The sequence below is a fragment of the Lysinibacillus sp. NPDC093688 genome, from assembly GCF_050280145.1.
Taxonomy (GTDB): Bacteria; Bacillota; Bacilli; order Bacillales_A; family Planococcaceae; genus Lysinibacillus; species Lysinibacillus xylanilyticus_B.
Genome location: NZ_JBNNUX010000017.1, coordinates 24,863 through 82,533, shown reverse-complemented (window position 1 = coordinate 82,533; position 57,671 = coordinate 24,863). Strand labels below are relative to the sequence as shown.

The following is a 57,671-nucleotide window of genomic DNA, read 5'->3' as shown; positions in this document are numbered from 1 at the left end:
TAGAGGAGAACTGCTCTTGTTTTTTTATTAGACGTAAAGTTGCCTGTGAGTCCTGGCGAGCGACGGATAGAAATACGCAATCGACGGAAAGAACGCCACAAGCGACGGATAGTCCCCGAGGAGTGACGGAAAACCGCCTGCAATCGACGGATAAAACCTCATAACCGATGGATAGCCCTTTACATCATTTTTAAAATTTCAATAAAATCACGTTACCTGATGGATCCTCAGTTTGGAAACCTCCATCAATATTAGTAACAGGTGCACCAATAGCACGGAGATTTTCTTTCATTGTTGTTGCTTGCTCTTCATTATCCAGACGTAATGAAAATGTTTTTAAGCCAACCTGATTTTCACCAAGCTTCGGTGCATTCTCAGAATACCAAGTGTTTAAACCGATATGATGGTGATAGCGGCCAGTTGAGATAAATAAAGCTTGTGCCCCATAGCGAGTGACAATCTCAAATCCTAATCCCTTTGTATAAAATTCCTCTGCGGTAGCTAAATTAGAAACTGATAAATGAATATGCCCCATAACCGTATCAGCAGGTAGGCCATTCCAGCTACCGTCGCCTTCCTCTAATATAGAATGGACTTTAAGCGGTTCAGTCACCATATGCACTTGATCGAAATGCCAAGTCCATTCACTTTCAGGGCGGTCCGTATAAACTTCAATTCCATTTTTATCAGGGTCACTTAAATAAAGCGCTTCACTGACATCATGGTCAGATGCTCCGAAGTACACGCCATTGTTATGGAAATGAGTAATAATATTTGCTAAATCACGACGAGTAGGCAATAAAATGGCAAAGTGATAAAGGCCAGTTGTAAAGCTTGTTTTTTCCTCTACTGTTTCGGGTTGAACGATTGTCAGTAAAGCTGTTTTACCATCAGCAGTTAAAGTTGCTCTATGAGATTCCTGATGTAAAACGTTAAAGCCAATTACCTCCTGATAATAAGTTAATGAACGTTGTAAATCACTCACTTTAATTTCAACATTTGTGACATATGTGTTAGGTTTTTCATGAAAATGCATAGTATATTACCTCCGAATAAAAGTTATTATTAATTATCAACTTACTTTATGTAAGTAAGTTTATTTTATAAAGTGCGGAAAGTCAAGTAATTATATTGTTCCAATAAATAAGTGAGCTAACCGGAGCGGCTATCGGACGTCCTTATGAAAGCACACAGTCTGAACTGAAACCAATCACACGTAATGATAATGGGCTGTACAAATGGGTTTTCTTATGAATTTTGATCTATTATCGGAAGGTTGATATGTTATTTCGAAATGTATGTCATATGAATAGTTGATTGTAGTGGAGACTGGGCGACTCCTTGGGGATTAGCGATATTGAGGAACGAAGGCTAAAAGCATCACGTCCTGTGATAACGCCTTCGTGACCAACAGCGTGTTGGCCCGAGACCCTGGAGCGCAGCGAAGCGGCTCATCGGACGCCCCTAGGAAAGCGCCCAGCCGGAACGGAAATCAACCTCTCGCTTTGCTGAAGAGCCAATAATATGACTCCTTTATTTCATTTATACCCTAGTTTTTCAACAACAAAAAAATCACTAAGCACATATTCATGCTTAGTGATTTTCTTGAAGTATTATTTGTCTGATCTGTAGTTGCCTTCGTAACCAGCAGTGAAAATAGCAGTTAAGAACGCTACAGTTACACCAATAATTAATATTAAACTCATGGAAGAACCCTCCTCATGTTTATAAAGACATCTTTTTTTAGTATAGCCTATCTACTATAAAAATGAAACGATGTAGCGGAATAAAATATGTCAGAAATGGTTCGGAAATAACTATTTAGGGAAAACTATAAGAGAGGTGATGATAGTGGAAAAAAAGGTTCCAAATATCGAAAACGGTACAATGGCTAGAAATTTTAAAGATTTGCAGGATTTAGGAAAGCAGATGGAGCATTTGCGTGATGGTCAAGAGCTTGTAGAAGACGATCGAATTCCAGACCCTATCCAAGTAGATGATTATGAAGAGAAAGCAGAAGAACAATAAGCAATGACCTCGGAAATTTTCCTTATGTTTCTTAAAACCAATTTTTTGTATAATGGAACTAGGAAAAGAAAGGGGTTGTTATTCTTGAATTTACAATCAACAAAAACATTAGCAAACGATGTGGAAATGCCTCGCTTTGGCTTAGGTGTTTATAAAATGACAGAGCGCGATGAGACTTTACAGGCTATTGATAAAGCTCTTAAATATGGCTACCGAGCTATAGATACGGCTTCTCTTTATGGTAATGAGGCCGAGGTGGGCGAAGCTATTCGTCATTCAGGCGTTAAACGTGAGGATATTTTTGTGACGACAAAGGTTTGGAATAATGACCAAGGTTATGATGAAACATTACGAGCTTTTGAAGTATCTTTGAAAAAGTTAAATATGGACTATTTAGATTTATATTTAACGCATTGGGCAGTTCCAGAAACATTTGAAGAGACGTATAGAGCAATTGAGCGTTTATATGATGAAAAATTAATTCGTGCAACAGGGGTCTCAAATCACCATGAGCACCATTTACAAAAGCTATTAGCTAAAGCAAATATTGCACCAATGGTCAATCAAATAGAGGTGCATCCATATTTACAGCAAGACGCATTAAGAGCATATTGTAGTGAGCATGGAATTGCTGTTACGGCATGGTCTCCATTAGGTCGCGGTGGTGTGCTTGATAATCCAACGATTATGGAAATTGGCCGCGAAATAGGGAAGACAGCTGCTCAAGTAGTGCTACGCTGGCATTTACAAAATGATACACTTGTTATTCCAAAGTCTGTGACACCTAGTCGTATTGAGGAAAATGCACAGATTTTTGATTTTGAATTAACACTAGCACAGATGGATAAAATAACTACAGTAAATCGCAATGAACGATTTGGGCAGGACCCAGATAACTTTAAATTTAATTTTTAACTACTTTTCAGCGGGTGTCCAAAAACCGCTGAAATAGAGGAACTCAGTCTAAGAACGCCACGTCCTGTGGCAACGACTGAGTGACCAACGTCGTGTTGGCCCAAAGCCTCCGGCGGATGTCACGGAATCGGAAATGAGTTCTTAGGGGATGTTAGCCTAAGATCATCGCATCCATGCGATAACGGCTAACTGACCTGCATCGGTAAAAGCGCCACGTCCTGTGGCATTATCGAAATGACCGACATCGTGTCGGCCCTCGTGCAGGCCTAAGCACAAAGCCGCCTCTGGATGCAATTATGCCGAGGCATAATTGATTAGAAATCCCGCTCTTTAACTAAGGCTGTTTTCTCAAAGTTTGTTGCAGTTAAAACATAAGGCTATTTTCTTGCAGAATGCTACACAAAATTTTGAAGTCAGCAAAAACAGAGTTAATTTCTACGCATTTTTGTAGATTAACTCTGCTTTTTTATTTTCCGCAAACCGAATCTTTAACTAAAGCCACTTCTAACTACGCTCACCCTTTTTTCCTAAAGGCTGAATCTAACTATTGGGGTGCAGTTCATATTCAGATGCTTTTTAAACAGATTCAGTGGTTTACTGTTATTCAACTGACAATAGGTGCTTAAACTTAACTGACTTTGAGTTCTCTTAGAATTAAAAGAACACCAATTCCATAAACAATAGACATTGCTAAAGGTACTAGAGTGAAAGCTTGACCAACAAGGAAGCCACCTAAAATTAGAGCAGAAAGACAGATTCCTAAAGTAACAAATAAATAAGCTTTGCTTTTATAAATCCATATATAAGGCAGAAAATGAGAGCCTGCAAGTAAACCAATTGTGAAGGGCAGGTATTCAGGTATTTTCATATACACAATTATAAATACGGGTATATAAAAAGCTTGAGGAGCTGCTACTATTCCACATAAAGTACCTAAAGGGTTGTCAGTAGAGAGTATATTAACACCTAGAATTTTACTAATGACAAACCCAATAGGAAAAATGACACCTAAGCCAAATATCCAAATTAAACGTACAGCTTCTATTGGGAAAACTAAGGGCATTAGGGTGAAAATTAAAAAGACAACGGCGCCAGAAAGCAAAATGGGGTATCCTTTTTTTGCTTCAAATATAATTTCTTTTTGTAAATTTTCAAGTGTTTTATTCATAAACGCACTCCCTTTCGTAAAATCGGCAAAAGATTTCTATAATATACCATAATTAGACTATTTTTACCACAGATTATACAATAATGGAATTTTTGGCATTAATGAAGTCTATGGAGAAATTGCTTAGGAAGGGAAATTTAATTACTGCACTGTTTCTAGATTTAATCTGTCTTTATGTTTTAATAGCAACAATCTACAATCTTTTAGAAAACAACCTTAACTAAAGAAGTGGGTGGCATAGTGTTGAAAATAATATGCCCTTTAAAAGAGGACGATTTCCATTCCATGTTATTAGCTTTCCTATAACCAAGCGTTGAGTAACCTTCCATTTCAATTAACGAGAGCGTAAAAATTTTATGCATTTCAAAAGTAAACGTTATGGCTACTTACCATAATCGAACGGAATTGATTTATAACAATGATGCGATTGTAAATCTACTGTTGCTACTCTTTCGCACAAAAAATATCTGCTGAAGTTTCATTTTACTATAGTAAAGTGTCATTTCAGAAAATATACGCTATGTGAAGTGGTTGATTGGAGTGGAGGTTGGGCGACTCCTTGCGGCTCATCGGACGCCTCCAGGGAAGCGCCCGGCCGGAACGGAAACCAACCTATCGTTTTGCCGAAGAGCCGTACTTACAATAGTTTTTCAACAACATGAAATCCCGCTCTCTACTTAGAGAAGCGGGATTTTCAAATGCATTATTTAGATTCTTTTACAAAAGGAACGTAGTTAGAAAGCATTTTTGCCATATGTGCACGTGTAGCGTTGTTACCAGGCATAAATTTACCGTTTGCACCGCTAACAATCTTTAAGTCTTTCAGAAGTGCGATAGCATCTTGTGTTTCAGCGTCGTATTGAGAAATATCACTGAAATCAGCTTTTAAACCTGTTTTTGCATCATGTTGTAGGTTATAAGCACGAGCGAACATTAATGCAAGTTGAGCACGAGTTACTTTTGCATTAGGGTTGAATTTACTACCATTCACACCTTTTACAATTCCTGCTTCAGCAAGTGCTGTAATTTCTTTTTGTGTTTCAGCTTTTAAATTAGCAATATCCGAGAATGTTACTTGACCTTTCGCTTCAAGCTTTAAGGCACGCGTGATAAATGATGCAGCTTGAGCACGAGTTAAGTTTGCGTTTGGTGAATAGATTGTTGCAGAAGTACCGTTTGTTAAATCACGGTAATAAAGATCGCGAACATAGCCTTCTGTTTCTGATCCTTTTACGATATCTGTAAATGGAATTGTTGCAATAACACGTCCTTCTACTTTTGCATCAACTTTTTTCAGTGTATTTAAGTGTTCGATAAACATTTCATAGTCAATCGTACCAGGCTCACTTACACGGCCGTCTTCATAAACTTTTTTCAGTGTATCGTAGCCGTCTCCACCTTTAGCAGTGAATGTATTTGTTGCAGCTTTATAATAGGCTGCTTTATCTAGTTCTTTACCATTTAATTTAATAGATTTTACACGTTTACCAGCAGGTGCTTTTCCATCAAATTCTACTTGTAAACCAGAGAAGTGTAAGAAGCCACCAAATTCTTTAGGGAAATCTTTCACACTATGTTCAGCAATATCATAGATTTCAGCACCTTTTAATTTTACGATGCCTAGAGCATTACCGAATGGCATGACTGTCATAACTTCGCCAACAGTGATATCTCCTGCATCAATACTTGCGCGGATACCACCACCATTTTGGAAAGCAAATTGTACTTCTGGGTCAATTTTTTTAGCACCAGCAAGCATACCATCAGTAATTAAGTTACCAAGGTTTGTTTCACCAGCACGAACACCCCAAAGATTACGACCGCCATTTAATGGTGAAACAGCTGTATTACCTGTTGATTGATTTAAGATTTTTGAAATTTTCTCTTTATATGGAGCTAGAAGTGCTGCAGCTTCAGCGTCAGCTTCTACAGGCTTTTCTTTATCATTTAGAGCATGTAATTGACCGAAGTAGTCAACAACAGCACCGTTATTGTCGAATGTTAGGTCTAATTCACCTAAATTTTCGCTATATTGACCTGTTTGAACGATAATTGTAGGATTTTTAAATGATGTTTCTGCTTTCACAGGCTTTTCTAATTTTGTATGTGTATGACCGCCTACGATTACATCAATGCCTTCTACAGCTTTCGCTAGTAATTGGTCATTATCCCAATCTGCTGAGTCATCGAAGCCTATGTGTGTTAATGCGACAATTTTGTTAACACCTTGTTTTTCAAATTCTGCTACTGCTTTTTTCGCAGAGTCGATATAGTTTGCAAATTGCACGTTAGCAACGCTTGAAATTGAAGGTGTTTCTTCTGTTGTTAAACTGAAAATACCTACTTGTTCGCCAGCGATTTCTTTAATGATACCGTCATAAATTTTACCTTTTTCAAAGTCTTTAGTGACTTTTTTGAATTGTAAGCCATCAAATAAAGAATCCTTTGAAAAATCTAGGTTACTTCCTAACAATGGGAAATTTGCGCCCTTAACGAATTTCGCAAGTGCAGCATGTCCTTCTGGGCTTGATCCTAAATCGAACTCATGGTTACCAAAAGTCATCGCATCATAACCCATTAAGTTCATTAACTTCATATCAGTTTCTCCGGCAAATTCGTTAAAGTATAAAGTACCAGAGAAAACGTCACCAGCATCTAAAAGAAGTGAATTTTTATTTGCAGCACGAAGTTCTTTTATTTTTGTTGCACGCTTTGGAGCATCCTCAACGTGTGCATGCGTGTCATTTGAGTGTAGAACTGTTAATTTGAAACCATCTTTCGTAGCTGTTGGTGCTGTTTCTGCTGCATGCGCGGCAAAACCGGGTGTAGCTAGTAAACTCGCAACTAGAGTTGTTGCTGCAATACTTTTAACCCATTTCATCAATAAATTCCCCCTCATATTAGTCAGATGACTGACAATTTAATCTAATTCTATCATGAAAGAAATCCACCGTCATTACCAATAATGGAAATGTATATTAAATTTGCTGTAAAAAATAGATGAAAGAAATGTAAATGATGTATTTATACCTTTTTTTGGGATTTTAAGTAAATGAATAAGTAAAAAGACAAAAAAACTGCACTTTCCTATTGTTAGCTGTTTAACAATAGGAAGTGCAGTGCAACAATTATTTCTCGTCCTTTACAACGATTTGCTTATTTAAAAATGGATGCTCGAATTCCAATTGAATAGCATGGAGCTCGTAATCATCACTTGCAGTTTCTCTTGCTCCGTACATAGTATCACCAATAATCGGATGACCGATATGTGCTAAATGCACGCGAATTTGATGTGTTCTCCCTGTTTCAAGAATGAGATGGACAACACAAGAGCTTTTATAGCGAGCTACAACTTCATAGTGTGTAACTGCATGTTGGCCAGTTTTAGAAACGACACGTCTTGTTGCATGATGTCGGTCTTTCCCGATTGCTTCAGAAATTGTGCCCGATGAAGAACGTAAATTTCCTTGCACCTCTGCAGCGTATGTTCGAATAATGGATTTTTCCTCAATCATACGGTCAAAGATTGATTTTGCTAAAGGATGTTTTGCTACAAGTAACAAACCTTGCGTCCCTCTATCTAAACGATGGACATGTTCCGCATAAGTACCACCCTGCTGTTTAATATGAGCCATAACATGATTCATACAAGTATGAGTATCACGCTCATCATTTGGATGTGTCGACATGCCTTTTGGTTTAGAAACGATCAAGCAATGGTCATCCTCATAAACGACATCAATTGCACAAACCGGTGTCGGTTGATAATTGGATGTCGGAATCGGGAATGTAAATTTTATGATTGTTCCTACTTGTAGTGGATCTTTCCACAGAATAGGTTCTCCGTCAACAGTTGTGATAGCCTTCGCCATTCTCAATTCATGGACTAGCTTTTTACCGAGTCGCCAATGATTGCGTAATAGATCCTCGACTGTCAAATCATTCGTATTTATTTCATAGTGAAACATATATCTTCCTCCGTAGAAAAGACCGTATTCCAATTGTAGAACACGGTCTTGAAATTAATTTGCTGCTTTAGCAGCCTTCATTACATAGAAGCTTGCCCCTGCAATTAAAATAAATGCAGTTAACGCTAAAAATGGGATTGTGATAAAACCTAACCAGTTGATATATTGACCAGTACATGAAACAGCACCACAAGAAGGAGCAGTATCAGCTAAAAAACTAAGCTTTTGAATACCATAATGGTAAAGTGATATACTGCCTCCCATAATGGCAAAAACAGCGGTTGTAACAGCAATACGTGCATTTTTTTGAATAAAGGCAATGGTTGTCATAATGACAATTGGATACATGAAAATTCGTTGGTACCAACACATTTTACAAGGTTCATAGTGACGAATTTCAGAAAAGTATAAGGAACCCAATGTTGCAACGACAGAGACAATCCAAATAAATAATAAGCCATTCTCTACTTTTTTAGACATATAAGTTCTCTCCTTAGTATAACCATGTACTTGTTCGATTATAGTTGTTCTAGTTTTATATGTAAATTAACTTACCCAAAATAAGGAGTATTCTTTAAAAAAATTTCAGTCTAAAGTATGAATGGCTTAGGCAGACGTTCCAGACTTTGAAATGTTATCATTAAATTAGCAATGCCAAAGAAGAGGTGTTTTTGTGAGGGAGAATGATCATTCCAATATTGGTATTTTAAAAGAGATTGCAGAGTTATTAAACGAAGAAACTGAAATTGTGTCGATGTTAAAAGAAGCACTTGTGAAATTTTTAAATGGCACAAACTTTGAAACAGGCTGGATTTTTTTTATCGATGAAAAAGGGCGATCAGAGCTTGTTGTCCATGTCAATTTACCAGAGGCTCTGGAGCATAAAAATTGTCATTATTTAGAAAAGGGAGGCTGCTGGTGTGTTTCCCGCTATCGTAATGAGGAATTAAAGAAAGCATCTAATATTATTGAATGCCAACGTATTGAAAGTGCAATTGCTGCAAATGTTGGTGATCACGAAGGCATTACGCATCATGCTACGGTTCCGCTTCAATCAGGACAAGAACGTTTTGGTGTCTTAAATGTTGCATCGAAGGATACCGTACGTTTTTCAGAGGAAGAGCTAGCATTGCTTGAATCGGTTGCATTTCAGATGGGGTCGGCCATTAAGCGTATTTTACTGACAAAGCAGGAACAAGAAATGGCACTTGTAAAGGAGCGCAATCGTCTTGCTCGAGATTTACATGATTCTGTCAACCAGTTACTTTTTTCCGTTACATTAACGGCGAGAGCTGGTATTGAAATGTCAAACGATTGTGATGTGAAGGAAACATTTAAGGAGATTCAGCACTTAACACAGGATGCCTTAACAGAAATGCGCGCCCTCATTTGGCAGCTCCGTCCAAAAGGATTAGAAAATGGTTTACTTGAAGCAATCAAAGTATATGCTGAAATGCTTGGCTTGAAGCTTCAAGTAACGGTATCAGGTGTACTGCAATTCCCATCGCGTATCGAAGAAACATTATTTCGGGTAGCCCAAGAAGCACTTAATAATGTTCGTCGTCATGCTGGTGTGCTGGAAGCTGCACTATATATAACGGTCACTTCTACAGATATTTTACTTGTTATTCGTGATGAGGGTCGAGGCTTCGTCATCGATCAAAATACGAAGCTACTTTCAATGGGCTTGCAATCCATAAAGGATCGTGCAAAATCAGTTGGTGGCAAAGCTGACTGGGTTAGTGAAATTGGCAAAGGTACAGAGCTGTTAATCCGCTTGCCATATTAGGGGGGAAGAGTATGATACGTGTTTTAATCGCAGATGACCATCATGTAGTACGTCGTGGATTATTATTTTTCTTAAAAACACAGAAAGATATTGAAGTTGTAGGTGAGGCGAAAAATGGTTTAGAGGCAGTAGCTTTAGCAGAAAGTATACAGCCAGATATTATACTTATGGACTTAGTAATGCCTGAAATGGATGGTATTCAGGCAACAAAGCGCATTAAAGCTAAGTTGCCGCACATAGAAATTCTAATGCTGACAAGCTTTTCAGATCGTGATCATGTGGTGCCAGCTATGGAGGCAGGAGCTGCAGGCTATCAGTTGAAAGATATTGAGCCTGATGAGTTGGTATTGTCCATTCGTCGTATTATGCGAGGAGAAAATACATTACATCCAGATGCAACAACGACTCTGGAAATGGACCGTCAAGAATCGAAAAATGCACCTCATGTTTTAAACCCGCTAACACCTCGTGAACAGGATGTGCTTGCAGAGCTTACAAAAGGGAAAAGTAATCGAGAGATTGCGTCTTCTTTATTCGTTACAGAAAAAACAGTGAAAACTCATATTTCTAATATTTTTACGAAGCTACAGGTACAGGATCGTACCCAAGCGGCTCTTTATGCTGTGAAGCACGGACTGACAGAAGCTAGCGGTGTTTAACAGATAAAATATGTAAACGGCGGGTTCCTACAAATTGTAGCAACCCGCCGTTTTTGTATGAAAGTATTGAAGCAGTGAGAGGTGACTTCGCGGGAATAGCGTAAGATTAGAGACCCGTAGTAGTACGAGGATAGAAGTTTTAAATGTTGTGTTGAGAGAACTATATGAAGCGTTTTTTGTAAAAGACAACGTTGCTATAGTAGAAAAAACGTTCAATAGCGCCGATTATAAGTATCTAGGTTGTTTTTCTTAAATTGTAAATAAAATTGATAAAGAATTTGAAAGTAAAATGGTGTAATTAGCATAGGGGAAAATAGTAGTTAGAGTAAAGGAGTACAAATATGAAATTAGAGCGGCTTTTAACGATGACAATGATTTTAATAAATCGGAAAAAGGTGACAGCCCAGGAGCTTGCCGATTTATTTAATGTGTCCGTTCGTACTATTTATCGAGATATTGAAACATTGAGCTGTGCTGGGGTTCCTGTTATTAGCCAACAGGGGGTTCATGGTGGGATTAGTCTGATCGAGGGCTATCGTGTTGATAAGCAGGTGTTGACGAAGGAGGAGCTTACGTCACTTTCTATTGCCATTAAAAGTGCATTAACAACATACGAGGATGCACATGCTGAAGCAGTACTAGAAAAATTAACCGGTGTTGCGGATGAGGAAGTAAAACAATCGATTGATCAACTATTTATTGACCTTAGTCCTTGGGGGCCAAACGTTATTTTCAAGGAACAAATTACTTTATTGAAAAAGGCAATTGAACACGAACATTGTATAAGCTTTACGTATTCTACTACACATGGTCATATAACAAGACGATTATTAGAGCCACATACTTTAGTACAAAAGGGAAAGGTTTGGTATGTTTATGGCTATTGCACATTGAGAGAAGATTTTCGCTTATTTAAAATTTCAAGAATGAAGGATTTACAAGAAGAGATGACGACTTTCCAACGCAGGGAAGTCAACTTATCTGAACTTCCATGGGACAAAGAGTGGCATCACCCTCAAAATGTAGTAAACCTTACGCTATCTTTTGATTTTGCTATAACGACATTAGTAGAAGAATCATTTGGCGCTGAGCATGTAGATAATGAGAATTCAACTATTAACATTGCATTGCCTGAGGATGAATGGCTATATGGCTTTCTTCTTAGCTTTGGCCATCGCCTAAAAGTTTTAGAACCACCTCATATACGTGAGATTGTATTAAAGCGAGCGCAGGAAATTATGGAGTTGTATAAAGAAATTTAACTTTTTTCAGCTGGTGTTTAAACACCCGCTGAAAGAAGTTAAAGCCTCCGGCGGATGTCACGGAATCGGAAAGGAGTTCTTTGTGCAAGCACAAAGCCGATTCCAGACGCAATTATGCCGAGGCATAATTGAATTGATGACATACAGTTGTCAGGTTTCCTTTGTTATAGTCGTAACAAATAGGACGAAGGGTGGATTTAATTATGCAAAGTTATTGTCAAAGCTGTGGAATGCCATTAGTGGATGAGGCATTACTTGGTACAGAAAAAGATGGATACAAAAGTGAGGACTATTGCACTTATTGTTATGAAGTGGGAGAGTTCAAACAGCCAACTCTAACAGTTGAAGAAATGATCGGAATTTGTGTACCGCATTTAAAGGAAGATGGTATGGCGGAAGAGGAAGCACGCCAAATGTTGACGTCTTTTTTACCAAGCTTAAAGAGATGGAGAAAGCATGATATATCAGAACCAGTTGTGATGAATAAAGAATCATTTCAAATTGTAGGAATTTCAGCGCGAACAAGCAATGCGAATGAAATTACCGCTCAAGCAAATATCCCGCAATTATGGTCGGATTTTTATCAGCAAAATGTTGTAGGACAAATAGCTAATGCAGTAAATCATGTAACATATGGGCTGTATTCTGACTATGAAACAGATGTTAATGGAGAATATTCCATTACACTTGGGGTGGAAGTATTAGCTGCCGACGACATTCCTGAAGGTATGTTCGTTAAAACAGTGCCAGCTGCTAAATACTTAGTTTTTACTTCTGACAAAGGTCCATTTGAAGAAGTTGTTGTAAAAGCATGGCAGGATGTCTGGGCTTGGTTTGCAAGCTCAGGTGTAGAGCGAATATACACAGGTGACTTTGAAATGTACGATGAACGATGTGCCAACCCTCAAGAAGCTCAGGTCGATATTTATATTGCCATCAAATAATATAAACAAATTAAACCTCCTATCTATGATAAATAGGAGGCTTGTTTGTTTATATTGAAATTTTTTACATATAACGGTGTGAAAGCATACACTTCCATAATTATGTTTTGTATAATGAAAAGAAAGAAATGTCTGATGTAAGTAGTCACTACGGAACTTAACCCACGTTCTGATGATGAGTCGTTTATTGCAGTAGGAAGGGGATAAAGACGACTGAGGGAGGGATTAGTGTTTGACTAAGAGAAAAGTAGGAGACATTTTAAGTGTTACATCTTTATTACCCGCGATAATAAGTGTTATTTTTTTCTTTATAAAAAGAGGGCCGGATTCTGATATTTATTTTGCTATCGCCGTTTTTAGCATTTTATCACTGATCGGTATTATATTTGCTGTAATTTCTTTGTTTATTTCTAGAAAACGTTTTTTTGGTTGGTTTGGTCTAATCGCAAATGTATTAGTTTTGATTTTTGCTTATCTATTACAATTAGCAATGGGAATTGGTGAACCATAAATGTTTTCAATTGTTTTAACATAATATATGTAACTTTCATTTCCAAATAAAAAAGGAAGCCGGATCGACAGTCTTTAGTTAACATCTATTCCAACAATAATTGAACTGTAATGCATAGACACTAAGGTCCTTCAAGACATGCTTATAATGCAAACGTCGATATAGTTCGTTTAACAAAACAAGTCTCCAACCAATCAATTGGTTGGAGACTTGTCGTCATTTGCTGGAGGAATTACTTCTATTTCTGGCTCAATATGCACGAGTACCTGGCAGAAGGAACTTTCATGAGAAACGGTTTTTTCAATCTCCTCTGTGATTCGGTGACTTTCAAAGACATTTAAGTAAGGATCAACGGTCACGGTTACGTCTATAAAATGCATATTGCCATGAGCACGCCCCTTAAAGTCTATAAGATTGATCACGCCATCAACATTGCGGATTAAAATGGATAATGTTTCGACCTCATCAACATCAAAGGCATCTGTGAGGCTTTGAACTGCCTCCCAAAAGATTTCTACAGCTGTTTTAATAATAAGAAATGCGACGAGTAGAGCTGTTATTGTATCGATAATGGGGAAGCCAAAAATGGCGCCAAAAATTCCGAGTGCTGTACCGATACTGACAAGGGCATCTGAGCGATTATCATAGGCGGCAGCTTTAACTGCAGCACTTTTTATTTTTTGGGATAGTGCCAAATTATAGCGATACACGATATACATCACGACTGCACTGCCGATTGCCACAAAGGCTGTTAATAATGATGGTGTTGTGCCGGCTGGCTCCCATAGACTTTTTAGCGAATTGATGAGTACCTGTAAGCCAACAATTAGCATAATAAACGATGCAACAAGTGAAGCAACGGTTTCAGCACGTAAATGTCCATATTGGTGATTAGAGTCAGGTGGTATTTGAGCAATCCGTAATCCAATTAAAACCGCTATCGATGCGATAATATCAGTGGTATTGTTAAGTCCATCTGCTTTTAGTGCTTCTGATGTTCCGATATAGCCAATCGTTAGTTTTATTGAGCTCAGAATTATATACGTACCAATAGATAACCAAGCACCTTTTTCCCCTTGACGTAAATTTGTATAGAGCTCCATTTTGTTTCCTCCTAGCAAAACTTTCGGGCATTATAAAACGACTCCCTTCTCGTGTAAGGGAGTCGTTTTTTTGCGTAAATATTTATTTTATTTAAGTAGAAGCTCTTGCCATTATAGGTTGTGAGCAAAATACTAGCTTTATACCTGATCATACAAGCGCGACATAAATCATATCACTGCAAATACGACCTCTTCCAGCGGTTGTCCAAACATCTGCTAAAGAGTGGAACTCAGGCTTTGTGTAAGTACAAAGCCGAATCCAATGCAATTATGCCAAGGCATAATTGATTTTTAGTCATTTACTTCACCGTTGTCATTTGATAAATCACGTTCAGGTAATTTCAGAACTTCTAAGTATAAAATATGGTGACCATCTAATTCTTTTGCGATAAATTCATAACCTTGTTCTTCAATACTGTCTCCTTCGACTGCATCAAAGCGTTTCGTCATGAACCAACCACCGATTGTATCAATATCATCATCTTCTATGTCAGTACCTAGCATATCATTGACGCTTTCTACTAGCATCTTCGCATCTAAAATAAAGTGATCTTCTGCAATTTCCTGAACCTCTGGAATTTCATCTTCATCGAATTCATCTTGAATGTCGCCGACAATTTCCTCAATAATATCCTCAATCGTAACTAGACCAGATGTTCCGCCATATTCATCCATTAAAATGGCCATATGAATGCGCTCACGCTGTATTTTTAGTAACAATTCGTTAATTTGCGTTGTTTCCATTACGCGAATAATTGGCTGCATATAATCAATCACTGGTTTATCGCCATTTGCTGGGTCTTTAATGTAGGCGGTTAATAAGTGCTTCATATTGACTAAGCCGATAATATGGTCTTTGTCACCATCGATAATTGGGTAACGGGTATATTGCTCAACGCCCATTAAATCGAAAACTTCTCTAATCGTTAGTTCTTTTTCAATGCCGACGATTTCAGTACGTGGGACCATGATTTCTTTCGCAAGACGATCAGAAAACTCAAAAATACTGTTTACATATTCATATTCTGAAGTATTAATTTCTCCACCCTTTAAACTATCCGACAAAATCATACGTAACTCTTCTTCAGTATGGGCTACTTCTGATTCTGACATCATTTTTAAGCCGAAAAGGCCGGTTAAGCCACGTGCAGATCCGTTTAAAAGCTTAATGATTGGATACGTAATGTTGTGGAATAAAATTAATGGACCAGCAAGGTTTAATGTTACAAATTCTGCTTTTTGGATGGCAAGTGTTTTTGGCGCCAATTCCCCCATAACTACATGCATAAACGTTACAACTGAGAATGCAAGTATAAATGAAAGGACCGTAGTAAGACTTTCACTCAAATTTAGAAATTCAAACACTGGATTCAAAATAATCTTAAATGTAGGTTCACCAAGCCAACCTAGACCTAAAGCAGTGATCGTAATACCTAATTGACATGCAGATAAGTATTCATCTAAATCTGAAACTACACGTTTTGCATTTTTTGCTTTTTTATTTCCTTCTGCAAGCAATTGATCAATACGCGTAGTTCTTACTTTAACGATTGCAAATTCAGTTGCAACGAAAAATCCTGTCATTACTATTAGTAGGGCAAATGCCGCCAACCTTATGGTTATTTCCATTATGTCTCCGTCCAAATAATTCCTTTGTTCCTGCCCGAATGAGGGAAGGAAACAAAGTATACACCTCCTATGATTTTAAAAAATTGTTGAATGATATAATCATAAAATATTTACATGCAAAACACAAATATTGACAACAACTTTTTTAGTTGATTTTCACACCGTAAATTTAAAAAATAAATAATTTCAAACACCAAAAGATTGAAAATAAAAATTTGTTATGCTAACTTTAAATGTAGCAAAGAAGATAGTTTGTTTAGAGAAAGAAGCATTTACATCTCATATAAAACGACACGTCAAAAATCTCAAGGTGCTTACTTGCGGATTTTTTTAAATGAATTATTTTTAATAGCAACAAAAACGGAGCCATCTCATGCATATGAGGTGGCTCCTTTGTATTGTTGAAAAATAAAACGGTCAAGGCAATCTTTGTGGATCTTGTGGCACACTGAGGGAGAAATCCGATCCAGGTTACTTGCTTTGGCTACAAGAACAAATCAGTTGTTGCTGTCGCTCCGCTTTCGCACAGACAAATCCCTTTGTTAAAGTTTCGTTTTTATCACTACAAATGAGAGTGACCTGCCAGTACATATATCTTATGCAGAATGGTTGATTGGAGTGGAGACTGGGCGACTCCTTGGGGATTAGCGATAGAGGAACGAAGGCTAAAACCATCACATCCTGTGATAACGCCTTCGTGACCAACATCATGTTGGCCCGAGACCCTGGAGCGAAGCGGGTAGGGGAACGAAGGCTAAAACCATCACGTCCTGTGATAACGCCTTCGTGACCAACATCCTGTTGCCCCGACGCCCCTAGGAAAGCGCCCAGTCGGAACGGAAATCAACCCCTTGTTATGCCAAAAAGCGATACTATAACACTTTAATATCAAAATAGTTTTCAACAAAAAAGGAGCCATTTTCGTAAGAGATGGCTCCTTCTGTTTTATTTAATTTTTGTTGAAAGCGTAATTCAAGCACGCTTTTTCCACATCATGTAGCGTTTCTTTTACAGGTATTTCACCTGAATAAAGAGAAATTGTAACAGGTGCTTTTTCTGCTATACCTTGTTTTGTCAAAATATAATTATTGCCCTTATATGTTAAAAACATATTTTTTACAGGTCTTTTTCCGAAAGTACTAGCAGAAGAATTGAAAAATCCTTTTAATTGACTGCAGTATTCAGTGTAGAAATCACTTTTAAAGCCAGAAAGAGCCTCGAATTTTTTACTATCAATAACTTCAGCCTCATTCGCTAACTCGAAAATTTTAGCCGAAAATTCGGAAAAAACTTCTTTTACTTTTGCACGAATTAATGCTTTTGAATTATAACTGTTTAAGTCATCAGAAAGAGTGACTTTATTCATTGAAATAACCTCCTGCATAAAATCCCTTTCATACATGATAACATAAATGTATAAGAAGGATAAGGGAATTTCAACATATTTAAATAATTTTAAGATAATAGCAGTTCTGGAAATGGTGAAAAATAGGTATATTTATACAGTGTGAGTGCTAAAAATATTACTTTTATTAATCGTAAACATGGTACAACATAAGCTCATGAATCATTTTTTTTACTTCCTCTTCGTTAGGAGGGATAGGTCCATTCCATTGTATAGCGCCATCTTTTAAGTACTCCGCTGTATAACGTTCACGTTGATAAAAGAACGAAATGGACCAACCAGGAAGCTGAGAATTTTCAAATAAAGGTCTAAAGCTAAAATGTTGAATCATAATCAAACCCCATTTCTTAATATATGTAGTTAATATTATTCAAGGATAGTGGTAATTTTGCAACTATTCACTTTACAGACGCTTGTAAGTTGTTATTTATATGCATAGGTATCATAACGTGTGTTGATTTCCGTTCCGATTTTTCAGCGTCACAGATGAGACCATGGTGCGTAGCGAAGCGGCTCATCGGACGCCCCCAGGAAAGCGCCCTCCCCAAGGAGTCGCCCAATCTCCACTCCAATCAACTTATATATGGAATAAGTTTAAACAAATGCCATTCCTATAAAGCCGCAGGAAAGCGAGTAGCCCGTAGAGGAAATCAGCATCTTCAAATTAATGAAGATGGATAAAAATAGTTAATCTAATAGAGGGTATTTCTTTCGTAGAAAATCATTGCTCTGCTATAATGAGTGCATTAGGCGACAAAATACGCCAATAGTGAATACAATTGAAATGAGAGGATACTAATGGATAATTTTCTAGTGACATTAATATTTATGGCAGTCATTGGAGCTGCAATTGGTGGTGTAACGAATCACCTAGCTATTAAAATGCTTTTTAGACCGCACAATGCTATATATATTAAAAATTGGCGAGTACCTTTTACTCCAGGTCTTATTCCAAAACGACGTGACGAATTAGCAAAGCAACTTGGGCTAACGGTTGTGAATTATTTATTAACACCTGAAACCTTTAGAAAGAAATTTTTCTCAAAGGATATTCAGGACAAGGTAGAACAGTTTGTACAAACAAAGGTAGAAGAAACGATTTTTACAAATGATAAAACAATTCAGGATTGGCTATCATTAGCTGGATTTTCCAATATGCCAGCAACAATTGAACAGAAGGTAGAAGCAATTGTTGAGGGACAATTTGAATCAGTTAAGAATACACTATCTACGAAATCAATTCGTACACTTTTATCAGCAGATATTCAAAATACTATTGATGCAAAGATACCAGTAGCAGTAGAGCATATTTTAGAAAAGGGTGAGGATTATTTTTTATCACCCGAGGGCGAACTGACAATTAAGGCGATGATTGATGACTTCTTATCGTCAAAAGGATCACTTGGTGGAATGATTAATATGTTTTTAGGTGATTCTTCGTCGCTCATGTCAAAGGTTCAGCGCGAACTTATAAAATTTTTACAAAAACCAGGAACATCAGCATTACTAACGAAAATTTTTACGCAGGAATTGGAGAAATTAAAAGATCGCCCAGCAATGGATTTCTTACAAGATATTCGTTTTGAACAAATATTATCGAAATTGCAAACTTACGTAAAAGAACAAATAGCAGTTGAAGAGCGCTTAAATGTTCCTATCTCGCATTACTGGCCAGAAGGTAATTCATGGATGAAGGAAACAGTGATTCCACAAACCATTGAAAAAGCTTTTGTAAAGGCTGAAGACAAATTAGAAGATGTGTTGAAACGCTTAAATTTACAAGAAGTAGTACGTGAGCAGGTTGATTCTTTCCCTGTAGAGAAATTAGAGGAGCTTGTACTAGGTATTTCAAAGCGTGAGTTTAAAATGATTACCGTACTTGGTGCAGTTCTTGGTGGATTGATTGGGATTGTGCAAGGGTTAATTGTTTACTTTATTTAAAAAGGAGAATTATGTTTATGATTAATATTTACAATGACATTAATGCGTTAGAGGCAACTTTTCGTAAAACACCTGAATTTGAAGCTTTGAAAGCAGCAGTGACAGTTGTTAAGGAAGATGAAGAGGCATTAAATCTTTTCAAAAATTTCCGTAAGGTTCAAATTGACCTACAGAAAAAGCAATTAACGGGTGAAGATATTCTGGAAGATGAACTTGTATATGCACAAAAAGCTGCACAGCTAGCACAGCAAAATACAAAAATTTCCGCGATGCTTCAGGCCGAAATGGATCTAAGTAAGATCATCGAAGAGGTAAACCGCATTTTAATTAAACCTATTCAAGCATTGTATGAAGAATTTTAACAGCGAAGTTTGACATCCAAGAGGTGGAAAAGTAGTATTTAGCGTCGCAAACGAGAGTTCTGAAAAAGCGCAGGCATAAAAATACTATTAGTTGCACATATAACAAGTAAGAAGAAAACGTGTTTCCGCAAGTCGGAGCACGTTTTCAATTTATGGCTCACTATCATTGGAGGTTATACTATGCATGTAATCATTGAATGGACCTATAAAGCGCAAAAGGGTGCAGAAACTGTTTTGCGTTCAGAAGAAATGCCAGCAGCTCAAGCATTACTACTTGCAGAGGACATGGAGCGAACAGGGAGAGTAAAATCACTGCATTGTATCGATCGAAAGGATACAAGTTGGTCTTTAAAGGAACTCAAGGCATATTTAAAGGAAATTGACACTGAGCCACACAATATAACTGTCTATTTTGATGGTGGCTTTGATCGTACAACAAATCAATCGGGGCTAGGCTGTGTGATTTATTATGAACAAAATGGTAAGCCATATCGATTAAGACAAAATTCTTTTTCGTCAGAGCTTAAATCTAACAATGAGGCAGAGTATGCAGCACTTTATTTAGGGTTAGTTGAGCTTGAGCTATTGAATGTTCACCATTTGCCCGTTTGTTTCACTGGTGATTCCCAAGTAGTTATCAATCAATTGAGTGGGGAATGGCCAGCGCTAGAAAAGAATTTATCTAGCTGGGCAGATAAAATCGACGCAAAGCTAGAGGCGCTTAGTATCCAGCCGGAGTACAAGCTGATATCACGTAAAGGCAATTCTGAAGCCGACCGCCTTGCAACTCAGGCATTAAACGGTATCGATATTACAGGGTTAAAGGAAATTGTAAAGGAGTAGATACTGGAAACTCCAAAAGAGAACTACCAGTATTTTGAAATGCACACTCAATTGTTAGATGGTGTGTCTAACAATTGGGCGCAGTTCAGTGACAAGGTGGTTTTTTACTATTCTATAGCATTAATCCCTAATGAGAGACTAGTTAGCTCAGCGTTACTTTGATCATGATTAAATTCACCTTGGAAATAAATATTATCAAATTCAAAATTTGCATAATATACGATATCATCAGGATCTCCATATCTCTCATAAGAAGAAATTTGAATAGCTTGACCTATGACTTCCTCTAATGATTCTTTTGTAACATTTTTGAAATTTGACAGATAATAATGACTAACAGGTACCTCTTCCTCAGCTAGACAGAAAAAGTAATTATCATAAAAAGAACAAAGACCCCCCTCATAATAATCCTCGCCTTTCGGCAAGCCAGCTTTCCCCTTAGCGATCGGATATGTATCACCAAAAATAATGTCAGTTTTAAAGAAATCATGATTTAACAATTTTAGCAGTTTAGAATTTTGAATGATTGGTAACCCAGAATATAAGTTTGTTGTACTATTTTCACTAGTTATAGCATGGTCACGAAGTGTAAAATGCTCTAAAAAGTCTCCTGCTTGAATAGTAAAGGTATTTTTAGAGGTATCTACTGTTAACTCACTATTCTCATAGAGCCTATAGGATTGACCGCTAATAATGTTACTACCATCGTCTGCTACTTTAAGTAAATGGAGAACTTCTAAATTGCCTGAAGCACCAGCTTCAAAATCGATTATTAATGCAATATCTTTTTTGTCTTCGTCCTTGAAGATACCCTTAAAACGGAAATCTCCATGAATTGTCGTTTCATATTTTTGAGAATTCCATTGTTCCCAAGCTTCGCGTTTCTTATTATAATGACCGATAATATAACCGTAATTAGTACCGCTATAACTAATGAAGAGTTCTGGGACTTCATCTCCTTCAAAGTCAATCATTTCTACAAAAACTTCTTCACTTGGGATTGTTAAGTTTTTGTACCATATACTATCTAAAGCTTGTTGCTTCCACTCTTCTGTCGTGTAGGGTAATTTGTCATTCTTTGTTGACTCGTTAGAAACATCAGGTTTTTCTGATGACTGATCCTCGCAAGCAAATAACGAAAAACTTAGAAACAATAGTGGAATTATCCATTTTTTCAACATAGTATCTCCTTACTTCTATAAAATTAGTAAATTCATCACCAAAAGCTGGGGACGAAACTTGTTAAAAAGGAACAGAAATCAACCCTATGCTATTGGTAATAGGCCAAATATTCCATTCTTTATTGCTAATTATAATAGATATTGACTAAAAAAACGGTTATTATCATAAATTCTCCATTTTTAATGAAACTTTTACCATTCTAAAACTACTACTACTTTGAACCTAATAATAAGGAGAGATTTTATGAACATGAAAAAAATTGCACCCGTAGCAATGACAGCTTTATTATTTGGAAGTGTAGTAATACCAGTCGCTTCAGCAAATGAAAATAAGACAGACGCAGAACAACAAGTACCACAAATCCAAATTGATCCTGTTCACATTTTCAACACTACCTATGGAACGGTTGAAAAAGTCAATTTAAGTGAAAACATTACATACTTCACAGTACAAGATGGCGATCAAACAAACATTTTAGAAATAACAAAGGATACACTTGTGTTCGATAATACAGGTAAAAAAGTAGAACTTAAAGAAGGGGATAAAATAGTGGCTTATACATTTGCAAACAAGCCACAAAAAGCAATTTATCCACCACAATTCGATCCTGATGTTGTCATTGTTGAAACTGAGGAAGCTGGATTGGTTAAAGTTGATTACTTCTTTGAAAACTTAACGAATACTTACAATATGTTGAAATTAAACATTGGTAAAAACACAGAGCTTTTCAATACGAAGGGAGAGAAAGTTGCAGCTAAAGATTTAACAGAGAAGAACTTAGTTGTTTTCTATACAGCTTCAACAAAAAGTATCCCAGCTCAAACAACACCTTCAAAAGTAATTGTTCTTGATGACAACACTGAAAATCCAACAGAAAATACTGTAGAAGCGGAAATAGCACAAATTATCGCGACAGATTACTATGAAGTAGATGGAACAAAAATGGTTCCGTTGCGTTTGATTGCCGAAAAGCTTGGCTATAAAGTAGAGTCAACAAGTAAAGGCGCAATTGTATCAAAAGGTAATCTATCTTACACAATTACACTTGGAGAGAAAATGTTTGGTTATAACAAAGCATTACGCCCACTTAATGCAGCACCTGCTTTGCTAGAAGCATATAAAACATATGTACCAGTTGAATTTGTAGAGGAATATTTAAAATAATTTAGAGACCCATATTAAGGTGCCTACCTTTGTATGGGTTTTTTTGCGCCTTAAAATGCCGAATTCACTCTCTTAACTCAACTGTTATTTTAAATAAATATTTGATTATATTCCCAAACATAGGAAACTTGTGAGAGCATTTATCGTCTTAATCAATGAAGAGAAGTGACTTTAACAGAAGAGAGGATTTTGTGTGGAAAGAAAATTAAGAAGGTCTAAAAAAGCGAAACCTAAAAATAAAATAATAAAAATAACCTTAATAGTAATCGTAATTTTACTATTAACCGTAACTAGTTATGGAGCTTATGCGTTTGTTAAATTTAAAAATGCCTATGATAGTTCAAAGGTCGATTTAAAAAGAGATGGAAATAAATCAGAGCTAAGGGAAGAGGATGTTTCATTTAAAAAAGATCCTATCTCCATTTTTTTATTAGGTGTTGAAGATTATTCTAGTGAAGCGGAGAATGGTCGAGCTGACACTCAAATGGTCATTACCTTGGACCCGGATACGTCTGAAATTAGCTTAATTACAGTGCCTCGAGATGCAAGAGTTAACATAGAAAATGCAGGGGAATATACAGGGATACATAAAATCAATGCCGCTTATAATTATGGATCGATTACAGGCTATGGGGCAATTAAACTTCAATTAGAGACAGTTGAAAAATTCCTTAATATACCGATAGATAACTTTATTGCGGTAAACTTTGATGGCTTTAGAGATATTGTCGATGCTTTAGGTGGAGTAACAGTAGATGTAAAAGAGGATTTTTGGGAAGATAATATTTACGATAAAAAACGGATAGACTTTCATAAAGGAGAGTCGCATTTAAACGGGGAAGAGGCACTTGCATTTGTAAGAATGAGATACAGACCTATAAATGCTTCATACTCTCGTGAAGAAAGACAAAGACAATTTTTGACTGCAACAATTGATCAAGCAAAATCGACGAATACAATATTTAAAATTGGTCAAATTGCAGATATTTTAGGAGAAAACGTAGAAACAGATTTAAAACTTAAAGAGATCTACGCACTTCAAAAGCAATATTTGAATGCTAAAAACATAGCTACGAAAACGATAGAAATAAAAGGCGAAGATCAGTATATCGACAAAGTTTCTTATTTTATGCCCGATATGGAAAGCTTGGAGAAAGTAAGCATGGAATTAAGAAAAATTCTTAAACTAAAAGAAGAAAGTTTCAAAACAAACGCGGCTATTGAAAGATAAAAAATAAGAATCCATTTTGATGAATTTTTCAAAATGGATTTTTTGTATTATTAAACAGAATGTTCTGTTATTAATTGCGGCTTTGCTTAACGTTATAAAAATTTGTTAAACTATTGGTGCTGTAATTTTTGAGAGAAAAGAGCGAAGACAATGAAAATTATTCACATAGATCAAAAATATCCTGAGGATTGGATTCGCGTATTAAATCATATTGCGAATTTATTTTTTGAGGATTCCAAGCTTAAAGTAGAGGCTGAAGGAACAGATATGACAGTGTCATTCGAATATAACGTTGGGGATGATTCTTCGATTTCTACAAAAGCTGTGCTTGAGGTAGATGGTAAGCGTTATACGAATGATTACCGTATTCAATACGAATCTGGGGCTGAAGGACGTGAACTAAATATTCGTATGAAGCGTGCTTTGTCACACGTATTTTTAGATGTGCTAGAGCAACATACGGGCATGCAACAACAATGGGGAATTTTAACAGGTGTGCGTCCGACTAAGCTTTACCATAAATTTCGAAAGGCCGGAAAGAGCGAGGAAGAAATTGCTGATATTCTAATTCGTGATTTCCGTCTGTCAGAAGAAAAGGTAGCGCTACTTAAAGAAATAGTTGCTCGTCAGTTAGTGACGATTCCTGATATAGATGAAATCGGTAAAGAAATAAGTATTTATATTGGCATTCCTTTTTGCCCGACTAAATGTGCCTATTGTACGTTCCCAGCGTATGCGATTGGCAGCAATCGCAAGCAAGGGCGAGTTGCAACATTTTTAGATGGGTTGCATATTGAATTACGTGAAATGGGAAAATGGCTGAAGGAAAATAATATGAAAATCACGTCCATTTATTGGGGTGGTGGTACACCGACATCTATCGAGGCGGATGAAATGGATGCATTGTATCAGACGATGTATGACTCCTTCCCGCATTCTGAAACAATCCGTGAAGTAACTGTCGAAGCGGGCAGACCTGATACGATTACGCCTGAAAAACTTGAAGTGTTAAAAAAATGGGGCATTGACCGAATAAGTGTTAATCCACAATCGTATACAGACGAAACCCTTAAAGCAATTGGTCGTCATCATACGGTACAAGAAACAATTGATAAGTTTTGGTTAGCGCGTGAATCAGGTATGAATAATATTAATATGGATTTAATTATTGGTTTACCGAATGAAGGGATTGAAGAGTTCCAGAATTCATTAGATGAATCTGCAAAAATGCAGCCAGAATCGCTAACAGTACACACATTATCATTTAAACGTGCTTCGGAAATGACACGTAATAAGGATAAGTACAAGGTAGCAGACCGTGATACTGTTGCACAAATGATGCATATGGCACGAGTATGGACGAAGGAAAATGAGTATGTACCGTACTATTTATATCGTCAAAAAAATATTTTAGGTAATTTAGAAAATGTCGGCTACAGTAAAGCTGGCGAGGAGAGCATCTATAATATTGTCATCATGGAAGAAGTACAGACTATTTTAGGGATTGGCTGTGGAGCCTCCTCTAAATTTGTTCATCCTGAGACAGGCAAGATTACACAATTCCATAATCCAAAGGATCCTGCTGCCTACATCATGACGTTTGAAGAGGCAATCGGTAAAAAAATTGAGTTTTTAGATGAATTATATAAGGCATAAACAAGATGGCAATCTGATGTTTTTTCAGGTTGCCTTTTTTATTCCGATAAATCAGCATAATGTTCCGATAAAACTGGAAAACATTCCGATAAATCCACAAAGTGTTCCGATAAAACTAAAAAACATTCCGATAAAAGCTCAGGAATGTTTTTAGTCTGAATTATAATGGTGATAAGCACCTAACTTACATGAGTGGAGGTATAACATGAAAGTCGTTATTAGTCCAGATTCCTATAAAGGGACTTTGTCGGCCATCGAGGTGGCTAGAGCTATGCAGGCAGGAATCTTGGATGTTGATCAATCGATTGAAACAGTCATTTTACCAGTTGCAGACGGTGGAGAAGGTACACTAGAATCACTAGTTACTTCAACAGATGGTCACTATATTTCACACCACGTGCTTGATCCATTGGGAAGAAAAATTGAAGCGCGATATGGTGTGCTTGGTGATAATGAAACATGTGTTATTGAAATGGCTCAGGCATCCGGCATTATGCTGTTGCAGGATGAAGAAAAAAATCCCGAGCTTGCATCGACGTATGGGACGGGGCAGCTAATCAAGGCTGCTCTTGATAAAGGGTTTAGAAAATTGATTATCGGTATTGGCGGTAGTGCTACAAATGATGCTGGTATTGGCATGTTACAGGCACTTGGATTGCAACTAAAAAAAGAAGATGGCACTTTAATTGCTGATGGGGTGTCGGCACTATTAGATTTAGCTTCAATTGATATCAGTCGGCTAGATCCCCGATTAGCAGAAGCACAATTTATTATTGCATGTGATGTTGATAATCCATTGATTGGGGAACGGGGGGCAACAGCTATTTTTGGGCCTCAAAAAGGTGTGAAAGAGCAACAAATTGCTTATTTTGATAGCTGCTTAAAGCAGTTTGCGGACATTGTAGAAAAGCAATTTAACATTAGACTGCACGACTACAAAGGGGCAGGCGCTGCAGGTGGAATGGGAGGCGCGTTAATAGCTTTTTTCAACGGCAGTTTTCATGCAGGTATAGAGATTGTGATGAATGCCGTACAGTTAAAAAAGCATTTAGAGGGTGCCGGGTTTGTGATGACAGGTGAAGGACAATCAGATCGCCAAACATTACATGGGAAAGCGCCATTAGGAGTGGCGAAGGCTGCAACATTAGCGAATGTACACGCTGTGTTATTGTCGGGGGCAATAGATGAAAATGATAAACCTAAATTACTTGAATATTTTACTGTTGTTGAATCATTAGTAGATGAGAATATTAGTGTTCAGCAGGCAATGCAAGAACCTTCTTATTTTATTCGCATGAAAACAAAGAAAATGGTTGAGAATTATATACAAAATGGATATAACTTTGACCCATCTTAAGTTGATCTTGCGACTCATCGAACGCCCCCCAGCCCTGGGTAGCTATCTTTTTTGTATAATAGAAAAGTAGAAAGGAAGTTAGAGATGAAAAAATTAATAGTAATGCTCCTTTGTATTTTTTTATTAGCAGGCTGTACGGAGACGTCAAATACGAAGAAAGTATCCGTCACTGCGGGACATGAAATGCGCGTACATTTTATTGATGTAGGACAAGGAGATTCAATTTTTATTGAATCGCCAAACGGCAAAACAATGCTTATTGATGGAGGCGTTAAAGGAGCTGGTCAAAAAGTTGTTTCGTATTTGAAGGAGCTCGGTGTGAACAAGCTTGATATAGTGGTCGCAACCCATCCTGATGCAGACCATATTGGTGGTTTAATTCCTGTGTTAAATTCGATAGATATTGGACAATTTTATGATTCAGGGAAAGTACATACATCTCAAACCTTTGAAGAGATGCTGACACTTATTGATACGAAGAATATTCCTTATAATGTTCCGAAAACAGGCGATAATATAGCGTTTGATGATGATATTAATGTAAAGGTGTTAAACGCCAATGAACATGCGACAGATAATAATGATGCTTCCATTGTCTTAAAGCTTGCTTATGGTAATGTATCATTTTTATTAACAGCCGATGCGGGAATAGCGTTAGAAAAAGAGATGATGCAGGAAGATGTGAAATCCACGATCTTAAAAGCAGGACATCATGGCTCAAACACGAGTAGCTCTGCGGAGTTCATTCAGGCAGTGCATCCTGAAGTGACAATTTTAAGCTATGGTGAGGGAAATAAATATGGTCATCCTCATGCTGAAGTAGTTGAGCGTTTACAAGCAATTGGCAGTAAAATTTACGCAACTGCAGAAGTTGGAACTGTTATCGTATCAACGAATGGGGTAAACTATGATTTGAATTCGAAAGAATGGTCTGGAAACATTGCCTCAGCACCAGCACCAACAACTAGTGAAAGTGTTGACATTGTTAGTAAAGATTTAATAGAAGAAATTGTAGGCATTAAAAATAATGGTAATGAAGCAGTGTCCTTAAACGGTTGGCAGCTTATATCCATTGAAGGAGCTCAAGTTTTTAATTTCCCAAATGTGACATTGCAGCCAGGGAAAACGTTTTATGTCACAAGTGGCTCAAATGCACGAGAAGGTCAAAACTATTTAAAATGGACAAAGAAACAGATTTGGCTGAATGATGGGGATGCTGCACAATTACTTAATGCGAAAGGGGATATCGTTAGTGAGCTCGACTAAATACACCTTAGACCGTATTGAAGATGGATATGCAGTTTTTTTGAAGTACCCAGAGGAAGAGGAACAGCTAATCATTTTACAGTCTGCTATGAATAAACCAGTACAGGTTGGCGATCGTGTGCTAATTGAAGAAGTGGACGGCATCTACCAAATTGAAATTTTGAAAGAAGAAACTGAACAAAAAAAGGCTGACATACAAAGCCTAATGGATAGATTGCGTAGAAAAAATCAATAGTAGAAGCGGCTAGGATTAGGCTCATCACCTGAAGTTGGGGATAGCATTTGTTAAAATGGATACCATATAATATGTTGATTGGAGTGGAGGCTGGGCGACTCCTTGGGGATCAGCGATAGAGGAACGAAGGCTAAAACCATCACATCCTGTGATAACGCCTTCGTGACCAACATCCTGTTGCCCCGACGCCCCCAGGAAAGCGCCCGGCCGGAACGGAAATCAACCTTACGTTTTGACGATGGAAAAACCCTAAAACGCTATGCTAAATATTTTGAATATATGCTAAAATAATTATACTAATAGGAAGCTAGGAGCTGACACAATGTCAATTAACACAATTATTTTTGATTTAGATGATACGCTATTATGGGATAAAAAATCCGTCAAAACAGCATTTGAAAAAACGTGTGAATACGCAGCAACAATACATAATGTGAATCCGGCTGAGCTTGAGGAAGCTGTGCGTAAAGAAGCACGTGCACTTTACGAAGGCTATGAAACATATGATTATACGGTGTTAATCGGCATTAACCCATTCGAAGGACTTTGGGGAACATTCGATGATCCAACAGATTCTTTCCAAAAAATGAAAAATATCGTACCAGGCTATCGTACAGAGGCATGGACAAAAGGTTTAGCAACTCTTGGCATTGATGATGCACAATTAGGGGCGGAGCTAGGGGAACGCTTTGTGGCAGAGCGTAAAGTGTCTCCATTCCTATATGAAGATACTTTTGATGTGCTAGATAAGCTGAAAGGAAAGTATCAACTCGTATTACTGACAAATGGAGCACCAAGTTTACAAAATTTAAAGCTGGAAATAACACCAGAAATCGCGCCATATTTTGACCATATCATTATTTCTGGGGACTTTGGTAAAGGTAAACCAGATGCCTCTATTTTCGAACATGTAATGGAAAAAGCAGGTATTACAGCAGACGATGCGATCATGGTTGGAGATAACTTAAACACTGATATTTTAGGCTCATCTCGTGTTGGTATGCGCAACATTTGGATAAATCGTGAAAACAATGCACCAAATGGCGTTGTCACTCCAACATATGAAGTTGATTCTTTAACTGCATTATTAGAACTAGTAAATAAGCTATAAGCTAAAAATTCACTCCGAGTTGACGCTTTCTGCGGGGCTTTTAGCGCAAGCTCATCCCGCGGAAGTCGCCACTCTCTGTGAAAAATCAACGGCTCCTTATCATTGGTATGAGAAGTTAAGGCATTAGGTGGATGATGAGTGTTTAATTAAATTAACCCTATGGACCTTAAAAAAAAAAGCAAATAGAAAAAGCGTATTTTGAAAAAAGATTGATCAAAATACGCTTTTTCTATATTCAATTGAATTAAAATATCCTTGCTTAATTAAAACGCCCGATTGAGTAATATCTCAAAATTCCTACTGAATGTCAACTTCTTATCTTTTACTTAATTATTCACATAAAAACAAACATGATTTCTCAAATCTGTTAACATCACTTGATACGAAATACCAGTGATTATCTATTTTCTTGTAATCACTATAATAATCAAACTCTTTGGCAGTTGGAAATTCACCTGTGGATGAAAAAATAAATCCTTCCCGTAAACCCTGCATGTCCATAAAGGGTTGTTCAGCTGATTGGAAATAGACAAAAAAATGATCTTTCGAATGCATACCTACTCTGATCGTCTCATCTTTAACCGCATCTATATATTGCGGGGGAGTGTAATACGAGTAAAAACCTTTACTTCCGTATCTATTTGCTTCTTTTTTTATTTCCCCATTGACTAACATGCTAATGATTTCTTCTCTATCATCTTTATAAAAATAAAAATTCACTTCTGTTCTAATCAATGGAGGCAATACAATCACTATGAGTAGTGTTATTAAATGAATAATAATTGGAACCCATTTCTTTTGAAATAAATAAATGATTGAATAAATAAAAGTGACCGTAAATAACCCATATGTTATTAATGTCAACATAGAAGAATCATTCCCGATAAGCTTAAACATTGTATAAAACAATAATAAAATACTACTTCCTATTGCAAAGAAGATTATAGGTTTTTTCATAATTGTTACTCTCCTAAAACGATATAAACTTTTAAAAGCAACAATGGTTTCAAAATCATTGCTTCAAATTACTTTCCTATTATAACATATCCTGTTTTCCTAACATTTCGCACAGACAAACCCAAGTTGTTGCTGCCGCTCCGCTGTAGCTGCTCATCGTCCGCTCACTCGAGGAAGCACTCAGTCGGAATGGACATCAACCCTACGTTATGGTGATGAGCCTAAAAAAAAAAAGCAGAGAGCAACTACTCTCTGCTTATCAATCAATCAATCTATTATAGGTTAATCGCTTTTGCTTCATCAATATTTTCAAGCTGTGCAACGAATGTTAAATCTTCTTCTGTTACAGCATTATCGATTGTTAGCATCATGACAGCTGTTCCACCAACTTGTGCACGACCAACTTGCATTGTTGCGATGTTCACATCTTTTTCTGCTAGCTTTGTTGCTACGCGACCGATAGCACCTGGTTTGTCAGTGTTTTTAATGTAAAGAAGGTGACCTTGTGGAATAACGTCAACAACGTAGTCTTCTACTTTAACAATACGTGCACCTAAACCATTTAATAATGTACCAGCAACTGTGTGTGTTTCGTTTACTGTTTTAATTTCAATCGTAATTAAGCTAGTGAAGCCTTTTGCAGTTGTTGTTTTATGCTCATTTATTTTCATGCCGATACGTTCAGATAGGTAACGAGCATTTACGTCATTAACATGATTACCGTGATTTTTAGATAATAAGCCTTTTAACGCATTTGACGTTAATGGACGAACATCATAATTTGCTACTTCACCAGCATAAGATAAGTTGATTTCTTTCACAGGCTCAGTTGTAAGTTGAGATAAGAATGAACCAAGTTTTTCAGCTAATTCGAAGAAAGGCTCAACTTGTGCAAGCAACTCTTTTGGAATAGATGGCATGTTCACTGGGTTAGTCACAGTACCTGTTTTATAGAATTTAATGATGTCGTTTGAAACGTCAACCGCTACAGACTCCTGTGCTTCAATTGTAGATGCACCTAAGTGAGGTGTTGCGATTACTTGCGGTAAAGTAAGTAGTTTATGATCTGTTGCTGGCTCAGATACGAATACGTCAAGAGCAGCACCCGCTACTTTACCTTCTACGATTGCATCAAATAAATCATCCTCATTGATAATACCGCCACGTGCACAGTTAATTATGCGCACGCCATCTTTCATCATAGCGAATTTTTCTTTGTTAATAAGGTTGCGTGTTTCAGGAAGCAGTGGTGTGTGTACGGTAATGAAATCTGCAGCTGCACAAATTTCTTCAACTGTTGATTTTGTTACCCCTAACTCTTTAGCGCGTTCATCTGTTAGGAATGGATCGTATGCCATAACATTCATGCGTTGACCTTTTGCACGATAAGCAACTTCAACACCGATACGACCGAAGCCAACAACACCTAAAGTTTTATTTTTAAGTTCAACACCAACATAAGATTTACGATCCCATTTACCATTTTTAAGTGTATTGAATGCTTGTGGGATGTGACGAGCAAGTGAAGTCATCATGGCAATAGTGTGCTCAGCAGCAGAGTTAGTGTTACCGTCTGGTGCATTCACAACGATAATACCATGTTCAGTTGCAGCAGTTAGATCAATGTTGTCTACACCTACACCAGCACGTCCGATAAGTTTTAAGTTTTTAGCCGCTTGAATTACTTCGCGTGTTACCGTTGTTTGAGAACGTACTAGTAAAACATCTACATCCGCAATTTTTGCGATTAATTCTTCTGGTGCAAGACCAGTATCAACAATGATATTTAAGTCTAAATCTTGTTCTTGTCGTAGTGGGAAAATACCATCTTCACTTAGTGGGTCAGCGATAAATACGTTAATTGCCTTTGTTGCAGTAGTCATTTGTAATGTAGTCATTTGTAATTAGCTCCTTTTAATTAAAAAATGTTAGTGTTCTTTATATACGAAACAGTCTGAATTTTGTAGAGATAGTACATCTTACAGCATGCAAATCTCCTTTGTAGAAATGAGAATAATATCAATTTCGCCTTGGCGTAATTGCCGCTGACGCTTTGCTTTCGCGCAGATAAACAATGCGTCTGGATTTTGAATTGTGCTTAGGCCTGCACGAGGGCCGACACGACGTCGGTCATTTCGGTAATGCCACAGGACGTTGCGTTTTTACCGATGCAGGTCAGTTAGCCGTTTTCGCAGGATGCGAAGGTTTTAGGCTAACATCCTTATATTTATTCCTTTCAAAAGCCATGACATCCACCAGAGGCTTTATCTTCATTTTGTAAGTGTTACAAAATGAAGATAAAAAAAGCCCTCCGCGCCTTACAAACACAGATATTGTGTTGTAAGGGGCGAAAGGCATAATAAACATTGGTTCGCGGTACCACCCTTAATCACTGCTTAAAAAATTTTTAGCAGTCTTAGCTATATGCGTAACGTGCATGTGACGGATAAGCTTACTTTGGAGATGTTCGGCTTATCTATTCAGGAGTGGAACTATTATCGTAGAAATCACTGATTTACACCAACCATCAGCTCTCTTTGGATTTTCTAGCGACTAGCGTGTCTCCGTCGTTATATTTTCGTGTGATTTAATTGTTAACATCATAATCCTTATTGTTCACCTTTGTCAACAATATTTCTGAAAAAGATTAAAATTCATGACTTTGGAAGTCTGCAAAACAGCTAAAAACGAACATTTTATTATTTGAGTTTATTAATTGTTCGTGTTTTAGGGAAGGACAATGAAAGCGCTACCGATATATGTTACGTCAGATTACATGGGCGTTTAACAAATATTCGAGGTCGGAAATTATACGTTGGAAACTTTCTTTGTTTAGAGGAGGAAAGCGAACATTATTTTCTTGTCACATTTTTGTCAAAATTACGATGTTTAGAAGGTAAACCGTCAATTAGAGAAGAATGTAAGTAAAGGAAGATTGATTTTTAGGGGGTATAGAATGATGTATGATGTAGCAATTGTCGGTGCAGGACTGGCGGGGTTAGTAGCTGCCTGTGAGTTAGCGGATGCAAAGAAAAAAATTCTATTAGTAGATCAAGAACCTGAAAATTCAATGGGGGGACAGGCATTTTGGTCCTTTGGGGGTATTTTTTTAGTGAATTCACCCGAGCAAAGAAGGCTTGGTATTAAGGATAGTAAAGAGCTTGCATGGCAGGATTGGCAAGGAACGGCTGGCTTCGATCGCTTGGAGGATGAAGATTCATGGGCATACAAATGGGCTAGAGCTTATGTAGATTTTGCAGCAGGTGAAAAATATAGCTGGTTAAAGTCTATGGGGATTAAGTTTTTTCCTGTCGTCGGTTGGGCAGAGCGCGGGGGATCATTAGCAGGCGGCCATGGTAATTCGGTACCTAGATTCCATATCGTTTGGGGAACCGGACCAGGCATTGTAAAGCCTTTTGCTGAAAAAGTGAAAAAGGCCATAAAGAATGGTTATATAGATTTTAAACCGAGACATCGGGTAGACGAATTTATTCAACGAGATGGAAAAATTACAGGAATTAGTGGCACAGTTTTGGCGCAAAGCTATGCAAATCGTGGAGAAAAAAGCTCTCGACTAGGCATAGGTGAATTTTCTTATGAAGCTGGAGCGGTTATTGTAGCCAGCGGTGGAATAGGTGCAAATTTTGATTTAGTTAGAAAAAGTTGGCCAGCACGACTTGGAACACCACCGAAAAATATGGTCTGTGGTGTACCTGCATATGTAGACGGTAGAATGTTAGAAATTACGGAACATGCCGGTGGGCGTATCGTTAATCGAGATCGCATGTGGCACTATACCGAAGGCTTGAAAAATTGGGACCCTATTTGGCCCAATCATGGTATTCGAATTTTGCCTGGCCCATCATCATTATGGTTTGATGCAGAAGGCAATCGATTTAGTGCACCTAATTTTCCAGGTTTTGATACGTTAAGTACATTAGAAGCCATTCAAAAAACTGGCTATGATTACTCATGGTTTATTTTAACGGAAAAAATTATTGAAAAAGAATTTGCACTATCGGGCTCTGAGCAAAATCCAGATTTAACAAATAAAAGTATTACTGATGTGTTGAAACGTGTTTTGCCAGGACCACCAGCTCCCATTCAGGCATTTAAAAATCATGGTGAGGACTTTGTTATTGCTAATGATTTGAAGGAGTTAGTTGATGGAATGAACAAATTGGCTGGCAATGACCTTCTTGATTTTATCAAAATAAAAGAGCAAATTTTAGCAAGGGATCGTGAAATGGACAATAAATTTACAAAGGACTTACAGGTTAATGCTATTCATGGTGCAAGAAACTATGTAGGTGATAAATTTGTGCGCGTTGCGAAGCCCCATAAAATTTTAGATCCAAACAATTGGCCACTTATTGCGGTCCGCTTAAATATTTTAACGCGTAAAACATTAGGAGGCTTACAGACAAATTTGAATGGTGCTGTGTTAGGAGCGGATGGGCAGCCTGTACCGGGTTTATTTGCAGCTGGGGAAGTTAGTGGTTTTGGTGGAGGCGGTGTACATGGTTACCGTGCTTTAGAAGGGACATTTGTGGGAGGTTGTTTATTTAGTGGTCGACAAGTAGGGCGTTACTTGGCAAAAGGGGAATGAAAATCCTGAAAAATATGAAAGAGCATCATCACAAATGGATGATGCTCTTTTTTCTTATAAAGAAGAATTTTGAACTTGAGCGATTTTAACGATTTGTTCCTCAATCTGCTCTTTTGTCCAACCATTCTCTTCAACGAAGAAGTTACGTTTTGCGCGGCGACATTCGTCTGAACAGCTACGCATGTAAAAGGCCTCATGCTTTTCCTCGCAAAGCATTAATTTATGGCATTCAGGATTTGCACAGTTTGTATAACGTTCTGTCGGTTCACCAGTAAAGAAATCCTTACCAACAATCACATGCTCAACCTGATTAATAGGTACACTGCGACGTCGATCAAAAATGAACATTTGCCCATCCCATAGTTGACCTTTTACCTCAGGGTCTTTTGCATACGTGGCAATTCCACCATGTAATTGACCAACACTTTCTCCATAGCCTTCACGCTTTAACCAGCCAGAGAATTTTTCGCAGCGGATACCACCTGTGCAGTAAGTTAAAACTTTCTTGCCCGTAAAATCTTCTTTATGGTCCTCCATCCAAGCTGGTAGGTCACGGAAGTTTTCAATATCTGGACGAATAGCACCACGGAAATGTCCGAGGTCATATTCATAATCATTGCGTGCATCAATAATTACCGTATTGTCCTCCTGCATACGTTCCATAAATTCCTTTGGTGATAAATAATCTCCTGTTATTTCTAAAGGATTAATATCATCGTTTAAACCGAGGTGTACAATCTCTTGACGAGGGCGCACATGCATTTTTTTAAAAGTATGCCCTTCAACTTCATCAATTTTCCACATAATGTCGCTAAAACGAGGGTCTGCCTTCATATGATTCATGTAAGCATCAGTTTGCTCAACTGTACCTGAAACCGTTCCATTAATACCTTCATCGCCAACTAAAATACGACCAAGAAGCTCGATTTCTTTACAAAATGCTAAATGTTCCTCTGCGAATGCCACAGGGTCTTCAATAGCTATATATTTATAATAAAGTAATACACGATAGTCTTTCTGTGTCACAATCATTAACCACCTTCAAATCGATATTCGTCCTTAAATATAGCATATCAAGTGCGATTTTGCGTAGGATAGAAGGAGTTTTCTAAAAAAACACGAATAGTACATAGTGAATGACTATTCATATTTGGGGGTGTTGGGATGGAATTTTCAACGATTACATTAGAAAAATTAGAACGCCGCGCAACATTAACATTAAATCGACCACATGCTATGAATGCTATGGACGATGTGATGATGCGTGAACTAGCAGAATGCTTTGAGGCACTACAGCAAGAACAAGAAATACAAGTTCTCGTTATTCGCGGGGAAGGAAAAGTCTTTTCAGCAGGTGGCGATATTAAAGCGATGCTAGATCCAAATAAGCCACTTAATATTAATGCGGCAATGGTTTACTTAACACGTATTGTCAAAGCATATTATCAGCTACCGATGATCGTCATTGCAGCGGTTCATGGAGCATCAGCTGGATTAGGCTTTAGTCTAGCGCTCGGGGCAGATATAGTTGTGGCATGTGAAAATAGTAAGCTCGCTATGAACTTCATCGGCATAGGGCTCATCCCTGATGGTGGCGGTCATTTCTTTATGAAGGAACGTGTAGGTACTGTCAAAGCTAAACAAATGATTTGGGAAGGTAAAGTATTAACTGCATCGGAAGCACATGATGAAGGGTTAATTGACTACGTTGCACCAGATGGGACTGTTTTTGCGATTACTGACCAATTAGTAGGAAAAATGCTTGCTTCTCCAATTGCATCGATGATTACGACTAAAAAAATTCTACATGCTCAAAATTTACCGCAATTAGATAGTATTTTATCAATGGAAGCAGCAGGGCAAGCAGCGATGCGTAAAACGACCGATCATTTAGAGGGAATCCATGCATTTGTAGAGAAAAGAGCACCTGCATTTGTAGGAAAATAAATTTAACTTCTTTCATTGGGTGTCCAAATACCCGTTGATATAGAGGAACTCAGTCTAAGAACGCCACGTCCTGTATCAATTTATCTGTGCGAAAGCGAAGCGACAGCAACACGGTTTTATCTGTGCGAAAGCGAAGCGACAGCAACAACAACAACACACGACTGAGTGACCAACATCATGTTGGCCTAAAAAGGCACGTAGTAAGTTGTACTACGTGCCTTTTAATAGTCATTTTTAGACATGGAATAAGATTAATTTACCCGAAGCGTTAACAAGGCGATGAGTTTTGTTGGCAACACCTTTTTCTTCAATCTGCTGTAGACCGTTGATTTTTGCAGCCTCGTCGTTTTCGAATGTCCATGTTTCATTAAACAATGTTTCCCCATTTTGTTCAAAAGCTGTAAAACGATAATTCTCCATACAAACCCCACCCTTTACTTAAATATATATCTATTATACATAGAAGATTTATAAACTTCACGGTAAAACTAGCGAATATTTCAATAAATTGCGAAAGTTGTGGAAAAATTAAGGCAATACTATTAATGAATATTCTTTGAATACATTTCTCATCTAGTGTGAAGTATGATAATATAGAACAAATATTCGGTTTCAGCGTGATTCACGAATGTTTCATCATAAAATGAGACATCTAGCGATTAGTAAATGATTGAACTAGCAATTCCTATATGCTGAATTGTTTACTGCATTGCGAGTGATGAAAGTATGACGACAAGGTATAGATTATTTAACTTCTTTCAGCAAATGAATGTGAATTTAAGTTACTTTTCAGTGGGTGTCCAAACACAGCTGAAATAGAGGAACTCAGTCTAAGAACGCCACGTCCTGTGGCAATTTATCTGTGCGAAAGCGTAGCGGCAGCAACACGGTTTTATCTGTGCGAAAGCGAAGCGACAGCAACACGGTTTTATCTGTGCGAAAGCGAAGCGACAGCAACACGGTTTTATCTGTGCGAAAGCGAAGCGACAGCAACAACACACGACTGAGTGACCAACATCATGTTGCTGCCGCTGCGTTAGCACTACGCTTTCGCACAGAAAACATCATGTTGGCCTAAAGCCTCCGGCGGATGTCAAGGAATCGGAAAGGAGTTCTTAGGGGATGTTAGCCTAAAACCATCGCATCCATGCGATAACGGCTAACTGACCTGCATCGGTAAAAACGCCACGTCCTGTGGCATTACCGAAATGACCGACATCGTGTCGGCCCTCGTGCAGGCCTAAGTACAAAGCCGATACTGGACGCAATTATGCCGAGGTATAATTGATTATTTGAGGTGATTGGATGTCAGCAATTCGTTTTTTCCACATGGCGGATTTACATTTAGATAGTCCATTTAAGGGCTTATTTGGTTTACCTGAGCAAAATTTCAAAAAAATTCGAACAAGTACTTTTGAAGCTTTTGATAAAATTATTCAAAAAGCTATTCAGGAGAAACCAGATTTCTTACTGATTGTCGGTGATATATATGATGGAGAAAATCGTAGCTTACAGGCACAAAGACGATTTCAAGAGGCTATGGAAAAACTCTTTCAACATAAGATCCCTGTCATTTTAAGCTATGGTAATCATGATCACTTAAATGGTGCTTGGACACGCTTTGCTTTACCGAGCAATGTTTATGAGTTACCAGCTGAAACTAGTGTTGTGCAATTAAACATACGTGGTCAGCAAGTCAATATTTATGGCTTCAGCTATAGTGATCGTCATATAACGGAATCAATGGTTGATAGTTATCCTGTTGCACAGGACCAGCATGTTATTCATATTGGCATGCTTCACGGTAGTGAGGCTAGCGATACTACACATGCTGTTTACGCTCCTTTCACAAAAGACCAACTTCTTGAAAAAAACTATCATTACTGGGCTTTAGGGCATATTCATAAGCGACAATTTTTACATCAAAATCCACCGATTGTTTATCCAGGCAATATTCAAAGCCGACATCGGAAAGAGCAAGGGCTAAAGGGCTTCTATGACGTAACGTTGTCACAAACCTCTACTGATTTGGAATTTGTACCGACATCTGCTGTTGTTTATAACACGGTAGAGGTGGATTGTACAAATGTATTTCATGCAAATGAACTACTAAAAAAATGTGAAGAGGCGCTGATGCTTAATCGTCAAGAGTATGGGGCATCTGTTGTCGAACTCCATTTGAAAAATATAGATGAACAATCACAATCTTTATTTGAACATGCTACAGTTGATGCATGGCTAGAAACTATTCGAGAAGCCGAGGATGGAATTGAACCGATGTGCTGGGTACAAAAGCTCGTATTACATCAATCGTCAGTATTGTATGAACATACTGCTGCGACTGAATCGGTGATGAATTTAATGGAGGAATGGGATATTTCTGAATGGAAGGATATTTTAAAGGAACTGTACCAACATGCTGGTGGTGCAAGGGTAATCGAGCCTTTAACAGAGCAGGACATTAAAAATTTAATGCATAACGCACAAGAATTATTAGCAGAAGAAATTCAAAGGGCGTGAATAACATGCTAACGATACAAAAAATCCAAATTTATGGCTTTGGCAAGCATGAAAACATCACCATTTCTTTACGTCAAGGGGTTACCATTTTTTATGGTATGAATGAAGCGGGTAAAACGACCATTCAACAGTTTATTTTACAAATGCTTTTTGGATTTCCTACGAGGCAGCAGGCACAACGTAAATATGAGCCGAAAGTATCGACTAAATTCGGTGGTCAGCTGACGATTTGGCATCCAACGTATGGGCAGTGTACGATCGAACGTATGAAAGGAAAGGCAGTAGGAGATGTTACAGTTTATCTAGAAGATGGGACAATGGGGCATGAGGAACTTTTAGCAAAACTATTATATGGTTATTCAAAAGCCTCCTTTGAGTCCATTTTCTCCTTTTCCTTACATGAGCTACAGGGCATTGAAAAAATGTCAGAGGAAGAGCTAACACATTTGTTACTTGCCTCTGGGACAACTGGGATTCAACAACTATCATCTCTAGAAAAGAAAATGGACAAAGATGCTAGTGAGCTTTTTAAAAAAGCAGGCAAAGTGCCACTCATTAATCAAAAATTGGAGCAGTTAAAAAAGCTAGAACGCACAATTAAACAAGAGCAAGGTAATATTCAAACCTTCGAGGATAAATTATTACAATTACAGCAGTTCGATCAAAGGTTAGAGGGGTTATATAGTCAGCAAAAAACACAGCAGCAAAATTGGCAGCAGCTCACAATTCTTAAGCAGGCTATGCCACTTTTAAAACAGCAAAAAGCTTTCGAACAGACGCAAAAAGGCTATGAACATGTGCAATTTCCTCCAGAAGGGATCCGACGTTATGAGCAATTAAAGGATCGACTTATGCATGAAACACTACAAATGGAGCAGTTGAAGGAGCAGTTTCAGGGACTACAACAGAAGCTACAATTAACATTGGACGAGCAAGTTATTACTGAAATGTCTCGTCTTGTGAACAAGGAAGCAACATGGAATCAGTTAGTTGTAAAGGAACAGAACTTAATGGATGAGCTGTATTTAATCGAGCAAGAAATAGAAGCTCAGTTCCGTTTGTTAGGTGTTCAGGAAAAAACAGCGCAGGATATTTTGCTTGAAGAAACCGTATCATTACAGCAAGAGGAACAATTTCAACAACAGTTAAGCCTATTAGAAGAAGCAGAAGAAGAGCTGAAATTTCATTTACGTTCGTTGGAGCAACTACATGCAGAATTAGATACAATTGCTCAACTGAAACAACAGCTTCAACAGGAGTCATTAACTACGGAGGAAGAACATATTTTAGCACAGTGGCCACAGCGTAAGCGAAAGCTTGAACAATTGCGTTATGGAAGGTCACAACGCTCAAAACAACAACAACCAAGTATTTTTATATTTATTGTATTAGCCATAAGTGTACTTTCGTGTATCTATGGTGTTATGGAAAAAAATATGGCTGTTATCGTTGTAGGAGCGGTTATGTCACTCATCATTATTTTATATTTAAAATTTGCTAGACAAGCTCATGAAGCGCCGAGTAAACAACAGAGTCAGCAAATGCGTGAGTTAGAGCAGGAGGAAAATATTGTGCAAGCCATCCTGCTAAAAAAACAAAAACTTGAGGATCGTTTGTTCCATGTAAATGAGCAACAGCAAGAAAAAGAACGCCAATATGTGAAACTTGAATATAAAATTCAACGGGCTGAGAATGTAAGTGAAGAAGCCAATCAGTTGCTTCACCATTTTTTAGGGCGCTATAGGCTAGAGGGAAATATACCGAAAACATTATTACCAGAGCTATTTATGCGTATTCGTGGTACTCAAGAGTTGGCAGCAAAAAAGAAGAGTACATTTACGCTTCTACAAACAGTACAAGCAGAGAAAACCGAGTTACTAGCGCAGATACAGCGAGTCTTAAAGACAGAGTATAGTGAGCAAGAAATCTTTATGCATTTACGTACTACATTCCTTACTTTACAGCAGGAGCAGCAGATATCCGAACAAACAAAAGAGCAGTTGACTAGTCTTCAGACTAAAATGCAAGGAGTGCAATCACATATAGATAGCTATGAGTCTGAAATTACTCAGTTATTTACTGCTGCGAATGTAGAAACAGAGAAGGGCTATTATGAAACACATGAACAATTTGAGCAACAGCAACAAATAAAAACAGAACTTCAAGCCATTCAGAGTCAGCTAGCCTCGCTAAATGTAGACAACAAACAGTCACTACTAGACGAGGAACAGCTACATGAAAAACTGCTTACTTTAGAAGAAGAGCGAGACACGATGCAGGTAGCGATCGATCATTGCTTAGAACAACGAGCGACACTGCAAATCCAAAAGGAGAATCTTCTAAATGACGAGAAATATGGCCAGTTGCTTCAACAGTTTGAAGAAGAGAAATCAGTGTTGCAACAGCTGATAGGGCAATGGGCTGCCAAAAAAGCATTGGCTACTGCGATACATGGAACATTGTTCCGCCTAAGAGAAGAAAAACTACCTCATGTTTTAACAGAAGTTAATGCAATATTTAATTTGTTAACAGGTGGGCGTTACGATAAGCTTTTAATTAACGATGAAGGCTATTTTGTTGCACAGGATGTTTCTGGATTACGTTATCAAATGGCAGAATTATCACAGGCTACAAAGGAGCAAGCTTATATTTCGTTGCGTATGGCACTTGCAAAAACGCTAACAACTTCTGCTCCATTTCCATTTATTATGGACGATCCTTTTGTCCATTTTGATCGAAACCGTACAGACAAAATGGTACAATTAATGAAAGAAGTAGGATATGAACGTCAAATTTTATATTTTACTTGCCATGAAGCGATGCTCGAACATTGGCAGAAAGACCAAATTGTCGATGTAGGAGCACTAGCAAATGAAAGGGGAGTGGCGTCAACATGAAGGGTATTACGACGCTCCAGGTTGGAGAATCAGTTGATCAATTTTTATTAATTAAACAGGCGACAAAAGGGGTTACCACAGTAGGAAAGCCATTTATGTCACTGTTACTACAAGATAAAAGTGGAGATATTGAAGCAAAGCTATGGGATACAAATGAGGATCATGAAAAAATGTATCACGCTGAGGCAATTGTCCGTGTAGGTGGAGAAATTCATGACTATCGTGGCAAAAATCAATTGCGTATCAAGGCAATCCGTGTTGCAAAACCAGAGGAGGGAATTGCTATTAATGATTTAGTTCCTTCCTCAGCAACTCCAAAAGAAGAATTATATGAAGAATTGACGCAATTTTTCTTTGATATTAAAAATCCGAATATATCACGAATTACACGTGCAGCTATTAAAAAACATCAGGATGCTATTTTAGTCTATCCAGCTGCTACGAAAAATCATCATGATTATGCGTCTGGTCTATTAGATCATATGGTGTCGATGTTGAAACTAGGAAAAGCGATTGCTGATTTATATCCTACATTAAATCGTGATCTGTTATATGCAGGGATTATACTACATGATATTGGTAAAGTAGTTGAGTTATCAGGACCTGTTGCAACTATGTATACGGTTGAAGGGAATTTACTTGGTCATATTACAATTATGGTCAATGAAATTGCTAAGATTGCTAGTGAACTAGAAATCGAGGGCGAGGAAGTCATGTTATTGCAACATATGGTACTATCTCACCACGGTAAAGAAGAATGGGGCAGCCCGAAAAAACCGATGATTCAAGAAGCGGAAATCTTACATTATATTGATAATATTGATGCAAAGATGAACATGCTAACTCGAGCATTAGGTAAAACAGAGCCAGGTGAATTTACGGAAAGACTATTTCCACTTGATAATCGATCGTTTTATAAGCCGACTATTTAGTAAATGTAGATTTGAGGTTCCTTATCAAAGGTTGTGGGATTACATTCGTCTTCATTTAGCAGACATTTCTGTATAAAAAGGGTTACGCCTGTAGCGGCGTAACCCTTTTTGATATAGTAAAGTAACAACTAGTAAGATTATTTTTCAGAATCTTTTTCTTTGTCGTCTTTACTTGCTTTTTTAGCTTGTTCTTCAGCTTTTTTAGCTGCTTCTTCAGCAGCTTTAGCTAGCTCCTCACTTGTTGTTGTAAGGGCTTCTATAGCAGGTTTTAATTCTTTATCAGATGTTTTTACATCAGCATCTTTTGCCAGTTTTGCAACGATATCTTTAAGAATTTGTTGATCTTGACCTGTTTGCTTTAATTTAGCTAGCATTTGTGTACGGATGTTTTTTTCTTCATCTTTGAATGAGCCAACACCTTTTACATCACGCTTTTCCGTAACTTCAATAACATGGTAACCAACGCTTGATTGAACTGGTTCACTTAATGTTTTTAAAGGAAGGGCATAAGCAGCATCATTAAATTCTTCTAACATTGAACCAACAGTGAACCAACCTAGCTCTCCACCTTTTTGAGCAGAGCCAGTATCAGTTGAGTATTCTTTTGCTACATCTGCAAAAGAAGCGCCACCTTTAATTTTGGCAATGACTTCTTTAGCTGTTTTCTCATCAGCTACTAAAATATGGCGAGCATTTAACTCTGTTTTCATTTGCTCATAATGTTTTTTTATATCTGCCTCTTTAAAAGCTTTATCTTCTAAAGCCTTTTCTGAAAGAAGCTCAACACGTAAAGCATTTTTATAGCCTTCCTCAGTTAAGCCACTTTGAGCAAGTGCATCGGCAAAGCTATCACCGAATTGTGAAGCAGTTGCGTCGTAGGCCTCTTTGATTTCTTTATCTGATACTTTGTATTTATCAGATAATACTTTTTCAGTCATCATTTGTTGAAGTATATGAGAACCTGCTAAAGTTTTTGATGTTTTGTTAAAGTCAGCAACTGAAATGTCGCCCACTTTTGAAGTTGCAATTGTTTTGTTGTCTTCTCCGCTACAAGCACCAAGTGCTAATACTGAAGCAGCTAATGTTAAAGATAAAACTGTCTTTTTCATAGTGGATATTCTCTCCTTATATGGTTTCGTCCATTTTTTACTATAACATAAACGATTTAAAAACAAAATGGTTCCCCCTTGAGTATAGCCTATATTTCAAATTTGCAAGCGCATAGGATATAGAAAAGAAAGGGGGTGAAGTTATGAGCAGCGGAGGATACGGTGGCGGCGGTGGCTACGGCTCAGGCTCTGGCTTTGCTTTATTAGTTGTGCTATTTATTTTATTAATTATTGTTGGGGCAGCGTTCCTATACTAATTAATAAAAATGACGAAAAGCTAAGGGTTTAATTTCCTTAGCTTTTTTTAACAATGTAAAGGCATTCGCAAAGCACGCTTGAAATCACGTTCCATAAACATATGACTGACCAGATCGCGTTGTCATATAAGGTGTTCAATTTACCTCTGTGACATGCGCAGATCACTCTGCTTTTTAACTATACTGCATATAAAACTTCAATATAAAATGAGACAAGTAAAATTGTAATTAGTATATTTATAGTTCGGAATACTTTTGGTTGGTTTTCTTCGGGAATTTCACGTCGCATGCACAGCGCATAAGTCATACGGTTTATTTGAAATAAATAGAATACCGAGAATAGAACTACAATCATTAACAGCAAGTCTATTCCTCCCCTCTTTCAATATTAATAGCATAACAAAAAACGTTAATAAAACACAAGTACAAGCAATTTAGTGAATAGTAGGTGGCACTAAAATTTCATAGCCTTTAGGCGTCTCCTCGATTTGGGAGTCTTTAGGCGAATTCAATAAGTATTTTACATATAGAATATCTATTACACATAGACTACAGTGGTAAGCTAAAAGTAATGTGCCATAATGGGTATACGCAGGGAATAGTAGTGTACCCAATAAAATGCTTGTATTTAGAACAATAAATGGTGTGAGTAAAGCTAAAATATAGCGATTTTTCGATAAAGGTTCACGGATACGCATGTGAAGAACAGGAATAACATAAAATTGGGTACGCACACGCAATTTTAAATGCTGACGTAAATCATATAATGCTAGAAAGTGCAGGCATTTATGAATTGGATAGATTGCAAATATAGCAATAACAAATAGCCAAAACAAACGATCTGTATAGTGCTCATCATTAAATAAATTACATGTCACATAGGAAAGAGAAAAGACAGTAAAAAAAACAAGGATAGACATGATCATAATACGCGTTGTTCCGTAATGATGTTCAAGATTTAATATTTTCCAACAATGCATGATTATCAACTCCGTAATATGAATGGTCTATTTAATTTAAATTGATTTATATTAGAATGCAAGAAAAAGGAGGTATCTCAGAAATATTTCTGAAATACCTCTTTAATTATAAGCTTTTACGGCCATTAGGTTCTAGATTACGAAAAACTGACGCTAAAAGCCTAGTAGTTTCACTTTCATCCTTTTACAGTTGGACGTTCTTCGATTGTATCAAAGGAATCACGGAAGTGCTGGAAGGAACGCTCAAAAATGTCGATGAAGTCCTCTCCGTATATATTGCGAATAACAGCCATAACATCTAAAAATTCTGGGAAGCGACCGTATAGGTCTTTTAAAGCTAATGAACCTTCTAGCACAGAATGATACGTATTATGATAATTACTATTCATTTCAACAATAAGTTCTGTACCTGCTTCTGTTAACTCAACATACGTATTACGTTTGTCGTCATCACGCTTTGAAAACTTCAGGAATCCACGCTCTTCTAATTTTTTTGAAAAATTAAATGCAGTGGAGACGTGCATTACCCCAAATTTCGCCACATCAGAAATGGAAGCCCCTTTTAAATGATACGAAATCCATAAAATATGATGTTCGTTAATATTTAAATCGTAAGGTTTAATCCATTGCTGCCAATCTTTTTCAACTGCTTTCCATAAGGCTTTTGATATTTGTGCAATTCTTTGACTATAAAGCATCGCTTCTTTTTGAGTGTATAATTCCTCTGACAAAGCCATCACCTACTGCTTTCTTTAACATTTTAAAAATATTATAGCAATAAAGGAAAAAAGTTTAAAGTTAGAAAAATTAAAAAATTGAAAAGTGGTTAAAAAATAACATTTTATCAATTAGAACTAATAAAAATATAGAATTTCCATTAGATAGAAAGGACTTTAGTCGCTAACTTTTTCTTGCGGTTTTTTCTTTTTTTCTGTAATTTGTGCAACGTTTTTCTCGATTTCGCTAATTGAATTCTGTAATGCTTCTATTTCTTGTTGTAAGTTATTTTTTGATGGCTCGATTTCTTCAGTGAATGTAGTAATAGTTTGTTTTAAATCATTTATTATTAGTGGTATATTATTTTTTATTTCATCAGTAAGCGAATGAACAGATTGTTTAACTGTACCTACTTGCTGTTTTACATCTAAAAGTTTGTCCTTTGTGCTTTCAGCATTTGATCGCAAATTAGCACGTAATTGTTGTCCTGATTGAGGAGTTGAAAAAAGTACAGCGATTGTACCGCCGATGATACCAGCTCCAAGTCCAAATAAAAATGGTTTTGCTTTCATATCGATTACCTCATTCCTGTAATTATCATGTGTTACCTACTATTAAACCATGAAATGCACATATATCAAAAAGAAAAAAGAAACTAAACGAGTGATTTTGAATCACGGTTTAGTTTCTTGTGAAGATAAACGTGCATTTCCTAAATGTATGCACCTTTTATTAAATTGAAATAGCTGTTTGGAATTTAGAGCGTTTCACTAATTTTGCAACTATAGGATAAATAATTGCAAAAGCAATGACATTAAATGCTACAGCAGGTAATACAACCCCTATAAACAGAACAGCGAATGTTGCACCAACATTTGCATTGAATACAAAAAGTGCTACTGCTAAAAAGACAGTTCCAGATAAAATTGTTCCTAAGCCAACTAAGCTTGCAGATACTATAAAATTGCTTGCCAATTTTTTTAGCACAAGTAAGATAGCTAAAAAGACAAAGCCTGTTACTGCTTTATCGATAATATTTGGAACAAGACCTGCTGGAAAAGTTGTAAATAATCCTGACAGTACACCGGTTGCTAAAGAAAGTAAGAATGTTTCTTTAACAGTAGGGAACAATAAAATGCCAATAAACATCATTGTTAGCATGAAATCAGGCTTCATGCCATTTACCATACCAGGTGTGACCACATAAAGGGTAGCACCAACACCGACTAAAAGGGCCATTAATACTAAATTCTTTGTATTCATTTCTCATCTCTCCTCGACTATGCTAATCTTTTTGTCTCCTAACGTGTCCTCATGACCGTTAGCGAAACTTATTTGTGATTGTACGATATAAATCTTAAAATTGCAATACAAAATTCTGATAATTCGAATGGCATTATTTAAGGTTAGCTTTAATGCTCTCCGCAACTTCAGTTAATTGCTCTGGTGTGTATTTTTGTGTTTGCCAAATTAAGCCCAAGCCTTCTTTTTCATCATAACGAGGAATAAAATGTAAGTGGTAGTGGAAAACAGTTTGTCCAGCTGCAGCACCATTATTATTAATCGTATTAAGTCCAATTGGGTTAAAAGCAGCTTTTATAGCGTTCGCAATTTTGGGTGCTGCTGCATATAAATTACGAGCCACTTCCTCAGGCATTTCGAATAGATCCTTACAGTGATGTTTTGGAATTAAAAGGGTATGCCCCTTTGCTACAGGTGAAATGTCAGTAAATGCAAAGACATGTTCGTCTTCATAAATTTTTGTACTTGGGATGGATCCATCAATGATTTTGCAAAATAGGCAATCGCTCATTCGAAAATTCCTCCTTATTTTATATGTACATACATTCTATCATACTCATAACTGTATCATTTGCTAATTTTTGATAAAATATAAACGAGAAGAGGAGTGATGGCATGACGGTATTAGAGGTACAACATGTGACAGGTGGTTATACAAGAAAACCGGTTATTAAAGATTTATCATTTTCGATTGAAAAAGGCGAGCTTGTTGGCTTAATTGGCTTAAATGGAGCTGGTAAAAGTACAACGATAAAGCATATCATCGGAACGATGCTTCCAAAAGAAGGAGACATACGTTTAAATGGTGTGACCTTAAAGGAAAATACGGACAAGTATCGTACAGCATTTTCTTATATTCCTGAAACACCTGTATTATATGATGAGTTAACATTACGGGAACATTTAGAATTAACCGCGATGGCTTACGGTCTAGATGAAGCAACACTTGCAGCTCGTTCACAATTATTATTAAAAGAATTTCGAATGGAAAAGCGACTGAATTGGTTCCCTTCGCATTTTTCAAAGGGGATGCGTCAAAAGGTTATGATTATGTGTGCCTTTTTAGTCAATCCAAGCCTTTACATTATTGATGAGCCTTTTGTGGGGCTCGATCCACTTGGAATTCAATCATTACTTGATCAGATGGATGAAAAGAAAAAAGAAGGCGCTTCTATCTTAATGTCTACGCACATTTTATCGACCGCTGAAAAGCATTGTGACCGCATCATTTTATTGCATGAAGGACGTGTGCGAGCACAAGGATCAATGGAGGATTTACGCAAGGCATTTGCGATGCCACATGCGACATTGGATGATTTATATATTGCAATGACAAAGGAGCACGACCATGAAGAACTTGCATGACGTATGGTCCTCTCGCTTCATGCACTATATAGGTGAAGTGCAAAAATATATGCGATTTATTTTTACAGGGCATTTAGCGATTGTACTAGTATTTCTTATTGGAGCAGGGGGCTATCAGTATAGTGAATGGTTGAAAAGTGTAAAGCCTGATTTTCCAGCAGAGGTATTAATCGCAGTGTTTGTAGGGATTTTACTTGCATTAAGTCGTCCAACTTCACTTTTGAGAGAGCCAGACCAAGTGTATTTATTACCATTAGAATCAAAAATGTCACAGTATTTTAAAAAGGCGTTAGCGTGGACGTTTTGGTCACAAGTTTGGATTGTGGCAATTGTTTATATTGTAAGCATCCCTTTACTAAAGGCTGTTACTGAATTAACAACATCTGAAATTTGGTCAGTGTTTCTACTTATTATTATATTGAAGTATTTGAGCGTTCAAGGTGAATTTAGTTATCGCTATAGTGAACGTGGTCAAATGATTTGGGTAGACAGGCTAATTCGAGCTGTTATCTTTAGTGTTACTGTGTACATGGCGCTTCATATGCAGCTAATTTTAGCAATTGTTGCTGCTGCAGTTGGGTGTGTGTATATTGTAGTATTTAGAAAAAAATGTGCAGGTGAGCCTGTTCCGTACGAGCATTTTGTAAAGCTGGAACAAAATCGCATGATGAGTTTCTATCGCTTTGCTAATTATTTCACGGACGTTCCACATTTACGTGGTAGTATCCGTCGTCGTGGTTGGCTAGATTGGCTTTACAAATTTGTGCCATATAAGAAGGACAATGCCCAAAAGTACTTAGTGTTCCGTACATTCGTCCGAACAGATGATCATTTTTATTTATGGCTCCGATTAACAGTGATTTCAGCTGTTATTGCAGCCTTTGTAGATATCCCAGTCGTTACATGGATTATTGCAGGTGCATTGAGCTTTGCTACAACTATTCAATTAAAATCGGCTTTATTATCAAGCGGTGAATTTCGCATGGACATGCTTTATCCTTTACCGGATGAAGCACGTAAGGTAGCAGTCAATCAAATTGTGCGTCTTGCAATGATAACGCAAGCTATTATAGTAGGTCTATGTGGTGTCACGCAGCCAATGTTCTATGTAACCTTTATTATCATTTTAGTTGTAAGTGAATTGACTGCTAAGGCCTCAAAATCTTAAATATGGTTAATTTTGGATTATTGTCAAAGGTTAGAGGCATTTTGTTAAAACGTATGCCATGTGAATAAGTTGATTGGAGTGGAGGCTGGACGCCCCCAGGAAAGCGCCTAGCCGAAACGGAAATCAACCCACGCTATGGTGATCAGCAAATTATAGAAGCTCATTTTTCCAAGAATAGAATTGGAGAAATGAGCTTATTTTTGTTAAAGAAATTATTGAGTTTTAAGTGGTGGAGCGCTTTAGCACATTTGTCTTCTATTCTACTAATTGATAATCTAGTGCTGCTGTTAATAATACCTTTGCAGCAATGAGCATACCTTTTTCATCTATATCGAATTTTGGATGATGATGTGGTGCATATTTAGCAGGCTTGGCTCCCGTAAAGAAGAATGTACCTGGCTTTTCTTCTAAGTAATAAGCGAAATCTTCAGCCCCCATAGTTGCTTCAATCTCAGTAACATCGCAAATATCCTGTGCGATATTACGCACAAAGAGTGTTTCCTTCTCATGATTTATAACTGCAGGGTAGCCACGACGATAATTCAGTTCAATTGTACAATCATGCGCAATTTCTGTACCTTGGATAACCCGTTTAAACTCACGTTCCATCGTTTCACGAACATCTTTATTAAACGTTCGAATTGTGCCATTTAAATAGGCTGTATCGGCAATAATATTGTCAGCATTAGATGCCACGAATGAACCAACTGACAAAACAGCCGATTCGGTTGGGGCAATACGACGCGCGACAAGCTGTTGTAAATTTATAACAAGCTGAGAGCCAATAACAATCGCATCCTTTGTTTGATCCGGATGAGCACCATGACCGCCCTGACCTTGAATTTTCAGTTCAAAACTATCAACAGCGGCCATTGTCGGTCCTACGCGGTAGCCAATCAGCCCTGTTGGATGGTTAGAAGAAAGATGTGTACCAAAAATAGCATCAACGCCATTCATAGCCCCAGCCTGTACCATCCCAATTGCTCCACCTGGATCAACCTCTTCAGCATGTTGATGAATTAGTACATATTCTCCTACTAACACATCACGCATTTCCCACAATAGCTTCCCGACAATTAATAAAGTAGCTGTATGACCATCATGCCCGCAAGCATGCATAACACCAGACACAGTTGATTTGTATGGTACGTCTTTTTCGTCTTGTATAGGAAGAGCATCAAAGTCTGCCCGTAAGGCAATCGTTTTGCCAGGCTTGCTCCCCTTAATCCGCGCAATTAAACCGTGACCACTGACATTAGCCTCCACCGGTACGCCGAGATTCTTATAATATTGAATAATATAATTAGCAGTTTCTTGCTCCTGAAAGCTTAGCTCCGGATGCATATGCAGATGACGGCGAATCGCCACCATTTCGTCAAAGTGAGCATCAATTTTTTCAAGTAGATGTTGGTTCATAGTAAACCTCCTTAAACGGATTATCCTAGATTTTTATTAATAACATAATAGTTTTACAAACTGGATAAACAGAGGGTCAGCGCTACTCATGAAGAATATCCTTGCGAAAAGTAATGAATCTTCGCGCGTCTCGGGAGAATACCCGTGCTCCCGGGGGAAATACCCGCGGAAGGGCAGTGAATACCCGCGCTCCCGGGGGAAATACCCGCGCTCCCAGGGGAAATACCCGCGGAAGAGCAGTGAATACCCGCGCTCCAGGGGAAATACCCGCGGAAGAGCAGCAAATACCCGCGTTCCTCAACTAATCTTCGTTTTCTTCTTTTGGAGCAGCACTATAGGTTGTGACATAGGAAGCTGCTGAGAAAATATTTTGTTGATTCACACCTGTTGGTTCTTTACGTTCGGCATGTGCTGATGCAAAGGCCTTTGAGCTTTTCCATGCTTCAAACGAATGAGGACCGTTCCATTGTGTCATGACAATGTATGCTTCACTATTTAATGGGCGAAGTAGTCGAAATGCTACAAAGCCTGGTTCATCTTCTATAGCACGTGCTCGATTTAAAAAGCGATGTTCAAATACTGGTCGACCTTCATCTGTAACAGGAATATTGTTGAAAACAAAGAAGCCACGTTCTTCTAGATCATTTACTGAATCTAGCACTTCAAACTTACGAGGTGTGGCAAATACAGATTTTCCTTTGGTTTCATGTATAAGCACAGAGTTTCCTTCTCCGTGTATTAAGATCATACCCTCGTTTGGATATTTGTTCTTTAACTGTTCTAAAAAATCACCTGTACCAGAAGTTAAATAAATATACATAAAAATGCCCTCCTTATGAATTTTCGAAATATAGTGTGATTATTTCCATTTAAGTGTAAGTCTATAGTTTTGTCAAAAAAGAAACCCCTTAGAAAGAACAATTTTATGACATTTCCCTATGAAAACTATACAATAACAGAGGAAGCGTTTACTATTGAAAACGGATATCAATAATAACAGAATAAATAAGAGAATTTTACTATATGAATTTTATTGAGGGGAAGGAACTATTCATGACAACTTTTAATGATACACTTCTACGTGCTGCACGCGGAGAAAGAACGGAACATACACCAGTATGGTATATGCGACAAGCAGGACGCTCTCAGCCAGAATATCGTGCGATTAAAGAAAAGTATTCTTTAGAGGAAATTACACATCAACCTGAGCTTTGTGCATATGTAACGCGATTACCAGTAGAAAATTACAATGTTGATGCAGCGATTTTATATAAAGATATAGTGACACCACTGCCTGGTATTGGAGTAGATGTGAAAATCAAAGCAGGCGTAGGTCCTGTCATTTCAAATCCTATCCGATCAGTCGCTGATATAGAAAAACTAGGCGAATTTAATGCGAAAGAACATACACCATTCGTTTTAGAAACAATAAAAATGTTAACAGAAGAACAACTGAATGTACCTTTAATCTGCTTTGCAGGTGCGCCATTCACTCTCGCAAGCTATATGATTGAAGGTGGTCCTTCAAGAAACTATAATAAAACAAAGTCATTTATGGTATCAGAGCCTCAAGCTTGGTTTGCATTAATGGACAAATTAGCTGACATGATTATTTCTGATGTTTCAGCCCAAGTCGAAGCGGGAGCAAAAGCTATCCAAATATTTGACTCTTGGGTAGGTGCTTTAAATGTTGAAGACTATCGTGTGTTCATTAAACCGATTATGACACGTATTTTTGCAGAGCTGCAAAAAGAAAATGTGCCACTTATTCAGTTTGGAGTTGGTGCAAGTCATTTAGCGAAAGAGTGGAATGATTTGCCAATCGATGTTGTTGGCTTAGATTGGCGTTTACCAATTAAAGAAGCGCGTGCTAACGGTATAACTAAACCAGTACAAGGCAATTTGGATCCATCACTATTACTTGCTGATTGGTCTATTATTGAAAAACGCACGAAAGATATTATCGATCAAGGCTTAGAAATGCCAGGTCATATCTTTAACTTAGGTCATGGTGTATTCCCAGAGGTTGACCCAGACGTGTTAAAACGTTTAACAGCTCTTATTCATGAGTATAGTGCTCAACAAATCCAAGCACGCTATTAATATAGATGTGAACAAGATTTAACTCTCATATTTCTTTTCTATGAATGATATCTCGATTTCATCGTAGAAAGGGTGCTGTCCAACCTAATGAATTGGACAGCTTCTTTTTGTCACATACTGTACGAATAAAGATATATTTAACTATTATTTAGAGGTGAAAAGGTAATGAAAGAAGTTAAAGGCTTATTAGTTATGGCATACGGAACACCCTATAAAGAAGAAGACATCGAACCTTACTATACGCATATTCGCCACGGTCGCAAACCATCAGAAGAGCATTTAGAAGATTTACGCGGCCGTTATGAGGCAATCGGTGGTTTATCACCACTTGCTGCTGCTACAAAGGCGCAGGCTGAAGCTTTATGTGCACGTTTAAATGAAGTGCAAGATAATGTGGAATATAAATTATTTATCGGCTTAAAGCATATTCACCCATTCATTGAAGATGCTGTAGAAGGAATGGTAGCAGAAGGTATTAAAGAAGCGGTTTCTATCGTATTAGCTCCTCATTTCTCAACGTTCTCCATTAAGTCATATAATGGTCGCGCAGCAGAAACGGCAGGAGATCGATTAACAATTACTTCTGTAGAATCATGGTATGATGAACCAAAATTCATTGAGTATTGGAAAAATAAAGTGAATGAAACATTTAATGCAATGTCTGATGAAGAACGTGAAAAAGCATGTTTAATCGTGTCTGCACATTCACTTCCAGAGAAAATTAAAGAGTTGGGCGATCCATATGAAGATCAATTAATTGAGACAGCTCGACTAATCAAAGAAGCAACGGCTGTCAATAATGTAGAAGTTGGCTGGCAATCAGCAGGACAAACACCAGAGCCATGGATAGGTCCAGATGTTCAGGACTTAACACGTGAACTTTACGAGCAAAAGGGCTTCCGTTCATTCGTATATACGCCAGTTGGCTTTGTCACAGAACATTTAGAAGTTTTATATGACAACGATTATGAATGTAAAGTTGTTTGTGATGAACTTGGCGCGAAATATTATCGTCCAGCAATGCCAAATACACACCCATTATTTATCGATGCGATGGTCGATGCCATTCATAAAAAATTAAGCTAAGCGAAAAGAAAGTGATGATGTTGGTGACTCAGAAAAGACGAAAGGTAGTTGTTGTAGGCGGTGGCATTACTGGCCTCACAGCTGCGTTCTATTTGCAAAAAGAGGCAATCGAAAAAGAATTGCCGTTAGATATCGTACTTGTCGAGTCGTCATTACGTCTTGGCGGAAAAATACAAACACTGAGAAAAGATGGCTTTATTATTGAGCGCGGTCCAGAATCTTTTTTTGATCGGGAGAACTATGTATATGCTTTGGCAAAGGATTTAGGCATTGAACAGGAAATGATTACAAGCAATACAGGACCTACTTACGTTGCTGTTGGTAGTCAATTGTATCCAATCCCTAGCAATCTTTTGTCTGGAGCAACACCACATGTCTCTTCATTTATTACATCAGGTTTGTTTTCACTTAGCGGGAAAGTTCGTGCAGCGGGGGATTTTTTCATCCCTCGTTCTGCACAGAATGATGACCAACCATTAGGGCAATTTTTTAGAAGAAGATTCGGTGCTGAAATTGTAGAAAATCTAGTAGAGCCATTACTTGCAGGAACATTTGCTGGTGATATTGAGCAGTTAAGCATGCGCTCAACATTTCCGCAGCTCTATGGGTTAGAGCAAAAATACCGTAGTCTACTTATTGGTATGAAAAAGTCTGGTACGAATTTTTTAAGTAATGATCTCAATATGAAAGATAAGGGGATTTTTCAAACATTTAATAATGGTCTTGAGACGCTTATCGAAAAACTTGAAGAATCACTACTTCCTGGAACAGTTATGAAGGGTGTTAAAGTAGAGGAAATTGAGCATGGTAAGGATGGCGCTGTCCAAGTTGTGTTAAACAATTTTACACAATTAAAAGCAGATGCTGTTATTATTGCTACACCATTTAATGTAGCAAGAAAAATGTTCAGTAAACACCAGTTATTAACTGAATTGAGTACGATGAAGGCAGCAACTATTGCTACTGTGACAATGGCGTTTAAAAAAGATCAGTTAGGTGATCTAGATGCGTTATCATTTTTTGTTTCTCGAAATAGTGATTTTTCAATAACTTCTTGTACTTGGATGAATCGAAAGTGGCCTGGCACAACACCAGATGATTACGTGCTGTTACGTAGTTATATTGGCCGAGTGGGAGACGAGGCAATTGTAGCGTTATCCGATACTGAAATTGAAAAGACCGTATTGCAGGATTTAATGAAAACAATTGGTGTAGATGGAGAACCGTTAATGACGGTAGTTTCCCGCTGGAAAAATGCCATGCCGCAATATACCGTAGGACATGAAGCGAAGGTAGAGCGAGTAAAACAAGAATTACGTGAACATTTTCCGACTGTTAAGCTCTCGGGGAGTTCCTTCGAAGGAATATCAATACCTGAATGCGTTGAGCAAGGTAAAAATATTGCTGAAGAAATGTTAAAGGGAATGTTTGGAGATTTGTGAGAAATAAATGGTTATTAATAAGTAGTACAAACTTGAAGATCAATGTTTGTACTACTTTTTTTATTTTAAAATTTGATAGGGCAAAGTAGAGTCTCGAATTAAAAACTGGGAAAGTAAGTTTCTACTTTCCCAGTAAAGATCTTAATGCTATGAAATTCGGTGACATGACCATACAATACCGCCAGAGTTAGCTCCTCCAAGAGTAAGCCCTATCGTTAAACCGTTAGCATTGTAGAATAAATCAATGGCATCACCTGCATTTAACTCGACTTCACCTGCTAATGTTACTGTGCCATCACCAAGAACAGCTCGCAAAGTTAACACTATAGGTATTGCTACGTTTAATACAGGGAATAACCCAGTTATTAAATTTGTTGATGCGTTTCTGCGAATTTCAAATGAAGGATTGACAGTAGAACCTAAACTTAAAGTAAGTGCTGCAGTTGTAGAGTAGTTGATTGTAGCCTCAAAAGCATACCTTCCAGTTGTTGGAACAGTGAAAATTCCGGTCGTTGGATTGAATGCTGGTGTTGTGAAATAAGGAGATGCAACACTCCAGTTGGTGATTGTAGCAGAAGCACTTACCGATACGGCATTATTAAACGCTGAGAAACCTTCTGTAAATGCTGGTCCTGTAGCGCCAGTAACGCCAATAGAGCCAGTAGAGCCGGTAGAGCCGGTAGAGCCAGTAGAGCCAGTAGAGCCAGTAGAGCCAGTAGCCCCAGTAGCTCCACGTTCACCAGTAGCGCCAGTAACGCCAATAGAACCGGTAGAGCCAGTAGAGCCGGTAGAGCCAGTAGCCCCAGTAGCTCCACGTTCACCAGTAGCGCCGGTAACGCCAGTAACGCCAGTAACGCCAATAGAACCAGTAGAGCCAGTAGAGCCAGTAGAGCCAGTAGAGCCAGTAGCCCCAGTAGAGCCGGTAACGCCAGTAGATCCAGTCACGCCAGTAGCCCCAGTAGCCCCAGTAGAGCCAGTAACTCCACGTTCACCAGTAGCCCCAGTGGCCCCAGTCGTGCCAGTAGAGCCAGTAGAGCCAGTAGAGCCAGTAGAGCCAGTAGAGCCAGTAGAGCCAGTAGAGCCAGTAGAGCCAGTAGAGCCAGTAGAGCCAGTAGAGCCAGTAGAGCCAGTAGAG

General features: G+C 37.7%; 51 protein-coding genes, 1 pseudogene and 1 other annotated feature. Of the genes and pseudogenes, 28 read left to right on the top strand and 24 right to left on the bottom strand.

Annotated elements, in window-relative coordinates:
* Positions 1 to 190: 190 nt before the first annotated feature.
* Positions 191 to 1,036 (bottom strand): VOC family protein, encoded by an 846-nt coding sequence (locus tag ACQKN2_RS14640; protein ID WP_427415599.1) that lies wholly within the window; start codon positions 1,034 to 1,036, stop codon positions 191 to 193.
* Between the two features lie 815 nt (positions 1,037 to 1,851).
* Between ACQKN2_RS14640 and ACQKN2_RS14635 the strand changes: the two genes are divergently transcribed.
* Both ACQKN2_RS14635 and ACQKN2_RS14630 read left to right on the top strand, forming a co-directional pair.
* A complete protein-coding gene (locus ACQKN2_RS14635) occupies positions 1,852 to 2,028 on the top strand; it encodes a hypothetical protein (RefSeq protein ID WP_199777816.1) in 177 nt (58 codons plus the stop codon).
* 84 nt (positions 2,029 to 2,112) lie between these two features.
* Positions 2,113 to 2,943, top strand: coding sequence for an aldo/keto reductase (locus ACQKN2_RS14630; RefSeq protein ID WP_427415598.1), 831 nt, complete (start codon positions 2,113 to 2,115; stop codon positions 2,941 to 2,943).
* 628 nt (positions 2,944 to 3,571) lie between these two features.
* On the opposite strand, the gene ACQKN2_RS14625 is transcribed toward ACQKN2_RS14630, so the two are convergent.
* The 4 genes from ACQKN2_RS14625 to ACQKN2_RS14610 all read right to left on the bottom strand — a co-directional run bounded on the left by ACQKN2_RS14625 (position 3,572) and on the right by ACQKN2_RS14610 (position 8,559).
* Positions 3,572 to 4,111, bottom strand: a complete 540-nt coding sequence (locus ACQKN2_RS14625) for a DUF7010 family protein (RefSeq protein WP_427415597.1) — start codon at positions 4,109 to 4,111, stop codon at positions 3,572 to 3,574.
* Positions 4,112 to 4,814: 703 nt separating this feature from the next.
* Complete coding sequence (locus tag ACQKN2_RS14620; RefSeq protein WP_427415596.1) at positions 4,815 to 6,992, bottom strand: 5'-nucleotidase C-terminal domain-containing protein; 2,178 nt, start codon at positions 6,990 to 6,992, stop codon at positions 4,815 to 4,817.
* A 247-nt stretch (positions 6,993 to 7,239) separates the two neighbouring features.
* The gene (locus ACQKN2_RS14615; RefSeq protein WP_427415595.1) at positions 7,240 to 8,079 is read right to left on the bottom strand and encodes an RluA family pseudouridine synthase; all 840 of its coding nucleotides are present in this window, start codon (positions 8,077 to 8,079) and stop codon (positions 7,240 to 7,242) included.
* Positions 8,080 to 8,133: 54 nt separating this feature from the next.
* Positions 8,134 to 8,559, bottom strand: a complete 426-nt coding sequence (locus tag ACQKN2_RS14610; protein ID WP_323649918.1) for a disulfide oxidoreductase — start codon at positions 8,557 to 8,559, stop codon at positions 8,134 to 8,136.
* 193 nt (positions 8,560 to 8,752) lie between these two features.
* Between ACQKN2_RS14610 and ACQKN2_RS14605 the strand changes: the two genes are divergently transcribed.
* The 5 genes from ACQKN2_RS14605 (at position 8,753) to ACQKN2_RS14585 (ending at position 13,244) form a co-directional block, all read left to right on the top strand.
* Complete coding sequence (locus ACQKN2_RS14605; RefSeq protein ID WP_427415594.1) at positions 8,753 to 9,868, top strand: GAF domain-containing sensor histidine kinase; 1,116 nt, start codon at positions 8,753 to 8,755, stop codon at positions 9,866 to 9,868.
* Positions 9,869 to 9,879: 11 nt separating this feature from the next.
* Positions 9,880 to 10,527 (top strand): response regulator, encoded by a 648-nt coding sequence (locus ACQKN2_RS14600; protein WP_427415593.1) that lies wholly within the window; start codon positions 9,880 to 9,882, stop codon positions 10,525 to 10,527.
* Between the two features lie 341 nt (positions 10,528 to 10,868).
* Positions 10,869 to 11,789: a helix-turn-helix transcriptional regulator gene (locus tag ACQKN2_RS14595; RefSeq protein WP_427415592.1), complete on the top strand. Its 921-nt coding sequence runs from the start codon at positions 10,869 to 10,871 to the stop codon at positions 11,787 to 11,789.
* A gap of 203 nt (positions 11,790 to 11,992) precedes the next feature.
* Positions 11,993 to 12,733, top strand: a complete 741-nt coding sequence (locus ACQKN2_RS14590; protein WP_427415591.1) for an effector binding domain-containing protein — start codon at positions 11,993 to 11,995, stop codon at positions 12,731 to 12,733.
* Positions 12,734 to 12,965: 232 nt separating this feature from the next.
* Positions 12,966 to 13,244, top strand: coding sequence for a hypothetical protein (locus tag ACQKN2_RS14585; protein ID WP_427415590.1), 279 nt, complete (start codon positions 12,966 to 12,968; stop codon positions 13,242 to 13,244).
* A gap of 194 nt (positions 13,245 to 13,438) precedes the next feature.
* Here the strand turns inward: ACQKN2_RS14585 and ACQKN2_RS14580 are convergent, their stop codons facing one another.
* The 4 genes from ACQKN2_RS14580 to ACQKN2_RS14565 form a co-directional block, all read right to left on the bottom strand.
* Positions 13,439 to 14,347, bottom strand: a complete 909-nt coding sequence (locus tag ACQKN2_RS14580; protein WP_427415589.1) for a cation diffusion facilitator family transporter — start codon at positions 14,345 to 14,347, stop codon at positions 13,439 to 13,441.
* 291 nt (positions 14,348 to 14,638) lie between these two features.
* Positions 14,639 to 15,976, bottom strand: a complete 1,338-nt coding sequence (locus ACQKN2_RS14575; RefSeq protein ID WP_427415588.1) for a hemolysin family protein — start codon at positions 15,974 to 15,976, stop codon at positions 14,639 to 14,641.
* Positions 15,977 to 16,925: 949 nt separating this feature from the next.
* Entirely contained in the window at positions 16,926 to 17,342 is a 417-nt protein-coding gene (locus ACQKN2_RS14570; protein ID WP_323649904.1) for a hypothetical protein, read from the bottom strand.
* 166 nt (positions 17,343 to 17,508) lie between these two features.
* Complete coding sequence (locus tag ACQKN2_RS14565; RefSeq protein ID WP_427415587.1) at positions 17,509 to 17,712, bottom strand: YheE family protein; 204 nt, start codon at positions 17,710 to 17,712, stop codon at positions 17,509 to 17,511.
* A 467-nt stretch (positions 17,713 to 18,179) separates the two neighbouring features.
* Between ACQKN2_RS14565 and ACQKN2_RS14560 the strand changes: the two genes are divergently transcribed.
* The 3 genes from ACQKN2_RS14560 to ACQKN2_RS14550 all read left to right on the top strand — a co-directional run bounded on the left by ACQKN2_RS14560 (position 18,180) and on the right by ACQKN2_RS14550 (position 20,527).
* Entirely contained in the window at positions 18,180 to 19,322 is a 1,143-nt protein-coding gene (locus ACQKN2_RS14560) for a DUF445 domain-containing protein (RefSeq protein ID WP_427415586.1), read from the top strand.
* Between the two features lie 17 nt (positions 19,323 to 19,339).
* A complete protein-coding gene (locus ACQKN2_RS14555; RefSeq protein WP_427415585.1) occupies positions 19,340 to 19,684 on the top strand; it encodes a YlbF family regulator in 345 nt (114 codons plus the stop codon).
* Positions 19,685 to 19,864: 180 nt separating this feature from the next.
* Positions 19,865 to 20,527, top strand: a complete 663-nt coding sequence (locus tag ACQKN2_RS14550) for a ribonuclease H family protein (RefSeq protein WP_427415584.1) — start codon at positions 19,865 to 19,867, stop codon at positions 20,525 to 20,527.
* A 107-nt stretch (positions 20,528 to 20,634) separates the two neighbouring features.
* Here ACQKN2_RS14550 and ACQKN2_RS14545 read toward each other — a convergent pair whose 3' ends face one another.
* Complete coding sequence (locus ACQKN2_RS14545; RefSeq protein ID WP_427415583.1) at positions 20,635 to 21,708, bottom strand: hypothetical protein; 1,074 nt, start codon at positions 21,706 to 21,708, stop codon at positions 20,635 to 20,637.
* Positions 21,709 to 21,952: 244 nt separating this feature from the next.
* Between ACQKN2_RS14545 and ACQKN2_RS14540 the strand changes: the two genes are divergently transcribed.
* The 7 genes from ACQKN2_RS14540 (at position 21,953) to ACQKN2_RS14510 (ending at position 29,729) form a co-directional block, all read left to right on the top strand.
* Positions 21,953 to 22,873 carry a stalk domain-containing protein gene (locus ACQKN2_RS14540; RefSeq protein WP_427415582.1) on the top strand — a complete coding sequence of 307 codons (921 nt, stop codon included), beginning with the start codon at positions 21,953 to 21,955 and terminating at the stop codon, positions 22,871 to 22,873.
* Between the two features lie 193 nt (positions 22,874 to 23,066).
* On the top strand, positions 23,067 to 24,104 hold the full coding sequence (locus ACQKN2_RS14535; protein WP_427415581.1) for an LCP family protein: 1,038 nt from the start codon (positions 23,067 to 23,069) through the stop codon (positions 24,102 to 24,104).
* A 150-nt stretch (positions 24,105 to 24,254) separates the two neighbouring features.
* The gene (locus ACQKN2_RS14530; protein ID WP_427415580.1) at positions 24,255 to 25,760 is read left to right on the top strand and encodes a coproporphyrinogen III oxidase; all 1,506 of its coding nucleotides are present in this window, start codon (positions 24,255 to 24,257) and stop codon (positions 25,758 to 25,760) included.
* Positions 25,761 to 25,965: 205 nt separating this feature from the next.
* Positions 25,966 to 27,117, top strand: coding sequence for a glycerate kinase (locus tag ACQKN2_RS14525; RefSeq protein WP_427415579.1), 1,152 nt, complete (start codon positions 25,966 to 25,968; stop codon positions 27,115 to 27,117).
* 84 nt (positions 27,118 to 27,201) lie between these two features.
* On the top strand, positions 27,202 to 28,383 hold the full coding sequence (locus ACQKN2_RS14520; RefSeq protein WP_427415578.1) for an MBL fold metallo-hydrolase: 1,182 nt from the start codon (positions 27,202 to 27,204) through the stop codon (positions 28,381 to 28,383).
* Positions 28,370 to 28,618 (top strand): DUF3006 domain-containing protein, encoded by a 249-nt coding sequence (locus ACQKN2_RS14515; RefSeq protein WP_427415577.1) that lies wholly within the window; start codon positions 28,370 to 28,372, stop codon positions 28,616 to 28,618. The genes ACQKN2_RS14520 and ACQKN2_RS14515 overlap by 14 nt, the downstream gene beginning before the upstream one ends.
* Positions 28,619 to 28,940: 322 nt before the next feature.
* The gene (locus ACQKN2_RS14510) at positions 28,941 to 29,729 is read left to right on the top strand and encodes an HAD family hydrolase (RefSeq protein WP_427415576.1); all 789 of its coding nucleotides are present in this window, start codon (positions 28,941 to 28,943) and stop codon (positions 29,727 to 29,729) included.
* Positions 29,730 to 30,059: 330 nt separating this feature from the next.
* Here ACQKN2_RS14510 and ACQKN2_RS14505 read toward each other — a convergent pair whose 3' ends face one another.
* Positions 30,060 to 30,686: a hypothetical protein gene (locus ACQKN2_RS14505; RefSeq protein ID WP_427415575.1), complete on the bottom strand. Its 627-nt coding sequence runs from the start codon at positions 30,684 to 30,686 to the stop codon at positions 30,060 to 30,062.
* 275 nt (positions 30,687 to 30,961) lie between these two features.
* The gene (gene serA, locus ACQKN2_RS14500; RefSeq protein WP_427415622.1) at positions 30,962 to 32,569 is read right to left on the bottom strand and encodes a phosphoglycerate dehydrogenase; all 1,608 of its coding nucleotides are present in this window, start codon (positions 32,567 to 32,569) and stop codon (positions 30,962 to 30,964) included.
* A gap of 457 nt (positions 32,570 to 33,026) precedes the next feature.
* Positions 33,027 to 33,266 (bottom strand) — a binding site (T-box leader).
* A gap of 376 nt (positions 33,267 to 33,642) precedes the next feature.
* Here serA and ACQKN2_RS14495 point away from each other — a divergent pair.
* Positions 33,643 to 35,295, top strand: coding sequence for an FAD-binding dehydrogenase (locus ACQKN2_RS14495; protein WP_427415574.1), 1,653 nt, complete (start codon positions 33,643 to 33,645; stop codon positions 35,293 to 35,295).
* Between the two features lie 54 nt (positions 35,296 to 35,349).
* Here the strand turns inward: ACQKN2_RS14495 and ACQKN2_RS14490 are convergent, their stop codons facing one another.
* Positions 35,350 to 36,321 (bottom strand): rhodanese-related sulfurtransferase, encoded by a 972-nt coding sequence (locus tag ACQKN2_RS14490; protein ID WP_427415573.1) that lies wholly within the window; start codon positions 36,319 to 36,321, stop codon positions 35,350 to 35,352.
* Positions 36,322 to 36,459: 138 nt separating this feature from the next.
* On the opposite strand from ACQKN2_RS14490, the gene ACQKN2_RS14485 reads away from it, so the two are divergent.
* Positions 36,460 to 37,242 (top strand): enoyl-CoA hydratase, encoded by a 783-nt coding sequence (locus ACQKN2_RS14485; RefSeq protein ID WP_427415572.1) that lies wholly within the window; start codon positions 36,460 to 36,462, stop codon positions 37,240 to 37,242.
* A 234-nt stretch (positions 37,243 to 37,476) separates the two neighbouring features.
* Here the strand turns inward: ACQKN2_RS14485 and ACQKN2_RS14480 are convergent, their stop codons facing one another.
* A complete protein-coding gene (locus ACQKN2_RS14480) occupies positions 37,477 to 37,662 on the bottom strand; it encodes a YhzD family protein (protein WP_427415571.1) in 186 nt (61 codons plus the stop codon).
* An 885-nt stretch (positions 37,663 to 38,547) separates the two neighbouring features.
* On the opposite strand from ACQKN2_RS14480, the gene ACQKN2_RS14475 reads away from it, so the two are divergent.
* Genes ACQKN2_RS14475 through yhaM form a run of 3 tightly spaced genes read left to right on the top strand, consistent with a single transcriptional unit; the run spans position 38,548 to position 43,591 of the window.
* Positions 38,548 to 39,762, top strand: coding sequence for a metallophosphoesterase family protein (locus tag ACQKN2_RS14475; protein WP_427415570.1), 1,215 nt, complete (start codon positions 38,548 to 38,550; stop codon positions 39,760 to 39,762).
* Between the two features lie 5 nt (positions 39,763 to 39,767).
* A complete protein-coding gene (locus ACQKN2_RS14470) occupies positions 39,768 to 42,659 on the top strand; it encodes an AAA family ATPase (RefSeq protein WP_427415569.1) in 2,892 nt (963 codons plus the stop codon).
* A complete protein-coding gene (yhaM, locus tag ACQKN2_RS14465; RefSeq protein ID WP_323649874.1) occupies positions 42,656 to 43,591 on the top strand; it encodes a 3'-5' exoribonuclease YhaM in 936 nt (311 codons plus the stop codon). Before ACQKN2_RS14470 ends, yhaM begins: the two co-directional genes overlap by 4 nt.
* A gap of 137 nt (positions 43,592 to 43,728) precedes the next feature.
* Here yhaM and ACQKN2_RS14460 read toward each other — a convergent pair whose 3' ends face one another.
* The gene (locus ACQKN2_RS14460; protein ID WP_427415568.1) at positions 43,729 to 44,700 is read right to left on the bottom strand and encodes a peptidylprolyl isomerase; all 972 of its coding nucleotides are present in this window, start codon (positions 44,698 to 44,700) and stop codon (positions 43,729 to 43,731) included.
* A 143-nt stretch (positions 44,701 to 44,843) separates the two neighbouring features.
* Between ACQKN2_RS14460 and ACQKN2_RS14455 the strand changes: the two genes are divergently transcribed.
* A complete protein-coding gene (locus ACQKN2_RS14455) occupies positions 44,844 to 44,957 on the top strand; it encodes a YjcZ family sporulation protein (RefSeq protein WP_370046387.1) in 114 nt (37 codons plus the stop codon).
* 178 nt (positions 44,958 to 45,135) lie between these two features.
* On the opposite strand, the gene ACQKN2_RS14450 is transcribed toward ACQKN2_RS14455, so the two are convergent.
* The 6 genes from ACQKN2_RS14450 to ACQKN2_RS14425 form a co-directional block, all read right to left on the bottom strand.
* A complete protein-coding gene (locus tag ACQKN2_RS14450; protein ID WP_079563331.1) occupies positions 45,136 to 45,321 on the bottom strand; it encodes a hypothetical protein in 186 nt (61 codons plus the stop codon).
* Between the two features lie 70 nt (positions 45,322 to 45,391).
* Complete coding sequence (locus tag ACQKN2_RS14445; RefSeq protein ID WP_427415567.1) at positions 45,392 to 45,937, bottom strand: DUF3267 domain-containing protein; 546 nt, start codon at positions 45,935 to 45,937, stop codon at positions 45,392 to 45,394.
* Between the two features lie 176 nt (positions 45,938 to 46,113).
* Positions 46,114 to 46,674 (bottom strand): HTH-type transcriptional regulator Hpr, encoded by a 561-nt coding sequence (locus ACQKN2_RS14440; RefSeq protein ID WP_323649980.1) that lies wholly within the window; start codon positions 46,672 to 46,674, stop codon positions 46,114 to 46,116.
* A 156-nt stretch (positions 46,675 to 46,830) separates the two neighbouring features.
* Positions 46,831 to 47,226, bottom strand: a complete 396-nt coding sequence (locus ACQKN2_RS14435; RefSeq protein WP_427415566.1) for a YtxH domain-containing protein — start codon at positions 47,224 to 47,226, stop codon at positions 46,831 to 46,833.
* 160 nt (positions 47,227 to 47,386) lie between these two features.
* Positions 47,387 to 47,917: a tryptophan transporter gene (locus tag ACQKN2_RS14430; RefSeq protein WP_427415565.1), complete on the bottom strand. Its 531-nt coding sequence runs from the start codon at positions 47,915 to 47,917 to the stop codon at positions 47,387 to 47,389.
* A 133-nt stretch (positions 47,918 to 48,050) separates the two neighbouring features.
* Positions 48,051 to 48,467 carry an HIT family protein gene (locus ACQKN2_RS14425; protein WP_427415564.1) on the bottom strand — a complete coding sequence of 139 codons (417 nt, stop codon included), beginning with the start codon at positions 48,465 to 48,467 and terminating at the stop codon, positions 48,051 to 48,053.
* A 104-nt stretch (positions 48,468 to 48,571) separates the two neighbouring features.
* Here ACQKN2_RS14425 and ACQKN2_RS14420 point away from each other — a divergent pair, with 104 nt between their 5' ends.
* Entirely contained in the window at positions 48,572 to 49,321 is a 750-nt protein-coding gene (locus tag ACQKN2_RS14420) for an ABC transporter ATP-binding protein (RefSeq protein WP_427415563.1), read from the top strand.
* The gene (locus tag ACQKN2_RS14415) at positions 49,305 to 50,489 is read left to right on the top strand and encodes an ABC transporter permease (RefSeq protein WP_427415562.1); all 1,185 of its coding nucleotides are present in this window, start codon (positions 49,305 to 49,307) and stop codon (positions 50,487 to 50,489) included. The genes ACQKN2_RS14420 and ACQKN2_RS14415 overlap by 17 nt, the downstream gene beginning before the upstream one ends.
* Positions 50,490 to 50,744: 255 nt before the next feature.
* Here the strand turns inward: ACQKN2_RS14415 and ACQKN2_RS14410 are convergent, their stop codons facing one another.
* A complete protein-coding gene (locus ACQKN2_RS14410; RefSeq protein WP_427415561.1) occupies positions 50,745 to 51,905 on the bottom strand; it encodes an amidohydrolase in 1,161 nt (386 codons plus the stop codon).
* A 301-nt stretch (positions 51,906 to 52,206) separates the two neighbouring features.
* The gene (locus ACQKN2_RS14405) at positions 52,207 to 52,725 is read right to left on the bottom strand and encodes an antibiotic biosynthesis monooxygenase family protein (RefSeq protein ID WP_427415560.1); all 519 of its coding nucleotides are present in this window, start codon (positions 52,723 to 52,725) and stop codon (positions 52,207 to 52,209) included.
* A 233-nt stretch (positions 52,726 to 52,958) separates the two neighbouring features.
* Between ACQKN2_RS14405 and hemE the strand changes: the two genes are divergently transcribed.
* The 3 genes from hemE to hemY all read left to right on the top strand — a co-directional run bounded on the left by hemE (position 52,959) and on the right by hemY (position 56,536).
* Positions 52,959 to 54,008, top strand: coding sequence for a uroporphyrinogen decarboxylase (hemE, locus tag ACQKN2_RS14400; RefSeq protein ID WP_427415559.1), 1,050 nt, complete (start codon positions 52,959 to 52,961; stop codon positions 54,006 to 54,008).
* A gap of 165 nt (positions 54,009 to 54,173) precedes the next feature.
* Positions 54,174 to 55,094, top strand: a complete 921-nt coding sequence (gene hemH / locus ACQKN2_RS14395) for a ferrochelatase (protein ID WP_427415558.1) — start codon at positions 54,174 to 54,176, stop codon at positions 55,092 to 55,094.
* A gap of 14 nt (positions 55,095 to 55,108) precedes the next feature.
* Positions 55,109 to 56,536 (top strand): protoporphyrinogen oxidase, encoded by a 1,428-nt coding sequence (gene hemY, locus ACQKN2_RS14390; protein WP_427415557.1) that lies wholly within the window; start codon positions 55,109 to 55,111, stop codon positions 56,534 to 56,536.
* Positions 56,537 to 56,683: 147 nt separating this feature from the next.
* On the opposite strand, the pseudogene ACQKN2_RS14385 reads toward hemY, so the two are convergent.
* A pseudogene (locus ACQKN2_RS14385) lies at positions 56,684 to 57,671 on the bottom strand (collagen-like protein); the annotation flags it as partial.

Excerpts from the sequence above, each read along its gene's own strand:
- ACQKN2_RS14640 (WP_427415599.1), bottom strand. The coding sequence starts at position 1,036 with ATGCATTTTCATGAAAAACCTAACACATATGTCACAAATGTTGAAATT.
- ACQKN2_RS14625 (WP_427415597.1), bottom strand. The coding sequence starts at position 4,111 with ATGAATAAAACACTTGAAAATTTACAAAAAGAAATTATATTTGAAGCA.
- ACQKN2_RS14620 (WP_427415596.1), bottom strand. The coding sequence starts at position 6,992 with ATGAAATGGGTTAAAAGTATTGCAGCAACAACTCTAGTTGCGAGTTTA.
- ACQKN2_RS14615 (WP_427415595.1), bottom strand. The coding sequence starts at position 8,079 with ATGTTTCACTATGAAATAAATACGAATGATTTGACAGTCGAGGATCTA.
- ACQKN2_RS14610 (WP_323649918.1), bottom strand. The coding sequence starts at position 8,559 with ATGTCTAAAAAAGTAGAGAATGGCTTATTATTTATTTGGATTGTCTCT.
- ACQKN2_RS14600 (WP_427415593.1), top strand. The coding sequence starts at position 9,880 with ATGATACGTGTTTTAATCGCAGATGACCATCATGTAGTACGTCGTGGA.
- ACQKN2_RS14595 (WP_427415592.1), top strand. The coding sequence starts at position 10,869 with ATGAAATTAGAGCGGCTTTTAACGATGACAATGATTTTAATAAATCGG.
- ACQKN2_RS14590 (WP_427415591.1), top strand. The coding sequence starts at position 11,993 with ATGCAAAGTTATTGTCAAAGCTGTGGAATGCCATTAGTGGATGAGGCA.
- ACQKN2_RS14580 (WP_427415589.1), bottom strand. The coding sequence starts at position 14,347 with ATGGAGCTCTATACAAATTTACGTCAAGGGGAAAAAGGTGCTTGGTTA.
- ACQKN2_RS14575 (WP_427415588.1), bottom strand. The coding sequence starts at position 15,976 with ATGGAAATAACCATAAGGTTGGCGGCATTTGCCCTACTAATAGTAATG.
- ACQKN2_RS14570 (WP_323649904.1), bottom strand. The coding sequence starts at position 17,342 with ATGAATAAAGTCACTCTTTCTGATGACTTAAACAGTTATAATTCAAAA.
- ACQKN2_RS14565 (WP_427415587.1), bottom strand. The coding sequence starts at position 17,712 with ATGATTCAACATTTTAGCTTTAGACCTTTATTTGAAAATTCTCAGCTT.
- ACQKN2_RS14560 (WP_427415586.1), top strand. The coding sequence starts at position 18,180 with ATGGATAATTTTCTAGTGACATTAATATTTATGGCAGTCATTGGAGCT.
- ACQKN2_RS14555 (WP_427415585.1), top strand. The coding sequence starts at position 19,340 with ATGATTAATATTTACAATGACATTAATGCGTTAGAGGCAACTTTTCGT.
- ACQKN2_RS14550 (WP_427415584.1), top strand. The coding sequence starts at position 19,865 with ATGCATGTAATCATTGAATGGACCTATAAAGCGCAAAAGGGTGCAGAA.
- ACQKN2_RS14545 (WP_427415583.1), bottom strand. The coding sequence starts at position 21,708 with ATGTTGAAAAAATGGATAATTCCACTATTGTTTCTAAGTTTTTCGTTA.
- ACQKN2_RS14540 (WP_427415582.1), top strand. The coding sequence starts at position 21,953 with ATGAACATGAAAAAAATTGCACCCGTAGCAATGACAGCTTTATTATTT.
- ACQKN2_RS14530 (WP_427415580.1), top strand. The coding sequence starts at position 24,255 with ATGAAAATTATTCACATAGATCAAAAATATCCTGAGGATTGGATTCGC.
- ACQKN2_RS14525 (WP_427415579.1), top strand. The coding sequence starts at position 25,966 with ATGAAAGTCGTTATTAGTCCAGATTCCTATAAAGGGACTTTGTCGGCC.
- ACQKN2_RS14520 (WP_427415578.1), top strand. The coding sequence starts at position 27,202 with ATGAAAAAATTAATAGTAATGCTCCTTTGTATTTTTTTATTAGCAGGC.
- ACQKN2_RS14510 (WP_427415576.1), top strand. The coding sequence starts at position 28,941 with ATGTCAATTAACACAATTATTTTTGATTTAGATGATACGCTATTATGG.
- ACQKN2_RS14505 (WP_427415575.1), bottom strand. The coding sequence starts at position 30,686 with ATGAAAAAACCTATAATCTTCTTTGCAATAGGAAGTAGTATTTTATTA.
- serA (WP_427415622.1), bottom strand. The coding sequence starts at position 32,569 with ATGACTACTGCAACAAAGGCAATTAACGTATTTATCGCTGACCCACTA.
- ACQKN2_RS14495 (WP_427415574.1), top strand. The coding sequence starts at position 33,643 with ATGATGTATGATGTAGCAATTGTCGGTGCAGGACTGGCGGGGTTAGTA.
- ACQKN2_RS14485 (WP_427415572.1), top strand. The coding sequence starts at position 36,460 with ATGGAATTTTCAACGATTACATTAGAAAAATTAGAACGCCGCGCAACA.
- ACQKN2_RS14480 (WP_427415571.1), bottom strand. The coding sequence starts at position 37,662 with ATGGAGAATTATCGTTTTACAGCTTTTGAACAAAATGGGGAAACATTG.
- ACQKN2_RS14475 (WP_427415570.1), top strand. The coding sequence starts at position 38,548 with ATGTCAGCAATTCGTTTTTTCCACATGGCGGATTTACATTTAGATAGT.
- ACQKN2_RS14470 (WP_427415569.1), top strand. The coding sequence starts at position 39,768 with ATGCTAACGATACAAAAAATCCAAATTTATGGCTTTGGCAAGCATGAA.
- yhaM (WP_323649874.1), top strand. The coding sequence starts at position 42,656 with ATGAAGGGTATTACGACGCTCCAGGTTGGAGAATCAGTTGATCAATTT.
- ACQKN2_RS14460 (WP_427415568.1), bottom strand. The coding sequence starts at position 44,700 with ATGAAAAAGACAGTTTTATCTTTAACATTAGCTGCTTCAGTATTAGCA.
- ACQKN2_RS14455 (WP_370046387.1), top strand. The coding sequence starts at position 44,844 with ATGAGCAGCGGAGGATACGGTGGCGGCGGTGGCTACGGCTCAGGCTCT.
- ACQKN2_RS14445 (WP_427415567.1), bottom strand. The coding sequence starts at position 45,937 with ATGCATTGTTGGAAAATATTAAATCTTGAACATCATTACGGAACAACG.
- ACQKN2_RS14440 (WP_323649980.1), bottom strand. The coding sequence starts at position 46,674 with ATGGCTTTGTCAGAGGAATTATACACTCAAAAAGAAGCGATGCTTTAT.
- ACQKN2_RS14435 (WP_427415566.1), bottom strand. The coding sequence starts at position 47,226 with ATGAAAGCAAAACCATTTTTATTTGGACTTGGAGCTGGTATCATCGGC.
- ACQKN2_RS14430 (WP_427415565.1), bottom strand. The coding sequence starts at position 47,917 with ATGAATACAAAGAATTTAGTATTAATGGCCCTTTTAGTCGGTGTTGGT.
- ACQKN2_RS14425 (WP_427415564.1), bottom strand. The coding sequence starts at position 48,467 with ATGAGCGATTGCCTATTTTGCAAAATCATTGATGGATCCATCCCAAGT.
- ACQKN2_RS14420 (WP_427415563.1), top strand. The coding sequence starts at position 48,572 with ATGACGGTATTAGAGGTACAACATGTGACAGGTGGTTATACAAGAAAA.
- ACQKN2_RS14415 (WP_427415562.1), top strand. The coding sequence starts at position 49,305 with ATGAAGAACTTGCATGACGTATGGTCCTCTCGCTTCATGCACTATATA.
- ACQKN2_RS14410 (WP_427415561.1), bottom strand. The coding sequence starts at position 51,905 with ATGAACCAACATCTACTTGAAAAAATTGATGCTCACTTTGACGAAATG.
- ACQKN2_RS14405 (WP_427415560.1), bottom strand. The coding sequence starts at position 52,725 with ATGTATATTTATTTAACTTCTGGTACAGGTGATTTTTTAGAACAGTTA.
- hemE (WP_427415559.1), top strand. The coding sequence starts at position 52,959 with ATGACAACTTTTAATGATACACTTCTACGTGCTGCACGCGGAGAAAGA.
- hemH (WP_427415558.1), top strand. The coding sequence starts at position 54,174 with ATGAAAGAAGTTAAAGGCTTATTAGTTATGGCATACGGAACACCCTAT.
- hemY (WP_427415557.1), top strand. The coding sequence starts at position 55,109 with ATGATGTTGGTGACTCAGAAAAGACGAAAGGTAGTTGTTGTAGGCGGT.